We start from the raw sequence: 56720 nt of genomic DNA, 5'->3' as shown, positions 1-56720 counted from the left end.
GCCCACCCGCGGCGCAGCAGGGCGACGCCACCGCCGTCGCCGACGAGCAGGCGCAGCCCCGGGTCGGTGAGCGTGGTGGCCAGCGCGCCCGGCGCGACGCCGAGCGCCCGTGCCGCGGCCTGCACGTCGTCGGAACCCCGGGCCACCCGGAGGTCGTCCGGCTCCACACCCATGGGGACGAGCATCGGGTGCGGGCCCGCCCGGCGCGCGTCGGGCCGGGCGCGCCGGGACGATGCGGGGGTGCACCGACTCCGCGCCACGCCCGTGCCCGGCCTGCCGCCCGCCCGGCACGGCGAGGGCCCGACCTGGGACGCCGGGCGCGCGGAGCTGCTGTGGGTGGACATCGCCGCGGGGCAGGTCCGGCGGGCCGCGGTCGGCGCCGGCGGGGGCCTCACCGAGACGGGGGTGCACCGCGGCGGGGACACCGTCGGCGCCGTCGTCCCGGCGGCGGACGGCGGGTGGCTGCTGGCCGCGGACGGCGGCTTCACCCACCTCGCCGCCGACGGCACCGCCCGGGTGCTGGTCACCCTGGCCGGGGAGGGCGGCAGCCCGGACAGCGGCGGGACGCGGATGAACGACGCCGCCTGCGACCCCGCCGGGCGGTTCCTCGCCGGGACGATGGCCTTCGACGAGCGCCCGGGTGCCGGCACGCTGTACCGGCTGGACCTCGACGGCACCGTGACCACCGTGCTCGACGGGCTCACCGTCTCCAACGGCGTCGACTGGTCACCGGACGGGCGCACCGTCTACCTCGCCGACTCCGGCCCCGGCGTGGTGCACGCGTTCGCGTACGACCCGGACACCGGCGCGTTCAGCGGCGGCCGGGTGCTGCTGGAGTTCGCCGGGGACGACGGCGTGGCCGACGGGCTCACCGTCGACGACGAGGGCTGCCTCTGGACGGCGCTGTGGGGTGGCGGGCAGGTGCGCCGCTGGTCACCCGACGGCGAGCTGCTCGCCGTGGTGGAGGTGCCCGGGGTGACGCAGACGTCCAGCTGCGCGTTCGCCGGGCCGGGCCGCGACCTGCTGGTGGTCAGCACCTCGGCGGAGGGGCTGGACGACGCCGCCCGGGCCGCGCAGCCCGACGCCGGCCGGCTGTTCACCGCCCGCCCAGGGGTGACCGGCCCGCCGGCCCGCCCCTACCGCGGCCCACTGACGGAGATCGTCCAGCACTGAGGGATGGAACGGCCTCCCTGCAGGGCCCCACCGCGAGCCCGGTGACGTGCTGGAACGGCCCCCGTCCAGGGTCCCGCCCTGAGCGTGCGAAGGGTGGGGAGGACGGGGGTCCTTCCATCAACCGCCGAGCTCGCGCAGGGCCTCCGCGGCCAGGTCGTCGCCGTCGGCCGCGCCGAGCCGGAAGTGCTCGACCGCCCCGTCGTAGTCGCCGCGGTCGGCCAGCAGCACGGCCAGGTTGTGGTGGCAGTAGCCGTCGCCGGCGGCGATGCCGGCGCGGTAGGCCTCCTCGGCCGCCTCCTCGTCGCGCAGCTCCTCGGCGTAGAAGTTGCCCAGCGGCAGCCAGGCCTGGGCCTCACCCAGCTTGGCGCCGCGCTCGAGGGTGGCGCGGGCCTCCCCGACCCGGTCGGTGACCCGCAGCAGGGAGGCCAGCGCCACCCGGGCGCCGGGGTAGCGGTGCGCCCCGGCGCGCAGGTCGGCCTCCAGCGAGGTGTCGTGCGAGGCGGCCCACCGCCAGCAGGCGGCCACGGCGGCCGCGACGTCGTCCCCCGTCGCCGCCAGCTCCACCACCACCTCCAGGGCCTGCTCGTGCTCGCCCTGCTCGTGCAGCAGGAACGCCAGGTGCATCCGGCCCTGGCTGTCGCCGGCCGCGACGGCCCCGCGGTAGGCGCGCATCGCGCCGGCCCGGTCGCCGAGCCCCTCGAGCACCACGCCCAGGTTCAGCCAGGCGTCGTGCTCACCCCCGGCCAGGGCGCGCTCGTAGGCGTCCACCGCGTCGGCGACCCGGCCGCGTTCGGCCAGCGAGTTGCCCAGGTTGAACCAGCCCAGGGCGTCCCCCAGCTCGGCCGCCCGGCGGAAGCACCGCTCGGCGTCGCGGTGCCGGCCGGCATCGGCCAGGTCGCAGCCCAGCTCGATGACGGCGTCGGCATCCCGGCAGGCGCGCAGCCGCCGGAGGCGCCCGTCGAGGTCCTCCCGCATGCCGTGATCATCGCCGGGGTCGCGGACGCCGTCGTCCCCCGACCGGCGACTCTCACCCGTCGGAGGCGGTGCCCGCGCGGGTCACGCCCGTTCGGCGCGCAGGGCCTCGCGGATGCGGGTCCGCCCGCTGGTGCGCAGCAGCGCCCCGGAGTACACCCGCCCGCCGACGCGGAGGATCAGCACGATCGTCACGAGCATGAGGACGACGGCCACCAGCACCTGCCACGGCGCCGCCTCCCCGGCCGCCTGGCGCACCGGCATGACCAGCGGCGAGAGGCCCGGCACGTAGGAGGTGACCGTGGCCAGCGTGCCGCCGGGGTCCCCGGCCGCCTGGATGGCGACCACGAAGCCTCCGACGAGCAGCATGGACGCCGGCGTGAGCACGCTGCCGAGGTCCTCCTGCCGGCTGACCAGCGAGGCGGCGACGGCGAAGACGCAGGCGTAGAAGGCGTAGCCCAGCACGAACCAGGCGACCACGGTGGCCACCGTGCCGACCAGCTCCCCGGGGACGTCGACGAGGTCCAGCGCCAGCGCCGCGGTCACGCCCACCACGCCGATGACCACGATCTGCCCCAGGCCGAGCAGCCCGAGGCCGAGGACCTTGCCGGCCAGCAGCTGCCAGGGCCGCATGGTGGCCAGCAGCAGCTCCACCACCCGGCTGGCCTTCTCCTCGACGACGCCCTGGGCGACGAACTGGGCGAACAGGATGAGCAGGCCGTAGAGCACGACGACGCCGATGACCGCCACGACCACCTGCTGCCCGTCGTCGGCCGACCCGTCGAGCGTCGTCACCGCCACCTCGGGCAGGGCCGGCAGCTCCACCCCGGCCGCCAGCAGCCGGTCGGAGACCGCAACGGCGCTGACCGCCCCGGAGACCAGCGCCTCCAGCGTCGCGTCCCGGCCGCCGAGCAGCAGCTCCGGGGTGGGGCCGGCGCCGTCGAGCAGGGCGCCGTCGACCTCCTCGGCCGCCACCGCGGCCCGCGCCGCCGCCTCGTCGGGCAGGTCGACGAGCTCCACGTCCAGGCCGACCGAGCCGGCCTGGGCCGCCACGGCCGGCCCGAGCCGCCCGTCGTCGGCCACGACGGCCAGCCGGGCGGTCTCCGACCCGGTGTCCACCGCCACCTGGAAGGCCATGAGCCCCAGCAGCAGGACGACGATCACGACGGAGCTGACGATGAAGTTGCGGTCGCGGATGCGGCTGGACACCTCGCGCGCGGCCACCAGCCGCACCAGCGCGGCGCTGCCGGGGTCGACGGGCCGGGGGGCGGTCACGTGGCGACCTCCCGGCCCGGGGTGGCGACGGCCTCGCGGAACAGCTCGACCAGCGTCGGCTCGCGCCGGGCGAAGTGGGTGACCCGGCCGGTGCGCAGCGCCGCGGCCAACACCGCCTGGTCGTCCCCGCCGGCGCCGAGCTCGAGCAGGGTGTCACCGGCGTGCTCGGACACCACCCGGACGCCGGGCAGCCCGGCCGCCCAGCCCGCGGGCGCGTCGGGGACGACCACGCGCAGCAGCCCACCGTCCTCGCGGCGGCGCAGCTCGGCCACCGGGCCGGTGGCGACCATGGTGCCGCGGGCGAGGATGCCGACGGCGTCGCAGAGCCGCTCGACGAGGTCCAGCTGGTGGCTGGAGAAGACCACCGGGACGCCGTCGCGGACCTGCTCGAGCAGCGCCTCGGCGAGCGCGTCGACGCCCACCGGGTCCAGGCCGGAGAACGGCTCGTCGAGGATGAGCACCTCGGGCCGGCCGACGAGTGCCGCGGCCAGCTGCACCCGCTGCTGGTTGCCCAGGGAGAGCTTCTCCACCGGGTCGCGGCGGCGCTCGCCGAGCCCCAGGCGCCCGGCCCAGTGGTCAGCGGCGCGGGCGGCCGGTGCGGCGTCCAGGCCGTGCAGCCGGGCCAGGTAGGTCAGCTGCTCGGCGACGCGCATCTTCGGGTAGAGGCCGCGCTCCTCGGGCATGTAGCCGATCCGCCGGCGCAGCGCCTGGTCCAGCGGTCGCCCCCGCCAGCGGACCTCGCCGGTGTCGGCGCGGGCCAGGCCCATGGCGATCCGCATCGTGGTGGTCTTGCCGGCCCCGTTGGCGCCGCAGAAGCCGAACATCACCCCCGGTGCGACGGTGAAGGAGACGCCGTCGAGCACCCGGTCGGGCCCGTAGCTCTTGGACAGCCCGTCGAACTCCAGCACGCGCGCTCCCTCCGGACGTGGACCGGGCGCCGACGCTAGCGGGCACGGCGCCCGGCGATCCCCGCGCGCGCCGGCTGTGGTCACCACAGTCTGATCTGCGGACCGGCCGCGTCCGGTGTCTCATCAGGGTCATGAGCCAGGAGAACGTACCGGCGCAGCCGCCGACCGGGGTGGGACTGGACGGGCTGCGCACCGCCGCGGCCGGCTGCCGGGCCTGCGAGCTGTGGGAGCCGGCCACCCAGACCGTCTTCGGCGAGGGGCCGGAGACCGCCCGCGTCGTGTTCGTCGGCGAGCAACCCGGTGACCAGGAGGACCGCAAGGGCGAGCCGTTCGTCGGCCCGGCCGGCCGGCTGCTGGACCGGGCGCTCGGGGACGCCGGCATCCAGCGCGGCGACGCCTACATCACCAACGCGGTCAAGCACTTCCGGTTCACCCCGACGCCCAAGCGGCGGCTGCACCAGACGCCCGGGCCCGAGCACCTGCGCGCCTGCCGCCCGTGGCTGGAGGCGGAGTTCGCCGTCCTGCAGCCGGAGGTCGTCGTCTGCCTCGGCGCCACCGCGGCCAAGGCGCTGATCTCCCCGTCGTTCCGCATCACCAAGGAGCGCGGCCAGCTACTGCCCTGGACCCCGCCGGGCGCGGACACGCTGTTCGCCGCGGCCGACGTCGACGAGGACGCCCCGCACCAGACCTGGATGCTGGCCACCACGCACCCCTCGGCCATCCTGCGGACGCCGGACGAGACCCGACCGGCCGCCTACGACGCGCTCGTCGCCGACCTGAAGGTGGTCGCCCACGCCCTGGCCTGAGCGGTCGGACGGCGCGGACCGGGCGCACCGGGTAGGACGGTGGCATGGACCGCGTCTACACCGCCGAGGCCACCGCCAGCGGCGCCCGCACCGGCGACGTCGCCTCCTCCGACGGCCGGCTGGAGCTCCAGCTGTCCCGCCCTGAGGAGATGGGCGGGGACGGCGGCCCGGGCACCAACCCCGAGCAGCTGTTCGCCGCCGGCTACGCCGCGTGCTTCCACAGCGCCATGCGCTTCGGGCTCAAGGAGCTGGGGCTACCCCCGTCGGCGCTGGAGGGCTCGTCGGTCACCGCCGCGGTGCACTTCCTGCGGGGCGAGCCGGGCGACTTCGGGCTGGCCGTGGACCTCTCCGCCCGGCTGCCGCAGCTGGACGAGGAGCAGGCCCGGCAGCTGATGGAGAAGACGCACACCGTCTGCCCGTACTCGCGGGCCACCGCGGGCAACGTCGAGGTCGGGCTGCACGTCGTCCCGACGTCCTCGTAGAAGGACCCCGTCCCCCTCAGCCCTCGCACGCTCGGGACGAGCCTCTGGACGGGGCCGCGGGGGCCCGCTCAGCCGCGGGCAGAGGGCTGGGCGGACCGGGAGGCGCGGAAGGCCCAGAACGACGGCACGGCCAGCGCGACGACGACCATCGCGGCGACCACCAGCACGCCACCGGACACCATCGCCACGGTGACCCCGGCGGCGCTGGCCACCGCACCGGCGCGCAGGTCACCCAGCCGCGGGCCGCCGGCGACCACGACGAGGAAGACGCCCTGCATCCGGCCGCGCATCTCCTCCGGCGCGGCCAGCTGCAGCATCGAGGAGCGCAGCACCGCGCTGACCATGTCCCCGGCGCCGGCCACGGCCAGGCACAGGACGGCCAGCCACAGCGTGGGTGCCAGCCCGAACCCGACGACCGCCACACCCCACACCGCGATGGCGGCCATGACCACCGCGCCCTGGCGGTCCACCCGGGACACCCAGCCGGAGGTCAGCCCCATGAGCAGCGCGCCGATCGAGATGCCGGCGAACAGCCAGCCCAGGGCGGCGGGCGAGCCGGCGAAGCGGCCCTGGGCGAGCTCGGGGAAGACCGCCTGCGGCCAGGCGAACAGCATCGCGACCACGTCGACGACGAAGGTCATCAGCAGCACCGGCTGGGTGCGCAGGAAGGCGAAGCCCTCGCCCACGCCGCGCACCGCGGCCCCCAGCCGCAGCGGCCCGGCCGCCCGTCCCGGGGGCAGCGGCGGCAGCCCGCGCAGCAGCCAGACGGCGACCAGGAACCCCAGGGCGTCGAGGGCGTAGGTCACCGGCAGGCCGCCGAGGGCGATGAGCAGGCCGGCCAGCAGCGGGCCCGCGATGACGCCCACCTGGCGCACGGTCATGGCCAGCGCGTTGGCCGCCGGGACGCCCGCGTCACCGACGATCGCGGGGATGACCGCACTGCGGGTTGGCTGGTTGACCGCGACCAGCCCGGACATCGCCGCGGTCAGCACCCACAGCAGCGCCAGGTGCCCGCCGCCGGGCAGCAGCGCCTGGCCGGCCAACAGGACGGCGGTCACCGCCGAGCCGACCCCGGTGACCAGCAGGAGGCGCCGGCGGTCCATCGCGTCGGCGATCGCCCCGCCGAGCAGGCCGAAGACGACCAGCGGCACCAGCGCCACCACCGAGGTGACCCCGACCATGAGCGACGAGCCGGTGAGCGCGTAGACCTGGTAGGGGACGGCGACCAGCGTCATCTGCTGGCCGAGCATCGTGGCCGCCACGCCCCAGAACAGCCGGCGGAAGTGCGGGTTCCGCAGCGGCGTGGTGTCGATCGCCCAGCCGCGGCGGGGCGCGGCGGGTGGCACCGGCTGCTCGACCGGGCCGCCGCCCTCCACCGGGTCGACCGGGGAGGTCACCGGCCCACCGGGTGTGCACGCGTCGTCGTCCGGCCCGGCTCCGGGGCGCGGTGCGTGCACGCGCGCGGCGCCCTCACGGGGCGAGCCGCTGGACCGACCAGGCCCCGCCCTCCCCGTCCCCGCGGACGAACCTCAGCCGGTCGTGCAGCCGGTCGGCGCCGCCCTGCCAGAACTCCACGGCGTCCGGCACCACCCGGTAGCCGCCCCACGCCGGCGGGCGCGGCAGCTCCTCCCCCGCCGTCTCCGCGTCCAGCCGGCGCAGCCGGTCGACCAGCTCCTCGCGCGAGTCGACCGGCGTGGACTGGACCGAGGCGGCGGCGGCCAGCTTGGCACCGCGCGGCCGGGGCTCCCACAGGTCGTCGGAGGCGCGCTCACCCACCCACTCCACCCGGCCGGTCACCCGCACTTGGCGCTGCAGGGCGTGCCACGGGAAGACCAGTGCGGCGCGCGGGTTGGCCGCCAGCTGGGCGCCCTTGGCCGACGCGGAGTTGCTGACGAAGACGAAGCCCGCCTCGTCGTAGCCCTTCACCAGCACGATCCGCGCGTCCGGTGCCCCGTCCGCGTCGGCGGTGGCGACGACGACCGCGTTCGGCTCCGGCAGCTCGGCGGCGACCGCGTCGGCGAACCAGCGGTCGAACTGCTCCACCCAGGTGGGGGCGAGGTCCTCCTCGCGCAGCCCCCGGGTCGAGTAGTCCCTGCGCATGCGGGAGAGGTCGGGCACGACGGCCATGGTCCCACCCGGCGCGCACCGGACCGGCGCCGCACGCCGGGCCGCCGCCCCGGGTGACCCGGGCGCGCCGGGTGCGCCTAGGGTCGCAACCGCAGTCGCCCCGGTCCACCGCCGCGGGCGGGTCCCGCGCGCAGAGGAGCATGCGAGATGGCCGACGACTTCGTCCCCGGCCTCGAGGGCGTCATCGCCTTCGAGACCGAGATCGCCGAGCCCGACAAGGACGGCGGCTCCCTCCGCTACCGCGGCGTGGACATCGAGGACCTAGTCGGCACGGTCACCTTCGGCAACGTGTGGGCCCTGCTGGTCGACGGGAAGTTCGGGCCCGGCCTGCCGCCGGCCGAGCCGTTCCCGATCCCCGTGCACAGCGGTGACGTGCGCGTCGACGTCCAGGCCGCCCTGGCGATGCTCGCCCCGGTGTGGGGCTACCGCCCGCTGCTGGACATCTCCGCCGAGGAGGCCCGCGACCAGCTGGCCCGCGCCGCGGTGATGGCGCTGTCCTACGTGGCGCAGTCCGCCCGGGGCATCGGCGTCCCGGCCGTGCCGCAGTCCCGCGTCGACGAGGCCGCGACCATCGTCGAGCGCTTCATGGTCCGCTGGCGCGGCGAGCCCGACCCCCGCCACGTCGCCGCCGTCGACGCCTACTGGACGTCGGCCGCCGAGCACGGCATGAACGCCTCCACCTTCACCGCCCGCGTCATCGCCTCCACCGGCGCCGACGTCGCCGCCGCCATGTCCGGCGCGATCGGCGCGATGTCCGGCCCGCTGCACGGCGGCGCCCCCTCCCGGGTGCTGCACATGCTCGACGGCGTCGAGGAGAGCGGGAACGCCGAGACCTACGTCAAGGGCCTGCTCGACCGCGGCGACCGGCTGATGGGCTTCGGCCACCGCGTCTACCGCGCCGAGGACCCGCGCGCCCGCGTGCTGCGCCGCGCCGCCGAGGAGCTCGGCGCGCCGCGCTTCGAGGCGGCGCTCGCGCTGGAGCAGGCGGCGCTCGCGGAGCTGCGGGAGCGGCGTCCGGACCGGCCGATCGAGACCAACGTGGAGTTCTGGGCGGCGATCGTCCTGGACTTCGCCGAGGTACCCAGCCACATGTTCACCTCGATGTTCACCTGCGCCCGCACCGCCGGCTGGTGCGCGCACATCCTCGAGCAGAAGAACACCGGCCGCCTGGTGCGCCCGGCGGCCCGCTACACCGGCCCGGACCCGCGCCGGCCCGAGGACGTCGAGGGCTTCGACACCATCACCACCAAGGCCGTCACCGAGGTCGCACCCTAAGAGGACCACCCTTCCCCCCACGCCTCGCAGGCTCAGGCGGAGGGCCCCTGAAGGGTGGCCGGTCCCAGTACGTCACCCCGAGAGGCACTTTCCGGATGAGCATCACCGTCCCCGCCGAGATGTTGCCGGCGGACGGCCGGTTCGGCTGCGGCCCGTCGAAGGTGCGCCCCGAGGCGCTGCAGGCGCTGGCCGCCAGCGGCGCCACGCTGATGGGGACCTCGCACCGGCAGGCCCCGGTCAAGGGCCTGGTCCGCCAGGTCCGGGAGGGCCTGACCGAGCTGTTCGACCTGCCCGACGGCTACGAGGTCGTCCTGGGCAACGGCGGGACGACGGCCTTCTGGGACGCCGCCACCATCGGGCTGGTCCGCGAGCGCAGCGCCCACGGCAGCTACGGGGAGTTCTCCGCGAAGTTCGCCTCCGGCGTGGCCGAGGCGCCGTTCCTGGCCGACCCGGTGGTCGCCCGGGCCGAGCCCGGCTCGCTGGCCCTGCCCACGGCCACCGACGGCGTCGACGTCTACGCCTGGGCGCACAACGAGACCTCCACCGGCGTCATGGCCCCGGTGCAGCGGCCGGCCGGCACCGACAACGCGCTGGTGCTCGTCGACGCCACCAGCGGCGCGGGCGGCCTGCCGGTCGACGTCTCGCAGACCGACGTCTACTACTTCGCCCCGCAGAAGTGCTTCGCCTCCGACGGCGGGCTGTGGGTGGCGCTGATGTCCCGCGACGCCCTCGACCGGATCGCGGAGATCAAGTCCTCCGGCCGCTGGGTCCCCGGCTTCCTGGACCTCTCCATCGCCGTCGACAACTCCGCCAAGGACCAGACCTACAACACCCCGGCGGTCGCCACGCTGTTCCTGCTGGCCGACCAGGTGCGCTGGCTGCTGTCCCTGGGCGGGCTGTCCGGGGCGGTCGCGCGCACCCAGGAGTCCGCCGGCCGGCTCTACGGGTGGGCCGAGCAGTCCGCGTTCGCGACGCCCTTCGTCGCCGACCGCGACCACCGCTCCTACGTGGTGGGCACGATCGACTTCGACGCCTCCGTGGACGCCGCCGAGGTGGCCCGGGTGCTGCGCGCCCACGGGGTCGTCGACGTCGAGCCCTACCGCAAGCTGGGCCGCAACCAGCTGCGGGTGGGTACCTTCCCGGCCGTCGACCCCGAGGACGTCAGCGCGCTGACCGCCTGCATCGACTTCGTGGTCGAGCGGCTGTAGGCGCCGTGGGCCTGCGCCCACCCGCCTGCGTCACGCGCGGTCCCGCACGGTGCGCCGGCTGCAGCCGCCGGGCGGGCCCCGCGCCACGCCGGGCCAGCCTGACCACGCCCCCGCGGCCACGCCGATAGCCTCGGTGCACGGGCACCGGTGTCCCAGGGCCGGTCCGCGCCGCACCGACCCGTCCACGCACCAGGAGGCGCCCATGCGCACGCTGCGCCTCGTGGGCCTCTCCGACGACGGGCAGCACCTGGTCCTGGCCCTCGACGGCGCCGAGCCCGGCGAGGAGGACGAGCGCTTCGAGCTGCCGGTCGACGAGCGGGTCCGCGCCGCCGCGCGCGGCGACGCCCGCCGGCTGGGCCAGATCGACGTGGAGATCGGCGTGACCCTGCCGCCGCGGGTGATCCAGGCCCGCATCCGCGCCGGGGAGACCCCCGAGCAGGTCGCGCAGGCCTCCGGCATCCGCGTCGAGCGGATCCTGCGCTTCGCCCACCCGGTGCTGCAGGAGCGCGAGCGGGTGGCCGAGCAGGCCCGGGAGGCGCGGGTGCGGCTGTCCGACGGTGCCCCCGCCGTCCCGTTGCAGCAGTTCATGTCCGAGCGGCTGCGGCTGCTCGGCGCCGACCTCGACGCCGTCCGCTGGGACGCCCACCGGGCCGGTGACGGCATCTGGCACGTCACCGCCGCCTGGCAGGCCGGGGCGAAGAACGGCGTCAGCCGCTGGGCCTACGACCTCGCCGCGCGCACCGTGGCACCGGTCGACGCCTCCACCACCGACTTCGCCGAGGGCACCCGCCTGGTGCGGGTGGTCCCGCACGTGCCCGTCGAGCGGCCCGCGCCGGTGCGCAGCCGACCGGTCGCCGTCGTCCCCGACGACGACGCGCCCGCCCCGGCCTCCTCGCGGCTGGCGCGGACCGGGGACGACCCCGACGGCGGGCGACCGGTGCCGCCCGGGGACGGGTCCGGGACCCGGCGCGGGGACACCGGCCCCGGCCCCGCCGCGGACGACGAGGACGTCAGCGAGCACGACACCGTCGTCCTCGGCCGCCCGGGCGGGGACGACGACGAGGACCCCCGCGCCCGCATCCCGGCGTGGGAGGACATCGTGTTCGGGGTCCGCCGGCACCGCTGAGCCGGGCCGTCTTGCGCCGTCCTTGCGGGTCGCCTGCGGCTCCCTCGTGCTCCGCGCTCCCCATCGGGTGATCTCACGTCCAGTAGCTGGTCAGGCACTTCCTGCTGCCCCATGGTCGTCCCTGACCGACACCGGACGAAGGGACGACCTGCATGAACGCAGGACAACGGAGGCAGGGGGCATGGCGGCGCCCCGCCGCACGTGCCGCCGCCGTGGCGATGGCCTCGGCGACGCTGGTGGGCGTGGGGGTGACCCCGGCCGGCGCGACCGCGCCGGACGCACCCCTGGTGCCCGTGATCGTGGAGGGCGCGGCCGACGCCGCCGCAGCGGAGGTCGAGCGCCTCGGCGGGGTCGTCGACCGGCGCCTGTCGATCCTCGACGGACTGCACGCACGGGTGCCGGCCGCCGGCATCCCGGCGCTGACCCGGGTCGACGGGGTCCGGGCGGTGACCCCGGACGGTGAGCTGGTGGCCCTCGAGGACGAGTGGGGCGACGACGACACCGGGGAGGACGAGCAGGCCTCCCGGGCCACCGGCCAGTGGCAGGCCGGCCACGACCTGGGCTCGACCTACACCATCGCCAAGGCCGTCGGTGCCGAGAACGTCTGGAGCCAGAACGACCCCCGCAACGGCGACCGGAAGCTCACCGGGTACGGGATCGGCGTCGCGCTGATCGACACCGGCGTCACCCGGGTGCAGGGTCTCGACGGCGACCGCAAGGTGGTCAACGGACCGGACCTGTCGCTGGACTCCCAGGCCGCTGGCACCCGCAACCTGGACGGCTACGGGCACGGCACGCACATGGCCGGCATCATCGCCGGGCGCGACGGCTCCGGAGGCGACGAGGACGGGGAGGACGGCGAGGACGGGGAGGACGGCGCCCCGAGCCTGCACACCCCCTTCACCGGCATGGCCCCCGACGCGAAGATCGTCAACGTCAAGGCCGGCGCCGCCGACGGTGCGGTCGACGTGTCCCAGGTCATCGCCGGGATCGACTGGGTGGTCACCAACCGGGCCAGCCACAACATCCGGGTGCTCAACCTCTCCTACGGCACCGAGTCCACGCAGTCGCCACTGCTGGACCCACTGGCGCACGCGGTCGAGAGCGCCTGGCGCGCCGGCATCGTGGTCGTCGTGGCCGCGGGCAACGACGGCGAGCAGGGGCCGCAGCCGCTGGACATGCCGGCCATCGACCCGTTCGTCATCGCCGTGGGCTCCAGCGACCACCGCGGCAGCGACAACCGCGACCAGCACGTCGTGGGCGCCTGGACCAACTCCGGCACCACTGCCCGACGGCCCGACCTGCTCGCGCCGGGCAAGTCGGTGGTCAGCCTGCGGGTGCCCGGCTCGTTCGCCGACATCGGCCACCCCGAGGGTCTGGTCACCGGTGACACCTCGGGCCGGATGTTCCGCGGCTCCGGCACCTCGCAGTCCGCGGCGGTCGTCTCCGGCGCCGTGGCCCTGCTGGTGCAGGCCAACCCCCGGCTGACGCCCGACCAGGTGAAGGGTGTGCTCAGGGCCAACGCCGACCGGCTGCGGGCCGACAGCAGCCCGGTCCAGGGGGCCGGGGTCCTCGACGTCAAGGGCGCCTACGAGCAGGTGAAGAGCGGCCGGGTGCCGAGCTACACCCAGTCGTTCCCGCGCTCCACGGGCCTCGGGTCGCTGGAGCTCGCCCGCGGCGGCAGCTCGATCGCCGACCCGGCCAACGGAGTGCTGCTGACCGGCGAGCGCGACCTCTTCGGCAAGGCCTGGGACGCGCGCAGCTGGGCGGCGGCCTCCACCGCCGGCACGGCCTGGAAGTACGGCGTCTGGCGCGGCACCCAGTGGGCCGGCAAGGGGTGGGTCAGCAGCACCCAGTGGGCCGGCACCACCTGGACCGGGACCACGTGGGCCAGTGTGGCCTGGGCCGATCACGAGTGGAGCCGCATGCGGTGGCGGGCCGACGAGTGGCAGCGCATGCGCTGGCGGGACGACGACTGGTCGCGGATGCGGTGGCGCAGCGACGACTGGAGCCGGATGCGCTGGCGGACCGCCGAGCAGTGGTGAGCTGACGGCAGCAGGGCAGGGGCGGGGGTCTTCCGAGACCCCCGCCCCTGCCGCGTCTGCCCCCACCGGGTGAGGACCCGCGGCCCGCCTCAAGCCCCGGCGCGGCGCGGCCGATCTCCGGCACGAGGGACCACCTCGGAGGACGGGAGGCGACATGGCGGAGTCAGCACGGCGGCGCGGGGTCGCCGTCGCCCTGCTCACCGCGCTGCTGGCCGCCGGGGCCGTCGCGCTGGTGGCCGGGCCGCTGCACGGCGTCGGCGCGGCCGTGGGCAGCCACGAGCTGCCCTGGTGGGCGCTGGTCCCGCTGTTCGCGGCCACCGAGCTGCTCACCGTGCACCTGCTCATCCGGCGGGAGTCGATCTCGATCTCCTTCGCCGAGATCCCCCTCGTCCTCGGGCTGGCCTTCTGCGCCCCGGCCGGCTACGTCCTGGCCAGCGTGCTGGGCTCGGCGATCGGGCTGGCGCGGCACCGCCGCTTCGGTCTGGACCTGCCCTTCAACCTGGCCCTGTTCGGCCTCGAGGCCGCCCTGGCGCAGACCGTCTACCACGCGGTGCTCGCCGACGGCGACCCCACCGGCAGCCGGGGCATCGCCGCGGTCCTGCTCACCATCCTGGTCGGCCACGCGGTCAGCGCGACGGCCCTGGCCGCGGTCATCTTCCTGACCACCGGCCGGTTCGAGGGCCAGGACATGGCCCGGACCGTGGCCTCGGCCGTCATCGCCGGCGTGGCCAACAGCAGCGTCGGGCTGCTCGTCGTGGTCCTGGTCGTCACCCACCCCGGCGCCCTCCCCCTGGTGGCGGTGGTGGTCGCCACCCTCGCCGCGGCCTACCGCGCCTACTCCGTCCTCAGCCGGGGGCACGCCCGGCTGGAGTCCCTGTACCGCTTCACCGACCGCATTGGCGGCGCCGTCCGCACCGACCGGGTCGCCGAGGCCGTGCTCACCGAGGTCCGCGACGAGCTGGCCGCGGAGTCCGCCGAGCTGGTCCTGCTGCCCACGGCCGAGCAGCCGGGCACGCACCTGCGGCTGGCCGGCGGCAGCGTCGTTCCCGTCCCGTTCGACCCGACGCCGGCCTGGTGGACTCCGGCCCTGGACGGCGAGGCCGTGCTGCTGCCCCCGGGCGGGACCGCGCCCGGGGACGGCATCGCCGCGCCGCTGCGGGTGGAGGACACCGTGGTGGGGGTGCTGCTGGTGACCGACCGGCCACCGCACCTGGACCCCTTCGGGGAGGCCGACCTGCGGCTGTTCGCCTCCCTGGCCAACCACGCGAGCCTGTCGCTGCACAAGGCGCACCTGGTGGACCGGCTGGCCGCCGAGGCCGCGGCCCAGGAGCACCGCTCGCTGCACGACCCGCTCACCGGCCTGCCCAACCGCCGGCACGTGCTGCGCCTGCTCCGTGCCCGGCTGGCCGAGCAGCCCCGCACGGCGGTCGTCATGGTCGACCTCGACGGCTTCAAGGACGTCAACGACGCCTTCGGGCACGCCACCGGCGACCTGCTGCTGTCCGAGGTCGGCCGGCGGCTGGCCGACCGGTTCGGTGCCACCTCCGTGGCCCGGCTGGGCAACGACGAGTTCGCCGTCCTGGTGCCCGGCGTCGCCGACGTCGAGGACGCCCGCACCCGGGTGGTCGGGCTGGTCGGCGCCCTCTCCGTCCCGTTCGCCGTCCACGGGCTCACCGTCGACGTGCGGGTCAGCGCTGGACTGGCCGTGGCACCCGAGCACGGCGACGACGCGGCGAACCTGCTGCAGCACGCCGACACCGCGCTCTACACCGCCAAGCAGCGGCGCCGCGACGTCGAGGTGTACGACAGCGCCGCCGACCGGGCCAGCCACCGCGTGCGGATGACCGGCGACCTGCGCGACGCCATCGCCGCCGGGACGCTCACCGTGCACTACCAGCCCAAGACCGACCCGGCGTCCGGCCGGGTGAGCGGCGCCGAGGCGCTGGTGCGCTGGGAGCACCCGGAGCACGGCGCGGTCAGCCCGGAGGAGTTCATCCCGCTCGCCGAGCAGACCGGGCTCGTCCGCCCGCTGACCACGCTGGTCCTCGACACCGCCCTGGCGGCCTGCGCACGGTGGCGCCGGCAGGGCCACGCCCTCGGCGTGGCCGTCAACCTCTCCACCCGCAGCCTGACCGACACCGGGCTGCCGGCCCAGGTGGCCGAGGCGCTGCGGCGCGCGGGACTGCCGCCGGCCGCGCTGACGCTGGAGATCACCGAGACCGCCGTCATGGCCGACCTCGCGCGGTCGGTGGCGGTGCTGCAGGAACTGCACGCCCTCGGCGTCCGGCTGTCGGTCGACGACTTCGGCACCGGGCAGTCCTCCCTGGCCTACCTCAAGCTGCTGCCCGTCCACGAGATGAAGATCGACCGGGCCTTTGTGCTCGGCCTGGCCGACGACCAGGGGGACGCCGCCATCGTGCGCGCCGCGCTCAGCCTCGGGCGCGCCATGGGGCTGGAGGTCGTCGCCGAGGGCGTCGAGGACGCCGCCGCGCTCGTCCTGCTGGCCGAGTGGGGCTGCGACCTGGTGCAGGGCTACCACGTCAGCCGGCCGCTCCCCCCGGCCGCGTTCGAGGCGTGGCTGCGCGCCCGCCACGTCCGCGAGCCGGTGGGCGCCGGCCGGCGCACGCCGACCGCCTGACCGGCGGCCCCGGAGGGTGACGGCGGCCTCCCGCCGGGCAGGTGTCCTGCTGCCCAGCAGGGGTAGGACGAGGTCATGTCAGCCTCGGTGTCCATGCCCCTCGGCGGCGTGCAGGTCGGCTCCTTCGACAGCTACGAGCAGGCCCAGGCAGCCGTCGACCACCTCTCCGACCAGAAGTTCCCCGTCGAGAACGTCACGATCATCGGCTCCGACCTGCGCCAGGTCGAGCGGGTCACCGGCCGGCTCACCTGGGGCCGGGTGCTGGCGGCCGGCGCGGCCGGTGGCGCCTGGTGGGGTCTGTTCGTCGGCCTGCTGCTCGGCCTGTTCGCCGTCGACGGCGGTGCCTGGGTCAGCTCCCTGCTCACCGGCCTCCTCATCGGGCTGGTGTTCGGCGCCCTGTTCGCCGCGATCGGCTACAGCGCCACCCGCGGCCGGCGGGACTTCACCAGCACCAGCGCAGTGGTCGCCAACCGCTACGACGTGATGTGCAGCCCCGCTCGCGCCGAGGAGGCCCGGGCGATCCTGGCCCGCTTCTCGCTCCGCTTCTAGCGCAGGGCCGCGAAGGCGACGGCGGCCGCTGCGGCGACGCCGAGGGAGTCCACCCCGGCCCGCATCGGGATGCGTGCGCGCACCCGCGCGGCATGCTGGGCGGTCGGGGTCAGCCCGGGCCCCTCCGCGCCGAGCAGCACCGCGGTGCGCGGGTGTGCGCGCGGGTCGACGCCGGCCAGGTCGACGGCGTCCGCGGCCGGGGTGAGCGCGACGGTCAGGTAGCCCGCGTCGTGCAGCCGGGACAGCCCGCCCGGCCACTCGGGCAGGACGGCGAACGGCAGGGCCAGCACGTGCCCCATCGACACCCGCACCGACCGGCGGTAGAGCGGGTCGGCGCACCGCGGGTCCAGCAGGAGGCCGTCCACGCCGAGGGCCACCGCCGAGCGGGCGATCGACCCCAGGTTCTCCGCGTCGTTGAGCGCCTCGAGCACGGCCAGCCGCCGGGGCGCGGCCGGGTCCGGCCCAGCCAGCAGCGCGTCGAGGTCCGCCGGTGGGCGCCGGTCGGCCGACGCGAGCACGCCCCGGGTGAGCCGGAAGCCGACCACCTCCGAGAGCACCCACTTGTCCGCCTCGTAGGCCGCGACCCCGTCCGGCAGGCCCAGCGCCGCCACCCGGCCGGGCACGCCGAGCACCGCCCGCACCCGGTAGGGCGAGGCGAGCAGCCGCTGCACCGCCGGGACGCCCTCGACGATGACCGGGCCGGTGCCGCGTGCGGTGCCCGGCCGCCGGTCGCCGGCCACGAGGTCGCGGAAGTCGGCGACCCGCGGGTCGGCCGGGTCGGCCGGGTCGGTGATCGTCTCGGGGGCGGCGGGCACCCGCCGATCCTGCCAAGCCCCCCGGCGGGCGCCCGCGCCGTCCGGGCCGCAGGATCGACGGCGTGCCCTCCCCCCACACCGTCGTCGGCGGCGGCATCGCCGGCATGGCCTGCGCCCGCGTCCTCGCCGGGGCCGGCGTCCCCGCCCGGGTGCTCGACCGCGGCCGCCGCCCGGGCGGTCGGATGGCGTCGCGCACCCTGCACGACCGCACCGTCGACCTGGGCGCCTCCTACCTGACCGCCGAGGAGGGCTCGCCGTTCGCCGCGGTGGTGCGCGACTGGGTGGACCGCGGCGTGGCCCGCCCGTGGACCGACACCTTCGCCGTCGCCGGGCCCGACGGGCTGCGGTCGACCACCACCGGCCCGGTCCGCTACGCCGCGCCGGGCGGGACCCGCTCGCTGGTGGCCGACCTCGCCTCCGGGCTGGACGTCGAGAGCGGCCGCACGGTCACCGCCGTCGGCCCCGGCCCACAGGTGGACGGCGAGGACGTGCCCGCCGTCGTCCTGGCCATGCCCGACCCGCAGGCCCGCCGGCTGCTCGACCCGGCCACGGCCGCCCGGCTGCTCGACGACCGGCCGTGGGAGCCGTCGCTGGCCGTCGTCCTCGGCTGGTCGCGGCGGCACTGGCCGGCCGACCTGCACGGCGCCTTCGTCAACGACGACCCGGTGGTCAGCTGGGTCGCCGACGACGGCGACCGACGCGGGGACGGCGCACCGGTGCTCGTGGCGCACACCACGGCGGAGTTCGCCGCCGGGCACCTGGCCGACCCGGACGCCGCCGCCGCACCGGTGGCGGCCGCCGTCGGCCGGGCGCTGGGCGTCGACGTCCCGCCGGAGTGGACGTCGGTGCACCGCTGGACGTACTCACGTCCGGCGCAGGCGCGCTCCGAGCCGTTCGGCCTGGTCGACGGGATCGGCGCGTGCGGCGACGGGTGGGCCGCGCCGTCGCGGGTGCAGGCCGCCTGGACCTCCGGCACTGACCTCGGCCTGGCGCTCGCCGCAGCCCGCTGACCCACCCGGCCCCACCGGTGTCTTGACCCAGCGCAGTGAACTCACCTAGCGTTGAGTTCATCAGGTGTTGAGTTCTCCGGAGGTCATCATGGACGACGCCGTCACCGTCTCCTCCCTCGTCGTGCACCGGGGTTCCCGGGACGTGCTGCGCGGGCTGTCGTTCGGCGCGCCACCGGGGCAGGTCACCGGCCTGCTCGGGCCCAGCGGAAGCGGGAAGACGACGCTGGTGCGGGCGGTCGTCGGCGTGCAGCGGGTGCGCGCGGGCACGGTCACCGTGCTCGGCCTGCCGGCCGGCTCCCCCGCCCTGCGGGCCCGGGTCGGCTACGTCACCCAGGCGCCGAGCACCTACGCCGACCTCACCGTCCGGGAGAACGCGCGGCACTTCGCCGCCCTCTACGGCCGAGCCGCCCGCGCCGCCGACGCGGCGCTGGCCGACGTCGGGCTGGCCGACGCCGCCGGGCAGCTGGTGCGCGACCTCTCCGGCGGCCAGCGGGGTCGCGTCTCGCTGGCGTGCGCCCTCGTGGGCCGGCCGGAGGTGCTGGTCCTCGACGAGCCGACCGTGGGGCTGGACCCGGTGCTCCGCGTGGAGCTGTGGGCCCGCTTCCGCGCGCTCGCCGCCGAGGGCACCACCCTGCTGGTGTCCAGCCACGTCATGGACGAGGCGGCCCGCTGCGACCGGTTGCTGCTGCTCCGCGAGGGCGAGCTGCTGGCCGACTCGACCCCCGCGCGGCTGCGCGCGGAGTCCGGCACCGAGGACCTCGAGGAGGCCTTCCTGCGGCTGGTCCGGGCCCGCGAGGAGGTGGCGGCGTGACCACCGCCCTCTCACCGCGGCTGACCGCGGCCACCAGCGGCCGGGTGCTGCGCCAGTTGCGGCACGACCACCGCACGGTCGCGATGATGGTGCTGCTGCCCAGCCTGCTGCTCGGGTTGCTGTACCTGCTGTGGGCCGACCTGCCCGCCCCGCCCGGGACGCCGGGCGTCTTCGACCGGGTGGGCCTGACGATGCTGGGGGTCTTCCCATTCGTCGTCATGTTCCTGGTGACCAGCACAGCCATGCTCCGCGAGCGCACCTCCGGCACCCTGGAGCGGCTGCTGACCACCCCGCTGTCCCGGCCGGCCCTGCTGCTCGGCTACGGCGCCGCCTTCGGGCTGGCCGCGGCGGCGCAGGCCCTGGTGACGGTGACGGTCGCGACCACCCTCTACGAGCTGGACCTCGCCGGGCCGCTGTGGGCCGTGGTGCTCATCGCCGTCGTCACCGCCGTGCTGGGGGTCGCGCTGGGGCTCCTGGCCAGCGCCTTCGCCCGGAGCGAGTTCCAGGCGGTGCAGTTCATGCCGGTGGTCGTGCTGCCCCAGTTCTTCCTCTCCGGGCTGCTGGTGCCGCGGGAGCAGATGGCCGGCTGGCTGCAGGCGGTCAGCGACGTCCTGCCGCTGACCTACGCCGTGGAGGCGCTGCGGGAGGTCGGGCGGTCGCCGGAGCCGACGGGCACCATGTGGGCGTACGTCGGCATCGTCGCCGGTGCGGCCCTGCTGGCCCTCGCCCTGGCGGCGGCGACCCTGCGGAGGAGGACCGACTGAGCCAGGCACGCCGGCGACCCACGGGCCGCCGTCCCGGCAACCCCGACACCCGCGAGGCGGTGCTGGCCGCGGCCCGCACCGCCTTCGCCGACCGCGGCTACGACGGCGCCTCCATCCGGGCGATCGCGACCGCCGCGGGCGTGGACCCCGCCCTGGTGCACCACTACTTCGGCACCAAGGATCGGCTGTTCCTGGCCGCCGTGCAGGCGCCGGTCGACCCCGACGAGTTCCTGCCCGAAGTGCTCGCCGTCGCCCCCGACCAGCGGGGCGCCGCGGTCGTGGGCGTGGTGCTGCGGGTCTGGGACGGGCCCACCCGGCCGGCGGTCCTCGCCCTGGTGCGCTCGGCGGTGAACCACGAGTGGTCGGCGCGACTGCTGCGCGAGTTCGTGCTCACCCGCATCGTGCGGCGGGTGGTGGGGTCGGTCGACGTGCCCGTCGAGGAGCGGGAGGGGCGGGGCGCGCTGGTCGCCTCCCAGCTGATGGGCCTGGTCATGGCCCGGTACGTGTTCCGGATCGAGCCGCTGGCCTCGGCGTCGCCGCCGTCGGTGGTGGCGGCGGTCGGCCCCACCGTGCAGCGCTACCTCACCGGCGACGTCGAGCTGCCGCACCCGCGCTGAGGTCGGCACCGGGGGCGGACGTGGGGCCGTCGCCGTGTGATCGAGTCGGCCGACCGGCCACGGGTCGCGGTCGGGCGCCCGGGTACCGGCATGGTTCCACCACACGACAGGAGGACAGTGCTGTGATCGGATTCCTCGTCGCCGGGCTCGTCATCGGGGCCCTGGCCCGGCTGATCGTCCCCGGCAAGCAGCGCCTGGGGCTGCTCGCCACGCTGGCCCTCGGGCTGGTCGGGTCGCTCATCGGCGGCCTGATTGCCCAGTTCTTCGGCACCGGCAGCATCTGGGAGCTCAACGTCCTCGGCTTCGTGCTGGCCGTGGTCGCCGCGGTCCTGCTGATCGGCGTGGCCGAGGGCGTCGCCGGAGGCGGCCGCCGCCAGCTCCGCTGACGCAAGCGCTCCCCGCGCTCAGCGGGGGGCGCGGGCCAGCTGGCGGCTCTGGGCGACCAGCCGGCCGGTGGAGTCCCAGATCCGGTAGTCCTCGTCCAGCCAGCCGCCGGCCACCTCGCCTGCCCGGGCCTCGGCCAGGCACCAGCCCGGCGCCGGCAGGGCGCGCACCAGCACCTGCAGCTGCACCGTCGGCGCCCAGCCGTACCGGCCGGTCGCCCAGCTGGTCGGCGGCAGGGCGTCGGCGAACAGCAGCAGCGCCAGCGGGTCGGGGTCGCGGCCGTCGGCCAGCCGCAGCCACCCGCGCACGACCGGTTCGGTCCCCGGCCGGCCCGCCACCCACCCGGAGGTGAGCGGGTCCAGCCGGGTCTGCACGTGCGTGCGCAGGCCCACCTCCCCGCCGCGGTCCGGGGGGGCCACCTCGTCCGGGGCCAGGCAGTCCTCGACCGGCGTCGCGGCCGGCGGCCCGACCGCGGACCACTCCGGCGGCCCGCCGCCCAGCGTCGCCGTCGTCACCTGGGCGGTCAGCGACGGGCCGGCCGCCCCGGCCAGCACGACCGAGGCGTGGGCCAGCGTGCGCCCCGCCGGGCCGGGGGTGACCGCCAGCGAGGCCGGGCCCGGGCCGGTGGCGGCCAGGAAGCCGGCCGACAGCGCCACCGGGTGCGGGTGCGGACTGCCCTCCAGGGCCGCCCGCGCCGCCACGGCGAGCAGGTAGCCGCCGTTGAGCACGCCGCCGCCGACGTCCCACCCCGGGTCCAGGTCGGCCACCAGCCCGCCGTCCCCGGTGCGGGTCACGGCGGTGGCGGCGTCGAAGGCGGACGGCGTCGGATCGGTCTGCGACACCCCGGGGAGCCTGCCAGGCTGGGGGCCGTGGAGTACACGCACCTGGGGCGCAGCGGCCTGTCGGTCTCCCGCCTCTGCCTGGGCACGATGAACTTCGGCTGGAAGACCGAGGAGGACGACGCCCACGGGATCATGGACCGGGCCCTGGCCGAGGGCGTCAACTTCTTCGACACGGCCAACGTCTACGGCTTCGAGGCCGGCAAGGGGCGCACCGAGGAGGTCCTCGGCAGCTGGTTCGCCCGCGGTGGGGAGCGCCGGGACAAGACGGTGCTGGCCACCAAGGTCTACGGCTCGATGACCGACTGGCCGAACGACACCTTCCTGTCCGCCCGCAACCTGGTCCGCGCCTGCGAGGCCTCGCTGCGCCGGTTGGAGACCGACTGGATCGACCTCTACCAGTTCCACCACGTCGACCTCCGGACGCCGTGGGAGGAGGTCTGGCAGGCCTGCGAGACGCTGGTCGCGCAGGGCAAGGTGCTCTACGTCGGCTCCTCCAACCACGCCGCCTGGCAGATCGTCGCGGCCAACGAGGCGGCCGCCCGCCGACACTTCACCGGCCTGGTCAGCGAGCAGTCGCACTACAACCTGCTCACCCGGCACGTGGAGCTGGAGGTGCTGCCGGCCGCCCAGCAGTACGGCGTCGGCATCATCCCGTGGAGCCCGCTGGCGCAGGGGCTGCTGGCCGGCGTGCTGGGCGACCAGGCCGGTGACCGCCGCCGCCTGGAGAGCAACCGCGAGCGCATCGAGGCCCACCGCCCGGCGCTGCAGGCCTACGAGGACGCCTGCCGGGACTGGGGCCTGGCCCCGGCCGACGTCGGGCTGGCCTGGGTGCTGCACCAGCCGGCGGTGACCGCGCCGATCGTCGGCCCGCGCACGATGGAGCAGTTCGAGGGCTCGCTGCGGGCGCTGGACGTGTGCCTGGACGACGCCCAGCTGGCCCGCCTGGACGAGGTCTTCCCGGGCTACCGGCCGGCGCCGATGGAGTACGCCTGGTGACGTAGGAGGACCACCCTTCCCCCGCCCCTGGAGGGCTGCCGTTCGATCACGTCGCCACCGGCCAGGTGGCGATGGGTTCGTAGCGGGGCTCGGGACCGAGGTGGCTCTGCAGCAGCTGCACCTCGGTCACCGGCCAGGGCGGTCCGCGGTAGCCGGCGAGCCGGTCGGGGAGGTCGCCGTCCGCCGGGCGGCCCGGCCGCCAGCGGCCGACGGTGAGGTGGGCGCGGAACGGCCGGTCCTCCACCAGCAGCCCCAACTCGCGGGCGGCCCCGGCCAGCCGCCCGGCGAGTGCGGCCGGCACGGCGCCGTCCCCGGCCACTCCCACCCAGAGCACCTGCGGACGGCGGCGCGAGCCGAACCGCCCGGCGCCGGCCAGCCGCAGCCTGGCCGGTGGGGTGTCCGCCACCGCGGGCCCGGCGGCGGCGACCACCCCCGCCACCCGGTCGGCGGGCACGCCGCCGAGGAACAGCAGCGTGAGGTGCCACCGGGCCGGCGGCGTCCACCGCGGTGCGCCGGGCTCCGCGCGCAGCGGCGCCAGGGTGCGGTCGAGGTGGTCCACCGCCTCGGCCGGCGGGGTCACCGCGACGAACAGCCGTGGTCCGGCCGCGGTCAGTCCGGCACCGCCAGGCCGGCGTCGGCGAGCGCGGCCTGCACCCGCAGCCGCTCGACATCCCGGGGGCGGCCGGGTCGGACCTCGTCCAGCGCGTGCGGCACCTCCAGCAACCGCGCGGCCTCGGCGAGGACGTCGTCGTAGGCCGCCTGCAGTCCCCGGCGCCGGGCCATCGGCGCCCCGGCGGGCACGGCGGCGAGCTGGCGGCCCAGCCGCCGCAGGTCGGCGGCGACCTGCTCGAGCGGACGGCCGGCCGGGGCGGCCCGTTCCTCGCGGCGACGGGCCGGTAGCGGCAGCCGCGCCGACCCGAACACCAGCCGGGCCAGCCAGCCCATGAGCGCGACCGCCCCCACGACGCCGCCGACGATCGCCGCCAGGTGCACCAGTGCGGTCCCCATGCCACCTCCACCACGACTCGGGAGTGGTGCACGTCACGGTACGACGCGGTGGGCGGGTCAGCCGGTGCCGCGCCCCCCGGGCGCCTCGGCGGCCGTCGGGACCGGTGCCCGCGGTGCCACGTGCAGCTGCAGCCGCGGGGGGACGACGTGTGCCTCCAGCCGCACCCGGCGGCCGCGCGACAGCCACACCGCCGCGGCGGTGCCGGCCAGCACCGCGACGGCGCCGCCGGTGACGAACCCCCACGGTGCGCCGAAGCGCTCGGAGATCCAGCCGATCAGCGGCGCGCCCAGCGGGGTGCCGCCCAGGAAGCAGGTGAAGTACAGCGCCATGACCCGCCCGCGCAGCTGCGGGTCCACGCCCAGCTGCACGAAGCTGTTGTTGGCCACGGCGAACAGCAGCCCGGCGGCGCCGGTGGGCACGAGCAGCACCGCGAACGACCAGAACGTGGGCATCAGCCCGCAGGCGATGGACAACAGCCCGAAGGCGATCGCCGCCAGGACCAGGAACCGCTGCAGCGGCCGGGCGCTGCGGCGGGCGGACAGGAACGCGCCGGACAGCGAGCCGACCGCGAAGCAGGTGGTGAGCAGGCCGAAGGCCTCCGCGCCGAGCCCGTAGACCTCGCGGGCCATGAGCGCGATGGTGACCTGGGAGTTGAACGTGAAGGTGCCCAGCACCAGCGCCAGCCCCATCGCCAGGCGCAGGTCCGGGCGGGACCACACGTAGGCCAGCCCCTCGCGCAGCTGACCCCGCCCCCGGGCGACCGGCGCGGTGGCGTGCAGCTCCCCCGGCCGCATGGCGAGCAGTGCCCCGATGGTCACCGCGAAGCTGGCCGCGTTGACCAGGAAGGCCGGGGCGGTGTCCCCGGAGGCCGCGCCGATGAGCAGCCCGGCCACCGCGGGGCCGACCAGCCGGGCGCCGTTGAAGATCGTGGAGTTGAGGCTGACGGCGTTGACCAGCAGGTCCGGGCCGACCAGCTCGGCGACGAACGCCTGGCGCACCGGGGCGTCCACGGCGGAGACCGAGCCCAGCGCGCCGGCGAGGACGAAGACGTGCCACAGCTCGATGCCGTCGGAGGCGACCAGCACCCCCAGCAGGAGGGCGAGCAGGCCCATGAGCGTCTGGGTGGCCACGAGCATGCGCCGCTTGGGGTAGCGGTCGGCGAGCACCCCGCCGTAGAGGCTCAGCACCAGCGTGGGGGCGAACTGCAGGGCGGTGACCACCCCGAGGGCCACGCCGTTGTCGCCGGACAGCTGCAGCACCAGCCAGTCCTGACCGATCCGCTGCATCCAGGTGCCGGTGAGGCTGACCAGGTTGGACGCGGCGTAGAAGCGGTAGTTGCGCACCCGCAGCGACCGGAACGAGCCGGAGCGGTCCGAGGGCCGGCTCACCCACTCGCCAGCTTGTCCACGATGCCCGCCGCCTCGCGCAGGACGGCCCGCTCCGCGGCGGTCAGCTGCGCGAGCACGTCGCTCAGCCAGGCCTCCCGGGCGCGGACCTCCGCCCCCAGCAGCTCCTCCGCGGCCGGCGTCAGGTCGATGACGACCTGCCGCCCGTCGGTCGGGTGCGGACTGCGCGTGACCAGGCCCATCGCCTCCAGCGCGACGACGACCCGGGTCATCGACGGCGGCTGGACCCGCTCGTGGCCGGCCAGCTCACCGGGGCTCATCGCGCCGTGCCGCTTCAGCGTGGACAGCGCCGCCAGGTGGGTCAGCGTGACGGAGCTGTCGACCCGCTGGTACCGCAGCCGGCGGGAGAACCGCATGACGGCCAGCCGGAGGTCGTGCGCCAGCTCCGCGGTGTCCGGCGTCGTCCCGCTCACGGTTGCCGAGCCTAACGAGACGCCCCCGAGGTGGCCCCCTTGCAGGGTCCCGCTGCGAGCCTGCGAGTGGCGGGGGGCAAGGGGGTCCTTCTTCAGAACAGCTGCTGCAGCGGTTCCAGGGCGAAGTAGACGACGAAGACCGCCGCGATCAGCCACATCAGGGGGTGGATCTCGCGCCGCCGGCCGACCGCGGTCCGCAGGAGCACGTAGCTGATCACGCCGGCACCGATGCCGTTGGTGATGGAGTAGGTGAAGGGCATCAGCGCCAGCGCCAGGAACGCCGGGATGACCAGGGACAGGTCGTCCCACTCCAGGTGGCGGATCTGGCTGATCATCAGCGCGCCGACGACGACCAGCGCCGGCGCCGCCGCCTCCGACGGCACGACGAGCACCAGCGGGCTGAGGAACACCGTCCCGAGGAAGAGCACACCGGTGACGACGCTGGCCAGGCCGGTGCGCGCGCCGTCGGCCACGCCGGAGGCGCTCTCGATGTAGGTGGTGTTGGACGAGACGCTGCCCGCGCCGCCGGCCGCCGCGGCCAGCGAGTCGACCAGCAGGACCGGCTGGGACCGCGGCAGGTTGCGCCGCTCGTCGAGCAGGCCGCCCTCGGCCCCGACGGCGGTCACGGTGCCGACGGTGTCGAAGAAGTCGGCGATCATGATGGAGAAGACGATGAGCAGCGCGGCGATGACGCCGATCCGCTCGAACCCGCCGAACAGCGAGAACTCGCCCAGCAGCGACAGGTCCGGGGCGGCGACGACGTCCTCCGGGACGGCCGGGACCTGCAGCGCCCAGCCGCGCGGGTTGACCTCCTCGCCGTCGACGATCCGCGGGCCGACGTCGGCGACCGCCTCGATGACGATGGCCAGGGCCGTGGTCGCGACGATGCCGATGAGCAGGCCTCCGCGCACCCGCCGGACCACCAGCACGGCCATCAGCAGCAGGCCGACGACGAACACCAGGATGGGCCAGCCGGCCAGCTGACCGCCGACGCCGAAGCTGATCAGCGGGTTGCCCGGGCGGATGATCGCGGCGTCGGCCAGCCCGATGACGGTGAGGAAGAAGCCGATGCCGACGGCGATCGCCGTCTTCAGCTGCGGCGGGATGGCCTCGAACACGGCCTTCCGGAACCCGGTGAGCACCAGGACGGTGATCAGCAGGCCCTCGAGCACGACCAGGCCCATGATCTCCGGCCAGGACAGCTGGGTGGCCGCGAAGACCGCGACGATGGCGTTGATGCCCAGGCCGGTGGCCACCGCGAAGGGGTAGCGGCCGACGACGCCCATGAGGATCGTCATGACACCGGCGATCAGCGCGGTGGCCGCCGCGATCGCCGGGAACGGCAGGACGGCGCCGGTGACGTCGGCGCCCGGTGTGCCGTCCGTGCCCGGGATGCTGGTCAGGATGATTGGGTTGAGCAGCACGATGTAGGCCATCGTGAAGAACGTGGTCAGCCCGCCGCGCAGCTCGCGGCTCGTCGTCGAGCGGCGGGCGCTGATGCCGAAGTAGCGGTCCAGGCCGTTGCTGGGCCGCACCCGCGGGCCCTCGCTGCGGCGCGCGGGGCGGGCCGTGGCGGCGACGTCGGCCGGTGTGCCGCCGTCCGCGGGAGCGCCCGGGGACGGGCGGGACTTCTCTGCCATGGCGACTCTCCGGACGCGCGGCCGGGCGAGCGGGCGACGCGGTGCGCGCCGGCCGACCGGTGGGGACTGCGATGAGCGGCGACAGCGTGCCACACCGGTGTCCCGGACAGGTCACGGCCGCGCGGGCCCACGGGTCCTAGGGTCGGGGGGTGCCCCGACCGGCCCGGAAGGCCCCTCCCCCGCTGCAGGTGGACACCGTGCGGGTGGTGCTGGTCGGGACGGCGCTGTGGGCCGTGGCGCTGGTCGTGCTGCTGCTGCTCGGCGACCGGGTGGACCGGGTGTGGACCTGGACCTGCGTCGCGGGCATCGGGCTGGCCGGGTTCGGCCTCGGTGTCATGCGCCTGCAGGGCCACCTCGGCCGCCGCGACCCGGACGACGACCGGTAGGCCCCCGCCGGCTCAGCCGGCCTGCAGCAGGCGCACCGTGGCCACGGCCAGCACCCGGGTGACCGCGGTCAGCTCGTCGAGGTCGACGTGCTCGTCGTAGGAGTGGGCGTGCACGACGTCCCCGGGGCCGTAGTGCAGCGTCGGGACGCCCTCGGCGGCGTAGAGCCGCAGGTCGCTGCCGTAGGGCACGCCCCGCTCGCGCGGCGCGGTGCCGGTGAGGTCCTCCTCCGCGGAGGTCAGGACGCGCCGCAGCGGCGTCCCGGCCGGGGTCCGGCCCGGGGCGAACTGGCCGCCGGGCCAGGTCACCTGCACCGGGTGGGTGCGCAGGAACGGGTGCCCGGCGCAGGCCGCGGCCAGCCGGTCCTCCACCGCGGCGCGCGCCTGCGCGGGGTCCTCGTCCAGGCGGACGCCCAGGCGCCCGGTGGCGGTGAGCGAGTCGGGCACCGTGCTCGCCCAGTCCCCGGCCACGACGGTGCCGATCGACAGGGTGTGCGCGATCGGGTACTCGGCCATCAGCGGGTCGACGACGGCGTTGCGCTCGGCCTCCAGCCCGCGCAGCACGGCGTGCAGGTAGCCGAAGTGCTCCACCGCGCTGTGCCCGGCCCACCGGGCGCTGCCGTGCGCCGGCTCGCCGGGGACGACGAGCTGGAAGGTCAGCGCACCCCCGGCCGCGGTGGTGAGCGTGCCGCTGGTGGGCTCGGTGATGATGCAGGCGTCGCCCCGGTGCCCGCGGGCCAGCGTCGCGAAGGCACCCAGGCCGCCGTCCTCCTCGCCGCCGACCAGGTGCAGGGCCAGCCGCCCGGGCAGCCGCACGCCGCTGGCCAGCACCGCCTCGGCGACGGCGAGGTCGGCGGCCACGCCGGCCTTCATGTCGCAGGCGCCGCGCCCGTACACCCGCCGGCCGGCCACCCGCGGCGTCCAGGGGTCGCCGGACCACCGCCGGAGGTCACCGGGCGGGACGACGTCGACGTGCCCCTGCAGCACCACCGTGGGTCCCGCGTCCTCACCGGTCGCGGCCACCAGGCCCCAGGACTCGCGCCGCGGGACCTCCGTGCCGGGGAAGCCGGGCCGGCCGGCGAGCTCCTCGACGTCGAGCCGCCAGTGGTCGACGTCCATCCCCGCGGCGGCGGTGCGCCCGGCGAGCTCGGCGAGCAGCTCGGACTCCGCGTCGCTGCCGGTGACGCTGGGCACGCGCAGCAGGTCGGCCAGCGTGCGGTGCAGCGCCGGGACGTCGAGCGCGTCGAGCACGGCCTCCTCGTCCCGGCCGATCCCGCCCCGACGCGGCGCCCTCGTCTCGGGCGCCCACGACCCGGTCAGTGTCACGGACCCTCCTCCTGCGGTGCCCGCCACCGTGGCCGGCGCCGCAGACGCTAGAGATCACCAGGCGCCGGGACCAAGACCGATCGGGTGCGTCCTCCCTACGATCCGTTGCGTCTCGGAGTCGGCGCACGCAACGGAGGACCGGATGGACGAGCTGGACTGGGCGATCGTGCAACGACTGGTCCGCGACGCGCGCACCACGTACGGCCGGATCGGGTCGGAGGTGGCGCTGAGCGCCCCGGCCGTCAAGCGGCGGGTCGACCGCCTGGTGCGCAGCGGGGCCATCCGCGGGTTCACCGCGGTGCTCGACCCCGCCGTCCTCGCCTGGGACGTCGAGGCCTACGTCTGGGTGTACTGCGAGGGCGCCCCGGACCCCGAGGAGGTGCGCCGCCAGTTCGAGGAGGTGCCCGAGGTGGTGCAGGCGACGACGATCTCCGGCACCGCCGACGCCGTGGTGCGCCTGCAGGCCCGGGACACCGCCGAGCTCGAGCGCGCCGTCCGGCGGCTCCGGGCGCTGCCCACCGTCTCGCGGACCGAGAGCGCGGTGGTCCTCTCCCGGCTCATCGACCGGTCGCGGCTCTGACGGCCGGGGTCCCCGGGAGCGGGGGGCCGGAGGCTCCCCCGAGCGGGGACGGGCGTCTGGGGCTCAGCGCAGCAGGTGCCGGCACCTGGCCGCGGTGTCGTCCGGTAGGACGACGATGTCAGAGCACGTCGAAGGTGCCCGTGTCGTAGCGGGCCGAGCGCACGACCTCGGCCGCGTCGTCGGCGACCAGCGTCGCCTGGCTGTGCGCGCCGCAGCCGTAGTCGATGGCGACCACCCGCCCGTCGGCGGGGGCGTAGACGTTGCCGCACGCGCCGAAGGCCGCGCGCAGCGAGCCGGCCAGGGGCAGGAAGAACCCGCAGGTGCCGCACGGGCCGGGTGCCTGGCGGGCCATCGGCGACCGGGGCCCGAACTCGCCGGCGTCCCAGCGGGCGGCGGCGTCGGCCCGGCCCTCCCGGGACATGACCCGCTCCCGGCCCAGGCCGACCTCGGAGGCGACGACGGAGCCCTCGGGGTCGTCGGCGGAGTCGTCGTCGCTGGTGTAGGAGGGCACCAGCCGGGGGTCGTCCTCGGTGGAGGGCAGCACGTCGCCGACCGATAGGTCCCCGGGGCGCAGCCGCTCGTGCCAGGGCACCCAGGCCGGGGCGAGCAGTGCCTGCTCCCCGGGCAGCAGCACGACCTCGTCGACGGTCGCCTGCTCCTCGCCGGGCACGCGGACGAGGGTGACCGACCAGTACCAGCCGACGTAGCCGGGCAGCTCGCTGGCGAAACAGTGGGTGACCACCTCACCGAGGTCCCCGCCGGACGGCGTCTCGGGCACGGCGCTGAGGTGCTCGCCCACCAGGTCGGGGGACCCGGCGGTGTCGACCGCGGCAGCCCGTGCCCGCTCGACGTCGGTGCCGGGCGCGTCGCTGCCCGCGGCGGCGGGGTCGGAGAAGTCGGCCACGGGCCCCATCCTCCCTGACGCCCCGGCGGGGCCAGGGGCGCGGGGCCGCTCCCCGCGTCCTCCCAGGTCGGTGCGGCACCATGGTCGGTGTGTCGTCCTCTCCGCCCGGCGCCCGGCGCGGGCCCCTGCGCCGGCGGGCGGGGTCGCCGGGGGCGGACACCACCCCGCTGGGCGCGGCGCGGCCGGCCACCCGGCCGCTGCCCGCGCCGGGTCCGGACGCCGGGGACGGCGGGGTCACGCCGCCGACCGTCCCGCTGCCCCGGAAGCCGACCGTCACCCGGGTCGCGGCGGCCCGCACCCGGGAGCTGACCGGGGCCGCGGTCCGCCGGGTGCAGACCGCCAGCCGGGCCGACGGCGCCGGGCAGAGCGGGCTGTCCCAGCTGCTGTGGGTCAACGCCCTGCACATGGCCGGCGACGCGATGGTCGCGGTCTCGCTGGCCGGCACGCTGTTCTTCGCCGCGACCGCCGACGCCCAGCGCGGCAACGTCGCGCTCTACCTGCTGGTGACGATGGCGCCGTTCGCGGTCCTCGCCCCGGTCATCGGGCCGCTGCTGGACCGGCTGCAGCGCGGCCGGCGGTGGTCGATGGCCGTCAGCCAGCTCGGTCGGGCCGCCCTGGCGCTGGTCATGGCCGCGCACTTCGACGACTGGTGGCTCTACCCGGCGGCCCTCGGGGTGCTGGTGCTGTCCAAGGCGCACAACGTGCTGCGGGCCGCGGTGGTCCCCCGCGTGCTGCCCGGCGCCATGTCGCTGACCTCGGCCAACGCGCGGACGTCGGTGTTCGGCCTGGTCACCGCCGGCGTCCTCGGCGCGGTCGGCGCCGGGCTGGCGTGGGGGGTCGGGTTCACCTGGCTGCTGTGGGCCACCGCCGTGGTGTTCACCGCCGGCGCGGTGCTCGCGGTGCGGCTGCCCCGCCACGTCGACGTCCCCACCGGCGAGCTGCCCGCCGACGTGCTGTCGACCGCGCCCCAGCCGGTGACGACCGGGCGCGGGCGCCGGGCGGTCGGCCCGCGGGTGGTCGTGGCGCTGCGCGCCAACGCGGCGCTGCGCGGGCTCGGCGGGTTCCTCACCATCTTCTCGGCGTTCCTGGTGCAGGCCACGGTGGCGGGCGGCTGGCGGGGCACGCTCGCGCTCGGCGCGGTCGCGGGGGCCGCCGGTCTGGGCAGCGTGCTGGGCACAGCGGCCGGCTCGCGGCTGCACCGCGTCGACCCCGACCGGGTGGTGCTGTGGTCGGCCGGCACCGCGGCGGCGGTCACGGTGGCCGCCGCGGTGTTCTACAGCTTCCCGATGGCCGCGCTGGTGGCCGGTGTCGCGGCCGTGGCCAACGCGCTGGGCAAGGTCGCCCTCGACGCGATCGTGCAGCGCGAGGTGCCCGAGGCCCTGCGGGCGTCGGCGTTCGCCCGCTCGGAGACGGTGCTGCAGCTGTCCTGGGTCGTCGGGGGCGCACTGGGCATCGCGCTGCCCCCGACCGGCTGGCTCGGCTTCACCGTCGCCGCGGCGCTGCTGGTGCTCGCCGTCGCGCTGGTGCTCCTGCCCCCGCGCCGCCGGACCACCCCGCCGCCGGTCGACGCCGTGGACGCCCCGACCGACCCGCTGGGCCGGCTCGCGTGAGGCGTGCCGTCCTCCCGGTCGCCGTCCTGCTGCTCGCCGGGTGCGGGTCCGGGCCGTCCGGACCGCAGGACGTCCTCGTGGAGGTGGGGCCCCAGGAGGTGCAGGTGCCGCCCAGCCAGGAGTGCATCGACGGCGAGCTGCAGCGCTTCTCGGCCCGCCCACCGCTGGTCGAGGTCTCCCCCGACACCACGGTCCGGCTCACCGTGCCGGACTCGGTGGCCGAGCGGGGGTGGGGCGTGCAGGTCTACGACGACCAGCTGCAGGAGCAGCTGGGCACCGTCGACGTCGACGCCGGCCAGGCCGTGCTGGCGGAGATCAACACCTCCGACGTCGTCCCGGCCACCTTCTACCTGGTGGTCGTGGAGGACACCGGGGAGGCGTGCGAGGGCGTCGGCGGCGCCTGGCCGGTCGGCTTCCTCCGCGCCGGCGGCGACCTCACCGGCTGACCCAGGTGACGTGCTGGAACCGGCCCCTGTGCAGGGCCCCGCGTCGAGCGGAGCGAGGCGTGGGGGGCACAGGGGTCCTTCTTCAGTGCTCCAGGTCGGTGGCGACCGCGCGCAGCACCGAGGCGACCTTGCGGGCCACCGGGCGGTCGGGGTGCCGGCCGCGGCGCAGGCCCTCGCCGACGTCGTCCAGCAGCTTGATGAGGTCCTCGATGATCGGGACCAGCTCGTCGGGCTTCTTGCGGGTCCGCTCGGCGTGCGCCGCGGTCACCGACGGCAGGGGGTCGAGCACCCGCACCTGCAGGGCCTGGTCGCCGCGGCGGCCGGCGACGATGCCGTACTCCACCCGCTGGCCGGGCTTGAGCTCGCTGGTGCCGGTGGGGAGGGCGTCCTTGTGCACGAAGACGTCCGGGCCGTCCTCCTGCGAGAGGAAGCCGAACCCCTTCTCCGGGTTGAACCACTTGACTCTGCCGGTCGGCACGCTGATCCCTCGGTCGTCGGACGGCGGCCCGGCACCTGGCCGGGAGGGCGGCGCGGCACGGGGGCCGCTGCGCCCCAGGTTAGTCGCCGGGCCGTCGGCGCCCACCGGGATCCACCGGCGCCCGGCCCGCCCCGTCCGCGCCGGTCCCCCGCGGACCTAGCCTGTGCCGGTGCCGCCCGCCGACGAGCCGCCCGGCCACCCGGACTACCGCTTCACGCTGGCCAACGAGCGGACGCTGCTGGCCTGGCTGCGGACCGGGCTGGCGCTGGTCGCCGGCGGGGTCGCGGTCGCCGAGTTCGCCCCGGACCTCGGTGCCCGCTGGGGCAGCACCGCGGTGTCCGCGGCGCTGGTGCTCACCGGGCTGGGCGCGGCGGTGGGCGGGTACCTGCGGTGGCGCGACAACGAGTCGGCGATCGCCGCCGACCGCCCGTTGCCGCCGAGCCGGGTCGTGCCGGCGGTGGTCGCCGCGGTCGTCGGCGTCCTGCTGGTCGTGGCCGCGCTGGTCGCGGTGGAGGTGCTGCGCCGGTGAGCGGGCCGGCGGGGCGGGGGTGGCGGGAGACCCAGCCGGAGCGCACCGACCTGTCCTGGCAGCGCACCGGGCTCGGGGTGCTGGCGGTGGCCGGCCTGATGTCGCGTGCCGCGGTGCACGGCGGGGCGCCGGTGCGCCTGGCCGCGGCCGGGGTGGTCGCCCTGCTGGGGCTGCTCGTGCTGGGTGGGCTGGCGCCGCTGCGCGCCCGGGCGGTGCAGCGGGCGGTCGAGCGCGGGACGGGGGTGGCGGCGCCGCGGGTCGCGCTGCTGGCCACCGCCGTCGTCGTCGCCGTGGCCGGCGCGGCCCTCGTCTCGGTGCTCAGCCCGCGCTGACCGGCGCGGGCACGATGCCCAGCCGGTCGAGCAGCACGAGGAACACCGCGGCGAAGTCGTTGCCGGCCACCGCGTCGCGCACCCTCGCCCAGTCGACCTGCTCGCGCAGCGCGCGGGCCACCGGCAGCACCCGCGCGTAGTCGCAGTAGTGCTCGTCGAGGGCCATGAGCTTGGTGACGACGATGTCGGTCGCCTGCAGCACCGGCATGTGCACCGAGAGCACCGGCAGCTCCTCGGCCCGGTCGATGAGGTCGGACTCCACCGGGACGCCGCAGGTGCGCCACAGGACGTCGATGAACGAGGCGCCCTGCACCACCTTGGTCAGCCAGTCCTCGGGCGGGTCCAGGACCTGCAGCCCCGCCTCGGCCAGCACCTCGGCCGCCCGCTCGGCCTCCGCGGCCGGGACGAGGAAGTCCGCGTCGTGGTCGGGCTCCGGCGCCCCGCGGACGTAGGCCGCGTATCCGCCGCAGAGGGCGAAGGGCACGTCACCCTGCTTGAGCGCGACGGCGACGCGCTTGAGCAGGTCTCGGATCTCGTCGCGGTCGTCGGGCTGCACGCGGTGCCTGCTACCCGGGGGGCGCGGGCCGGAACGCGGCGGTGTGGACGGCGGGACGCGGGGCACAGCAGGCTGCGTGCGGATCGCGACCTTCAACATTCTCCACGGGCGCTCACCGGTCGACGGCCGGGTGGACGTCGAGCGCCTGGCCGCGGCGGTGAAGACCCTGGACGCCGACGTCCTCGGCCTGCAGGAGGTCGACCGCGACCAACCCCGGTCGATGAACGCCGACCTCACCGCGGTCGCCGCGGAGGCGATGGGCGCGGTGGACTCGCAGTTCGTCGCGGCGCTGGCGGGCACCCCCGGCGGCACCTGGATGGCGGCGACCGGCGACGAGCAGCCGGGCTCGGCCAGCTACGGCATCGCGCTGCTGTCCCGGTACCCGGTGGTGTCCTGGCGGGTGGTGCGGCTGCCGGCGCTGCGCAGCCGGGTGCCGGTGTGGTTCCGCGGCGCCCGGGGCCCCAAGCTGGTCGGCGACGAGCCGCGGGTGGCCGTCGCCGCCGTCCTGGAGGGGCCCTCGGGGCAGTTCACCGTCTGCAACACCCACCTGTCGTTCGTACCCGGGTGGAACGCGCTGCAGCTGTCCCGGCTGGTGCGCTCGCTGGCCGGCACCCGCGAGCCGCTGGTGCTGATGGGCGACCTCAACACCGAGACCCGGCAGGCGGTGCGGGTCAGCGGGCTGCGGTCGCTGGTGCCCGCGGCCACGCCGACCTTCCCGGTGGACGCGCCGACCCGGCAGCTGGACCACGTGCTGGCCCGCGGCCCGGTGACGAGCGCCGGGCCGGCCGAGGCGGTGCGGCTGCCGCTGTCGGACCACCGCGCCCTCGTCGTCCCGGTGACCCTCGGCCTCTGACCCGCCTTTGTCGCGATATTGGCGGCGCCGGCACAAGCCTAGGCGAGGCGCTGGGCGGCGGCCGCCTGCAGGCCGAGCTCCTCGACCGAAACCTGGCGCATCTCCACCTTGCGCACCTTGCCGGTGACGGTCATCGGGAAGGCCTCGACGACCTTCACGTAGCGGGGCACCTTGTAGTGGGCCAGCTTCCCGGCGCAGAACGCGCGCAGCGCCTCCGGGGTGAGCGGCTCGGCGCCCTCGCGCAGCCGCACCCAGGCCATCAGCTCCTCGCCGTAGCGCTCGTCGGGCACCCCGATCACCTGGGCGTCGACGACGTCGGGGTGGGTGTAGAGGAACTCCTCGACCTCCCGCGGGTACACGTTCTCCCCGCCGCGGATCACCATGTCCTTGATCCGGCCGACGATGTTGAGGTAGCCCTCGGCGTCCATCACCGCGAGGTCGCCGGTGTGCATCCAGCGGGCGGCGTCGATGACCTCGGCGGTCTTCTCCGGCTCCTCCCAGTAGCCGAGCATCACCGAGTAGCCGCGGGTGCAGAACTCCCCCGGCGTCCCGCGCGGCACGGTCAGGCCGGTGGCCGGGTCGACCACCTTGACCTCCAGGTGCGGGTGCACCCGGCCGACGGTGGCGGTGCGCCGGTCCAGGTCGTCGTCCGCCCCGGTCTGGGTGGAGACCGGGCTGGTCTCGGTCATGCCGTAGCAGATGGTCACCTCGGTCATGCCCATCTCGGCGACCACCCGCTTCATCACCTCCACCGGGCACGGCGAACCGGCCATGATCCCGGTGCGCAGGCTGGACAGGTCGTAGGAGGCGAAGTCCGGCAGGCCGAGCTCCGCGATGAACATCGTGGGGACGCCGTACAGGGAGGTGCAGCGCTCCTCCTGCACCGCCCGCAGCGTGGCCGCCGGGTCGAACCCGGGCGCCGGGATGACCATGGTCGCCCCGTGCGAGGTGGCCGCCAGGTTGCCCATGCCCATGCCGAAGCAGTGGTAGTAGGGCACCGGGATGCAGATCCGGTCGGCCTCGGTGTAGCCGCACCCCTCGCCGACGAAGAAGCCGTTGTTCAGCAGGTTGTGGTGGGTGAGCGTGGCGCCTTTGGGGAAGCCCGTCGTCCCCGAGGTGTACTGGATGTTGACCGGGTCGTCGGCCGACAGCTGCGCCGCGCGCCGGTCGAGCAGCGACCGGTCGGCGGCCCGGCCGGTGGCGACCAGCCGGTCCCACTCCGGGGAGCCGAGGAACAGCACCTCGCGCAGGTCCGGGCACTCCCCGCGCACCTCGGCGACCATCGCCCGGTAGTCGCTGGTCTTGAACTCCGGCGCACTGACCAGCACCGAGATGCCCGCCTGACGCAGCACGTAGGCCAGTTCGTGGGTCCGGTAGGCCGGGTTGATGTTGACCAGGATGGCACCGAGCTTCGCCGTCCCGTACTGCACGAACGCCCACTCGGCGCAGTTGGGCGCCCAGATGCCCACCCGGTCGCCCTGGGCGACCCCGAGGGCGTCCAGGCCGAGCGCGACCGCGTCGACCTCGGCGACGAACTGCGGGTAGGTGAAGCGGCGGCCGGTGGCGCACTCGACCAGCGCCTCGTGGTCGCCCACCCGCGCTGCCGTCCGGTCCAGGTCGGCCCCGATGGTGTTCCCGAGCAGCGGCACCGTCGACGTGCCGCTGCTGTAGGACGGCAGCGCGGGCGTGCTCACCGCTGCTCGCTCGCCGGGACGCCGGCCCGGTTGGGCTTGTCGGTCGGGTGGGCGTAGCGCAGCCGGCTGGGCGGCAGCGGGAAGTCGTGGTCCTCGCCGAACGGCGACAGCGGACCGGCCGACTCGGCGAGCAGCTCGGTCACCGGCGCACCGCCCTCGTCGTTCTGGCCCCAGGTGGGCTCGACCAGGTGCTCGTGCTTGGCGTTGCGCTTGGCCATGGTGTCCTCCGTCGTGCGGTGTCCGCGGTGCACCCCCCGGTGCCCGCGCCTGCCTGCATCTTCGCCGATGTGGTGCCCCGGACGCACGCAGGACGGTCCTGACGGGTCAGTGGCGGCGGACGGCGCGGGCGCCGTACACCGTCGGGACGCCGTCCGCGGTGAGCACCCACTCGCGCGACCCGACCGGCGCGGCCCGCACCACCGCGTCGTGCAGCTGCTGCACCGCGCGGGTCCGCCACACCGCGGTGCTGGCCAGCCGCAGCCGCACCGGGTCGGCTGTCGGGTCCAGCTCGTCGTACCCCTCGGGCTCGAAGGACAGCACCGCGGGCCCGGCCATGCGCAGCACCCCGGTCTGCCAGGGCACGGTGCGCAGCGCCCGGAACCAGCGGTGGGCCCGCAGCAGCGCGCCGGCCCCGGCGACGGCCGCGACCCCGCCCACGAAGACCAGGACGACGACGAGCAGGCCGGCCAGCGGCAGCGGCCGCCCGGCGTCGCGGGAGATGGCCACCGCGGCGCCGGCGAGCAGCACCGCGAGCACGACGGCGATCAGCCCGCCGGCCAGCCAGCGCAGCGCCCCGGCCCGGTAGCCGCTGAGCGCGGCGCGGGTGCGGGGGTCGTCGGCGGCGGGGGTCACGCCTCCATGCTGGCAGGGGCACCGGCCGGGAGGGCGTCGTAACGTGGACCGGATGTCCTCGCCCGCTCCCGCGACGCTCGCGGCCTGGTTGCGCACCCGCAGCGACGATCAGCTCGCCGCGCTGCTGGCCGCCCGGCCCGACGTGGCCCGCCCGGCCCCCTCCGACGTGGTCGCGCTGGCCAGCCGGCTGGCCGTGCCGGTGTCGGTCGACCGGGCCCTCGACGAGCTGGACGCCGCCACGCTGCAGGTCCTCGACGTGGTGCTGCTCGCCGGCACCGACGGGGTGGACGCCGCCGACCTGCCCGCGGCGCTGCCCGAGGTCCCCGACCCGGTGCTCGACAGCGCCGTCGACCGGCTGACCACCCGCGCGCTGCTGTGGGGCGACGACGTGCTGCGCGCCACGGAGCCGGTGCGCCGCGCCGTCCGCTACCCGGCGGGCCTGGGCCGCCGGGCCACCGAGCTGCGGCTCGCCCTGCCGGCCGACCTGCCCCGGGCACTGGCCGAGCTGCCGGCCGAGGAGCGGGAGGTGCTGCAGCGGCTGGCCGGCGACCGGCCGGTGGGCCACCTCCCGGACGGCGACGCCCGTACCGCCTCCCCCGCCCGCCGGCTGCTGCAGCACGGGCTGCTGGCCCGCATCGACGCGCTCACCGTCGAGCTGCCGCGGGAGGTCGCCCTGCAGGAGCGCGGGCACCGGCCGTACGGCCCGCCGCGGCTGCGCCCGGAGCCGGCCGCCGTCGAGCGCGACCCGTCGGTGGTGGACCGGCAGGCCGCCGGGGCGGCGATGGAGGCGATCGGCCGGGTCGGCGAGCTGCTGGCCCTGCTGGAGGAGGAGCCGGCCGGGGTGCTGCGCAGCGGCGGCGTCGGCGTCCGCGACCAGAAGCGGCTGGCCCGGGCCCTGCACGTCGCCGAACCGGACGCCGGCTGGCTGCTGGAGCTGGCCCACGCCGCCGGCCTGCTCGACGTCGGTGGGCCGCACCGCGACGAGTGGCTGCCCACCCGCGCCTTCGACCTGTGGCGGGAGCAGCCGCTTCCGGACCGCTGGGCCGTCCTGGCCGCCGGCTGGCTGGCCACCGTCCGGCTGCCGTCGCTCGCCGGGCAGCGCGACGTCGCGGGCAAGGCGGTCAACGCGCTGTCACCGGACCTGGTGCGGCACACCGCCCCGGCGATCCGCCGCTCGGTCCTCTGCGCGCTGGCCGAGTACCCGCCCGGCCGCGGCCTCGCCCCCGGCGACCTGGTCGCGCTGCTGCGCTGGCGCACCCCGCGGCGCGCCGACCGGCTGGCCCCGGTGCCCGACCTGCTGGCCGAGGCGGCCCGGATCGGCGTCGTCGTCGGCGGGGTGCTGTCCACCGGCGGGCGCGGCCTGCTGGCCACCGGTGAGGACGGCGCCGTCGACGGCGTACGCGGGCTGCTGCCCGACCCGGTCGACCACGTGCTGGCCCAGCCCGACCTCTCCCTGGTCGCACCCGGCCCGCTGGTCGCCGAGCTGGCCGACACCCTCGCCGTGGTGGCGGACGTCGAGTCCTCCGGCGGGGCGACGGTCTACCGGGTGACCGAGGCGACCGTGCGCCGCGCCCTGGACGCCGGCTGGTCGGCCACCGACCTGCACGGCTTCTTCGCCCGCGCCTCGCGGACGCCGGTGCCGCAGGCGCTGGACTACCTGGTGGACGACGTCGCCCGCCAGCACGGCCGGCTGCGGGTCGGTGCCATCGAGAGCTACGTGCGCTCCGACGACCACGGGCTGCTCTCCCAGGTGCAGAGCGACCGGCGCACGGCCGCCGCCGAGCTGCGCCGGCTGGCGCCGGGGGTGCTGGTCAGCGCCCTCGGTGCCGACGAGGTGCTGACCGTGCTGCGCGACGCCGGGTACGCCCCGGCCGGCGAGTCCCCCGGCGGGACCGTCCTCACCCGCCCGCCGGCCCGGCCGCGCGCCGCGGGACGGCGTCCCGGCGGGGCCCCCGTGCAGGCCCCGCGGCCGCTCACCGCCGACGAGCTGGCCGCGACCGTGCGGGAGGTCCGGGCCGGGGACGCCGCGCTGGCCGCCCGCCGCGGCGAGGCGGTGCGCCAGGTGCCCGGGGTGACCACGGCGGGCACCCTGGAGCTGCTCTCCCGGGCGGTGCGCGAGGGCGTGCCGGTGTGGCTGGGCTACGTCGACGCCCAGGGCAGCGGCAGCCAGCGGGTGGTCCGGCCGGTGTCGCTGGCCGGCGGCTTCCTGCAGGGGTACGACGAGCGCCGCGCGGAGAGCCGCACCTTCGCCGTCCACCGGATCACCTCGGTCGCGCTGGTGGAGGACGACGACCTGGCGCCGTCGTCCTGAGCCGGGACCGCGTCGTGTGCACCCACCGCTGTCCCGGACGCCCACTGACAGCGTCGTGTGCACGAACCGCGCGCCCGCGGCGCGGGAAGGACCCGCTCCCCGCTGTCGTTGTCCTGACGCCCCCCACCACCTGCCGAGAGGTCACGCGTGTCTGACGGCCCCCTGATCGTCCAGTCGGACAAGACGCTGCTGCTGGAGGTCGACCACGCCGCAGCCCGCGAGTGCCGCGCGGCGATCGCGCCGTTCGCCGAGCTGGAGCGCTCCCCCGAGCACGTGCACACCTACCGGGTGACGCCGCTGGCGCTGTGGAACGCCCGGGCCGCCGGGCACGACGCCGAGCAGGTCGTCGACGCGCTGGTGCGCTTCTCCCGCTACCCCGTGCCGCACGCGCTGCTGGTCGACGTCGCCGACACCATGGACCGCTTCGGCCGGCTCACGCTGTCCAACCACCCGGTGCACGGCCTGGTGCTCACCACGTCGGACCGCGCGGTGCTGGAGGAGGTCGTCCGCAGCAAGAAGGTGGCGCCGATGATCGGTGCGCGGATCGACCCGGACACCGTCGTCGTCCATCCCTCGGAGCGCGGCCGGCTCAAGCAGGCGCTGCTCAAGATCGGCTGGCCCGCCGAGGACCTCGCCGGCTACGTCGACGGGCAGGCCCACCCGATCGAGCTCGACCAGTCCGGCTGGCACCTGCGCGACTACCAGCAGGAGGCCGTCGAGGGCTTCTGGGCGGGCGGCTCGGGCGTCGTCGTCCTGCCGTGCGGGGCGGGCAAGACGCTGGTCGGCGCCGCGGCGATGGCGGAGGCCAAGGCGACCACGCTGATCCTGGTCACCAACACCGTCTCCGGGCGGCAGTGGAAGCGGGAGCTGATCGCGCGCACCTCGCTGACGGAGGAGGAGATCGGGGAGTACTCCGGGGAGCGCAAGGAGATCCGCCCGGTCACCATCGCCACGTACCAGGTGATCACCACCCGCCGGAAGGGCGAGTACCGGCACCTGGACCTCTTCGACGCCCAGGACTGGGGCCTGATCGTCTACGACGAGGTGCACCTGCTCCCCGCCCCGATCTTCCGGCTGACCGCCGACCTGCAGTCCCGCCGCCGGCTGGGGCTGACCGCCACCCTGGTGCGCGAGGACGGCCGGGAGGACGACGTGTTCTCCCTCATCGGCCCGAAGCGCTACGACGCGCCGTGGAAGGACATCGAGGCGCAGGGCCACATCGCGCCGGCCGAGTGCATCGAGGTGCGGGTCGCCCTGGACGACGAGGAGCGGATGACCTACGCGGTCGCCGAGCCCGAGGAGCGCTACCGGATCGCCGCGACCGCCACCTCCAAGCTGCCGGTCATCCGGCGGGTCCTCGAGCGGCACCCCGACGAGCCCTCGCTGGTGATCGGGGCCTACCTCGACCAGCTCGAGGAGCTCGGGCGGGCGCTGGACGCGCCGGTGATCCAGGGCTCGACGACCAACCGGGAGCGGGAGAAGCTGTTCGACGCCTTCCGCCGCGGGGAGGTCCGGACGCTGGTCGTGTCCAAGGTGGCCAACTTCTCCATCGACCTGCCCGAGGCCGCGGTCGCCGTCCAGGTGTCGGGCACCTTCGGCTCCCGACAGGAGGAGGCCCAGCGGCTCGGCCGGGTGCTGCGGCCCAAGGCCGACGGCCGGCAGGCGCACTTCTACACGGTGGTCAGCCGGGACACCCTGGACGCGGAGTACGCCGCGCACCGCCAGCGGTTCCTCGCCGAGCAGGGCTACGCGTACACGATCGTGGACGCCGCCGACCTGGCCGGTCCCGGTGAGGTCAACGGCCCGGACTGGGCCGACGAGCCGGCCGACTGACGGCCCGAGGTGTCGGCCCCGGTGATGCGGCGCCGACACCTCGACAGCCGAGCCTTCAAGGCACGCCCCCGAACGGCCGCGACGTGTTGCCCGAACCACAGGCTCGCTGTAGCTTCCGGGGAGAGGGGGAGCTCTGTCCACTCCCCTCCCAGCGCCGCCTGAGGGAGGTCACTGTGCATCCGCCTATATGTCGATAGTTTCCCCTTAGGTGAGCTGAGCAAATGCTGGGTCTCAGGGCGGAGCTGTGCCCGAGACTCGCTTTGACACCCCTGCGTCAGCAACGCTCGAACGCCCCACGCCATCGCGGCGCGGGGCTTTTCTCATTATTGGGGCGGTCGCTGGGACCGTTTGATACGACACATGAGAGGAGGAAACAATGACCGAAAAGGACAAGGGCCCAGCCATGGTTAAGAAGCCATGGCTGGGCCTGGCCAACTTGGCTGTTGGTCTCGCGCGCCTGATCGTTGAATGGTTCCGGCCGCATTAGACCGCCCGAGGTGGCCTGACGCGTCCACTCTTGCAGGAGTAGGCGCGCCGCAGTCACCGTAGCCTCCGCCGACACGAAGGTGGAAGCTGTTGGCCCCGGTCCCCGCCTCCTCCGAGGCAGGGGGCCGGGGCCGACGTCGCTCTACGAGCACGTGGCGGCTTAACGCCGCGCTCGCAGGTTGACACCGACGGCACCTTTCAGCAGACCGGATAGCAAGCCACATGCGACCTCCTCACAGTCGCTCGAGCGTATCCGAGCCTTATCTGCTTTGCCCCGAGGCGACGCCGGAAAATGATTAGGCGGCCATCCTGTGCATTCCGCACAGGTCGAGCCCCGCCTGAGAATCGAACCTCAGGCGCGCCGTAAGAGGTCACGCACTTCGGGCTGTCGAGTCGCTAAGGCCGCTTCATCGGGATGCTGCGGCGAAAACAGACTGACATTACCTGGCTAGCGATACGAACTTCTCTCTCAAGTCGATGCCTTGCTAAGAGGCGGATACGAGTGCAACTCGCCGCTCGGTCCGCCGCCACGCGGCGCTCGACGGAACGTCGCCAACTCCGGTCGGAGCGAAGGCCATCGAAGCGCACCCACAGTCACTTAGGGCCTGCCTGCGCTGATTGGACACTCAACGCCAGGCGGTTGATCATCCGCAGGTCAGGGCCTCGCGGCGCCATACGTCGCCGTCCGCGGCACGCGCGGGAGGCGGCCGGTTGGGCGTGTCCCCGGGGCCGCGGGCAGGATGGCCCCCGACATGGCGAGTGCAGCGCGTGCGGAGGCGGTCGCCCCGCAGAGGACCGGCCGACCGCTCCGGGCCTGGCAGCAGGCCGCCCTGGCGGAGTACGAGGAGCGGTCTCCCAAGGACTTCCTGGTCACCGCGACGCCGGGTGCGGGCAAGACGACCTTCGCGCTCACCCTGGCCGCCAGGCTGCTGCAGCGGCGCGAGGTCGCCCGCGTGGTCGTGGTCTGCCCGACCGACCACCTGCGCCTGCAGTGGGCCGACGCCGCCGACCGGATGGGCATCGTCCTGGACCCGGGGCTGACCAACGCCGTCGGCCCGGTGCGCGCCGGCACCCAGGGCTACGTGACCACCTACGCCCAGGTCGCCGGCAAGCCGATGCTGCACGCCGCCCGCTCCACCACCGTCAAGACGCTGGTCGTCCTCGACGAGGTGCACCACGCCGGTGACGGGCTGTCCTGGGGCGAGGCGGTCGAGGAGGCCTACGGCCGGGCCGCCCGCCGACTCTGCCTGACCGGGACGCCGTTCCGGACCAAGGCCGACGAGCGCATCCCCTTCGTCCGGTACGAGGAGGACGGCTTCGAGGCCGAGCAGGGCGGGTTGGTCAGCCGCGCGGACTACACCTACGGCTACGCCGACGCGCTGGCCGACAGCGTCGTCCGCCCGGTCGTGTTCGCCGCCTACACCGGCACCTCCCGCTGGCGGAACTCCGCCGGCGAGGTGGTCGCCGCCTCCCTGTCGGAGGCCGGCACCCGCTCGGTGGAGATGCAGGCCTGGCGCACCGCGCTGGACCCCAAGGGCCAGTGGGTGCCGCACGTCATCGCCGCCATGGACGACCGGATCACCCACCTGCGCACCGACGGCGGCATGCCCGACGCCGCCGGGCTGATCCTCGCCAGCGACCAGGACGACGCCCGCGCCTACGCCCGGATCGTCCGGCGGGTCACCGGGAAGGCGCCGGAGGTGATCCTGTCCGACGACCCCAAGGCGTCCAAGAAGATCGAGCGGTTCGCCACCGGGTCGGCGCGGATCGCGGTCTGCGTGCGGATGATCTCCGAGGGCGTCGACGTCCCGCGGGCCGCCGTCCTGGCCTGGATGACCTCCTACCGCACCCCGCTGTTCTTCGCCCAGGCCGTCGGCCGCGTGGTCCGCGCCCGGGCGGCGCACGAGTCCGCGACGGTGTTCCTGCCCGCCGTGCGGCCGCTGCTGACCCTCGCCGCCTCGATGGAGGAGCAGCGCAACCACGTGCTGCCCCCGCCGAAGACCGTGCAGGGCGACGAGCTGGACCTCGAGCCGCTGTCGGCGGAGGAGCGCGAGCCGGTCACGGCCCAGCAGTTCGAGGCGCTGGAGGCCGACGCCCGCTTCGCGCACGTGCTGCACAGCGGCACCGCGCACACCGGCTCGGGCGGACCGGTGGCGGCCGAGGACGAGGAGTTCCTCGGCATCCCCGGGCTGCTCACCCCCGAGCAGACCGCGTCGCTGCTGGCCCGCCGGGACGACGAGCTGCGGCTGCGCATCGCCCAGCGCGCCTCCGCCCCCGACGACACCGGCGAGCTCCCGCTGGTGCAGGACCACCCCGACGAGGAGGACGCCGGCCGCTCCTGGCGCGACGCCGCGGAGCTCCGCCGGGAGGTCAACCGGCTGGTCGCCCGGGTCGCCGCCAGGACCTCACGGCCGCACGGGGTGGTGCACACCGAGCTGCGCAAGCACGTGCCCGGTCCGCCGTCGGCGTCGGCGTCGGTCGACGTGCTGCGCGCCCGCCGGGAGCGCCTGCGCACCATGCTCTGAGCCCTGTCCGCCGTGATCATCGGCGGGTGGCTGCCCGGGGCGGCGTGTCGACCGGCCACCCGCCGATGGTCGACGCGTGTGCCGGGGGCCGGCGACAGCCCGGCGTGCCGGACAGCTGCCCGACCGGGCACTCCGGCGGGCGCCCGGGCACCCCGATGGGGGGACGTCGGGCCCCCGGAGCGGTTCACCGGACCCGGCGCGGGCGAGGCTGAACCCCCGGGCGACTCCCGTGGGCCCCGACCGGGGCTGGCACGCCCGGGACCGAGAGAGGAGTCCGCACATGCGGCTGGGAACTGGCATCGTCCTGCTCGCGCTCGGCGCGGTCCTGACGTTCGCCCTGCGCGTCGACGTGAGCGGCATCGACCTGCGGGTCGTCGGCTGGATCCTCATGGCCGCCGGCGCGCTCGGCATCGTCCTGGAGGTCGCCGTCTGGGGGCCCAAGCGGCGCCGGGTCACCCGCACCGACGCCTACGTCGACCCCGCTGCCGGCGCCCCGGTCCGCCGCAGCACCACGGAGGAGACCCGCTGACCCGCACCGGGCCGCCGTCCCCGCGGACGGCGGCCCGGCCCGGTGCTCAGCGCAGCTCGGTGCCCTTGGTCTCCTTCAGCGTGAGGATGACGGCGAAGGCGATGGCCGCACCGGCTGCGACGTACCAGAAGAACCACAGCGGCCGGCCGGCCTCCGACAGCGCGGTGATCACCAGCGGGGCGGTGCCGCCGAAGAGCGCGACCGTCAGGTTGTACCAGGCGCCGATCCCGGTGGCCCGCAGCTCCGTGGGGAACAGCTCGCTCATGATCGCCGGGGCGATCGAGGCGAAGAGGGCATAGAGGCCCAGCCCCGTGCAGAACACCACGATCAGGGAGAACAGGTTGTCCTGCACCAGGAAGGACAGCGGCACGATGAGCACCGCGATGGCCCCGGACCACACCAGCATCTGCGGCTTGCGGCCGAACCGGTCCGACAGCGCACCGAACGGGTAGCACAGCGCCACGAACAGCGCGGTGCCGATCGACAGCGCGATGAAGACGTCGGTCTTGTCGGCCCCGCGGAAGGTGATCGCGAACGGGGTCAGGGCACTGAAGAACGTGTAGTAGGAGAACGTCGAGAGCAGGGTGAAGGCGCACAGCTGCAGCACGGCCTTGGGGTGGTGCTTGATCGTCTGCAGCAGCGGGTTCTTCGTCGCCCGGGCCTTCTCCGCGTTCTCCTCGAACTGCTCGGTCTCCACCAGCGACCGGCGCAGCCACATGCCGACCAGGCCGAGCACGCCGCCGATGAAGAAGGCGATCCGCCAGCCCCACGACTCCAGCTGGTCCTGGCTCAGGATGCTGGTCAGCAGCACGCCGAGCAGGGACGCCGCCAGCAGCGCCGAGCCGGTGGAGACGTAGAAGAACGACGAGTACCGGCCCCGCCACGCCGGCGGCGCGATCTCCCCGAGGTAGGCCGAAGCGTTGGACACCTCGCCGCCGAGTGACATGCCCTGCGCGATGCGCGCGAGCAGCAGCCCGATCGGCGCCAGCCAGCCCACCTGCTCGTAGGTCGGCAGGATGGCGATCACCATCGAGCCGCCGGCCATCAGCAGGATGGTCAGCAGCATGCCGGCCTTGCGGCCGCGCAGGTCGGCGAACCGGCCCAGCAGCAGACCACCGAGCGGCCGGAAGAAGAAGGCCAGGGCGTAGGTGGAGGTGGCGCCGATCAGCGCCAGCGCGTCGTTCTCCGCCGGGAAGAACTGGCCGGCGAAGAAGACGACGAAGGTGGCGTACACCGTCCAGTCGAACCACTCGACGGCGTTGCCGATGCTGGCCGACACCAGCGTCTTGACGGGGAGCCGGTGCTGGTCCCCGGTACCGACCGCTGTGCCCTGCCCCTGCTGGACCGCGCCTGCCATGGGGACTCCTGCCGTCGCCCGGATGGTGAACGGGACGACCGTAGAGCCGACGGTGACGCGCGGCACGTCGGGGGTGTCCGGACCGGGCGACGGCCGCCTCGCGGCGAGATGCACAACGCGGCTCCAGGCCCCCGACCGGGGTCGGGGCGGTGGTCCGTGAAGGCGTAACCAAATGGCACCCGGGGGCACGATGCACCCGGCCCGGACGCTCCTGACGCTACCCCCGCTCCCGGCCGCGCACACGGGTCCGGACCGGCGAGTTGGCGTGCGAGACTCCGGCCGTGGCCGACCTGACGACCGTCGAGGCGGACGTGCTGGCGGCCGTCGACCCCACGGCGGCGGTCGCCCGGCTGCGCGAGCTGGTGGCCGTGCCCTCGGTCGGCGGCACCCCCGCCGAGGGCGAGGTCCAGCACCTCGTCGCCGACCGGCTCGACGAGCTCGGCCTCGCCGTCGACCGCTGGCCGATCGACCTGGCGGCCGCGGCCGCGGCGCCGGACGCACCGGGCCAGGAGGTCGACCGCACCGAGGCGTGGGGGGTCGTCGGCACCCTCCCGGCCGCCGAGGACGGCCTGCCGGCACTGGTGCTCTGCGGTCACACCGACGTCGTCCCGCCCGGCGACCGCGCGCTGTGGCCGGGGGACCCCTTCGACCCGCGGCTCGCCGGCGGGGCGGTGCACGGCCGCGGCGCCTGCGACATGAAGGCCGGCGTCGCCGCCGTCCTCACCGCCCTGGCCGCCGTCCGGACGGCGGGGGTGCGGCTGGCCCGGCCGGTCGCGGTGCACGCGGTCGTCGGCGAGGAGGACGGCGGCCTCGGCGCCTGGGCGACGCTGCGGCGCGGGCACCGCGGCGAGGTCTGCGTGATCCCCGAGCCGACCGCCGGCGCCGTGGTCACCGCCGCCGCCGGCGCGCTGACCTTCCGGCTGGAGGTGACCGGCCTGGCCGCGCACGCCGCGCACCGCGACCGCGGGGTCAGCGCGGTCGAGCTGTTCGCGACGGTGCACGCCGGGTTGCGCGCGTTCGAGGCCGAGCGGCAAGTAGGCGCCGACCCGCGCTTCGGCGGCGCCCCGTACCCCTACGGCATCAGCGTCGGGCGGGTGGTGGCCGGGGACTGGGCGAGCTCCGTCCCCGACCGGCTGGTCGCCGAGGGCCGCTACGGCGTGCGGCTCGGCGAGGACGTCGCCGCGGCGCGCGCGGCCCTGGCCGCCCGGCTCGCCGAGGTGTGCGCAGCCGACCCCTGGCTGGCCGACCACCCGGTGCGGCTGACCTGGACCGGCGGCGCCTTCGCCAGCGGCGCGCTGCCGCCCGGGCACCCGCTGCTGCCGGCCGTCCGGCGGGCGGTCGCCGACACGGGCGCCGGGACGCCACCCGAGGGGGCCGTGCCGGCCGGCACCGACCTGCGGCTGTACGCGGCCGCCGGGGTGCCGACGCTGCACCACGGCCCCGGCGACCTGCGGCTGGCGCACGGACCGCAGGAGCGGGTGCCGGTGGACGAGCTGGTCACCGCGGCACGGGCGTTCGCGCTGCTGACCCTGCGCACCTGCGGGGTGGCGTGACGCTCGTCGGGTTCGAGGCCTGGGCGCGGCTGGCCGGCGACTCCCCCACGTCGCGCACCGAGTGGGCCGCCGTCGTCGCGGCATGGGGCGAACCGCACCGCCGCTACCACGACCTGGCGCACCTGGCCGCCGTCCTCGGGCTGGTCGGGGAACTGGCCGACGCGGCGGCCGACCCCGCCGCGGTGCGGCTGGCCGCCTGGTACCACGACGTCGTCTACGACCCCCGCCGCGACGACAACGAGCAGGTCAGCGCGGAGCGGGCGCGCGCCGGGCTGCGCGGGCTGGTGCCCGAGCGGCGGGTCGAGGAGGTGGCCCGGCTGGTGCGGCTCACCGCCGACCACGACCCGGCGCCGGACGACGCGGACGGCGCGGTGCTCTGCGACGCCGACCTGGCCGTGCTGGCCGGCCCGCCCGAGGCCTACGCCGCCTACGCCTCCGCGGTCCGCGAGGAGTACGCGCACCTGTCCGACGCGGACTTCACCGCCGGCCGGATCGCCGTGCTGGAGCACCTGCTGGCGCTGCCGGCGCTGTACCGGCTGCCGGACCTGGCCGAGGCCTGGACGCCGCGGGCGCGGGCCAACCTCACCGCGGAGCTGGGCCTGCTGCGGGCGCGCGTCCCCTCCTGAGCCGCAGGCCGGCCGCCACCAGCCGGGCCAGCAGCTCACGGCAGCCGACCGGCTCGGCGCCGGCGGCCACGGCCACGTCGTACAGGTCGGCCGGGACGTCGTAGTGGTCGCCCTGGAACGCCCGCCGCGGGATGCCGAGTTCCGCGGCGACGAAGGCGTGCAGCTCCGCGTAGGAGACGTCGCTGACCAGGTGCGACCAGCGGCGCCCGCGCCACGGCCACACCGGGGGGTCGATGAGCACCGCCACGGACCCCAGTCTGCCGGTCGCACTACGGTGCTGCTGGTGAGCGAGGAGATCCGCTGGGGCGTCGTCGGGCCGGGCCGCATCGCCGAGAGCGTCATGCCGGACTTCGCGCACGTGCCCGGCGCCCGGCCGGTCGCGGTCGCCTCCCGCTCGGCCGACCGCGCGGCGGCGTTCGCGCAGCGGCACGGGTTGGAGCGCGCGCACGGCTGCTACGCCGACATCCTGGCCGACCCGGACGTCGACGTCCTGTACGTGGCCACGCCGCACCCGCAGCACCACGCGGTGGCCCTGGCCGCCCTCGACGCCGGGAAGGCGCTGCTGGTGGAGAAGGCGTTCACCGCCACCCCCGAGGGCGCGCGCGAGGTGGTCGGGCGGGCCCGCGACCGCGGCGTCTTCGTCATGGAGGCGATGTGGACCCGCGTCCAGCCGGCCGTCGTCCGGCTGCGCGAGCTGGTGGCCGACGGCGCGATCGGCGAGGTGCGGTCGGTGCAGGCCGACCTGGGCGTGGCCCGCGACTACGACCCGGCCGACCGGTTGTTCGCCCACGAACTCGGCGGCGGCGCGCTGCTGGACCTCGGCGTCTACGTCGTGTCCTTCGCCCAGATGCTGCTCGGCACCCCCGACACGGTCCGCGCCACCGGCTCGCTGTTCCCCACCGGTGTCGACGCCGAGGCCGCGCTGCTGCTCGGGTACGCCGACGGCCGCTCGGCCACGCTGACCACCTCGCTGCGCCACCCGACACCGGGGCAGGCACGGGTCTTCGGCACGGCGGGCTGGATCGACGTCCTCCCCCGCTTCCACCACCCGCGGACGATCGTGCTGCACCGCACCGGCGCGGAGCCCGAGGAGACCACCCTCCCGCCGACGGGCACGGGCTACTCCCACGAGTTCGCCGAGGTGACCGCCTGTCTGCGCGAGGGGCGGACGGAGAGCGCGGTCGTGCCGCTGGCGGACACCCTCGCCGTCCAGTCGGTGCTCGGCGAGGCCGCCGAGCAGCTCGGTGTGCGACACCGGGAGGACCCGGGGGCGCTCGGCTAGGCACCCCACTGCCGGGTGACCCGGCTCCAGGACGGCCGCGCACCGGCCGATGCACCGGGGACGGTCCGCACCTGCGGGCCACCGACCCCCAGGAGCACACCCGCATGGCAGTCATCGAGGGCCTGGCCGCACTCGCGGCGAAGATCGCCGGCGCGAGCACCGTCGCCCAGGCGACGGCCGGGCTCGGCATCGCCGTGGCCGGCGTGACCGGCGCCGGCGCCGCCGACGCCCTGCCGACACCGGTGCAGGACGCCGTCGCCGGGGCCGTCGAGGTCGTCTCGCCGTTCGACCTGCCCGACTCCACCGACACCGGCCCGACCGGTGCGGACCCCGGCACCGTCCCCGACGGGACGACGACCACGGGCACCACCGACACCACCACCGGGACCGACGGGTCGGTCACCGACTCCCCTGAGGCGGCCCCGGAGACCGCAGCCCCCGTCGAGGAGGCACCCGAGGACACCACCGACGGGACCGGCACGGACGGGACCGACGGCACCGAGGGCACGGAGGACGGTGACACCACCGGCGACGAGGACGGGACCGGCGGTGCCGACGCCCCGGGACGGCAGGTCAGCGAGGCCGCCCGTACGGCGGCGCAGCAGGCCCGGGAGGCCGGGGTCCAGGTCGGGCCGCAGGTCCGGGAGGCCGTCCGAGCGGCCAAGGAGCAGGCCCCCGCGGACGACCAGCCGGCCCGCGCGGCGCAGGAGGCGGCCGACGAGCAGGCCCGCGAGGCCGCCCGGGAGGCCGAGGCGCAGGCCCGGGAAGCGGCTCGGGAGGCCGAGGCGCAGGCCCGAGAGGCCGCCCGGGAGGCCGAGGCGCAGGCCCGGGAAGCGGCCCGGGAGGCCGAGGAGCAGGCCCGGGAGGCCGAGGAGGCCCGCGAGGGCGCCGGGCGCGGCCCCGGCAACGGCCAGGGCCAGGGCCAGGGCCGGGGTCAGGCCGACGGCTGACCCCCACCCTCCGGCAGGCCGGGTCCCGCTCCACCGAGCGGGGTCCCGGCCTGCGGCGTTGCCGGGGAGGTCCACGCGCGGCCGGTCGCCTGGTCGAGCGTGGGCACCCGGGTCGGCGTCCGGCCGGTCCGGCGCACCGCCTCAGCGAGGGCGACCGCGTCGGTGACCGCCGCCCCGCCCGGGTCGTTGTTGAGGTAGACCAGCACGTCGGCGTCCCCGTAGGTCGCCGACAGCCGCTCGGCCCAGGCCTGCAGCGTCTCCGGGCGGTACGCCCAGCCCTCCGCCCCGGTGTGCAGCCGCAGGTAGCCCCACTCCGCGGTGCGCCACAGCGGCGTGACCGGCTGCTCGGCCCGGTCGGCCCAGCACAGCGCGGCCCCGTGGCGCTCCAGCACCGCGCGCACCTCGTCGGTCCACCACGAGTCGTGCCGTGGTTCGACGGCGACCCGGGTGCCGGCCGGGAACTGCTGCAGGCAGTCCCGCAGCAGGCCCGGGTCGGCCCGGAGCGTCGGCGGCAGCTGCAGCAGGACGGCGGCCAGCCGGTCGCCCAGCCCGGCGACGCGGTCCACCAGCCGGGCGACCGGCTCCTCGGGGTCGCGCAGGCGCCTGACGTGGGTGAGGAACCGGCTCGCCTTGACCGCCCACCGCACGTCCGGCGGGGTGCGCGCCCGCCAGGCCGCGAAGGTGGCCCGCTCAGGCAGCCGGTAGAAGGCGTTGTTGCTCTCGACGGTGGCGAAGTGCGCGGCGTGGTGCTCCAGCCACAGCCGCTGGGGCAGCCGCGGCGGGTAGAAGCGGCCGCGCCAGTCGCGGTACTGCCACCCCGACGTCCCGATCACCACCGCCACGGCCGGCCTCTACCCGGTCACCCGACCCGGCACCGCACGCGGGCCGACGCGTGACCGGACCGTGCCCCGGGCACAGCCGGGACCGTGACCGACCTCCCTGCGACCGTGTTCGTGCTCTACGGCGCCACCGGCGACCTGGCCCGCCGGATGGTGCTGCCCGCCTTCTGGGAGCTCGCCCAGCGCGGCCTGCTGCCGCAGGACTGGCGGCTGGTCGGCAACGGCCGCGGCGACGTGTCCCACGAGGAGTTCGCCGGGCGGGTGCACGACGCGCTCACCGAGTTCGGCCCGTTCGGGGACGGCGCCGACGACGGGTGGGCGGACTTCGCCGGTCGGCTGCGCTTCGCCGGCGGCGGGTTCGACGAGTCCGACCCCGGCAGCCTGCTCGACGTCCTGGCCGAGGCGCGGGCGGAGCTCGGCGGGCGGCCCCAGCTCGTCCACTACCTGGCCACGCCCCCGGAGGCCTTCGCCAAGCTCACCCGGGGCCTGCAGCGGCACGGGCTCACCGAGGGCTCCCGGGTCGTCTACGAGAAGCCCTACGGCACCTCACCGCAGGGATTCCGGGAGCTCGACGAGCTGGTGCTCTCCGTGCTGGCGGAGGACCAGGTCTTCCGCATCGACCACTTCCTGGGCAAGGAGGGCACCCAGGACCTGCACGTCCTGCGCTTCGCCAACGGACTGTTCGGGCACGTGTGGAGCCGCGAGCACGTCGCGCAGGTGCAGATCGACGTCCCGGAGGACCTCGACGTCGCCGGGCGCGCGGAGTTCTACGACGCCACCGGTGCTGCCCTGGACATGCTGGTCACCCACCTGTTCCAGCTCGCCGCCGAGGTGGCGATGGAGCCGCCGGCCAGCTTCTCCCCCGCCGATCTGCAGGCCGCCCGCGAGGGGGTGCTGGCCGCCTTCCGGCCGCTGGACCCCGCGGAGGTGGTGCTCGGGCAGTTCGACGGCTACACCGACCTCGACGGCGTGGCCGACGACTCGCGGACCGACACCTACGTGGCCGCCCGGCTGTGGGTGGACACCGACCGCTGGCGGGGCGTGCCGTTCGTGCTGCGCACCGGCAAGCGGATGGCCGCCGGCGAGCAGCGGGTCAGCCTGCTGCTGCGCCGACCGGACGGGCCGGTGACCGACGTCCCGGGGCACGGCAACGTGCTGTCCCTGTCGCTGTCGGGGTCCGGGGCGGTGGACCTGCAGGTGGTCGCCAAGCAGCCCGGCCCGGACCTCGCCCTGGCCGCGGCGACGGCCACGCTGCAACTGGCCGACGTGCCCGGTGGGACGCCGCTGCCGCCCTACGTCTCACTGCTGCACGACGTCCTGGTCGGTGACCGGTCGCTGTTCACCAGCAGCGACGGGCTGGCCCACGCCTGGCGGGCGTTCGCCCCGCTGCAGGAGCGGCCGCCACGGGTGTACCGCTACGCGCCGGGCTCCTGGGGGCCGGTGGAGGCCGACGCGCTGGCCGAGCCGGCCGGCTGGCTGCTCGGCTCCTGACCTCGGGGACGCCCGGACACCACAGGGGCGGCCCCGCGATGCGGGACCGCCCCTGTAGGTGACGTTTTGGAACGGCCCCTCCGCAGGGTCCCAGGCCGAGCTCGCGAGGCCTGGGGGGTGGAGGGGTCCTTCGTTAGAAGTCCATGCCGCCCATGCCGCCATCGCCACCGGCCATGGCCGGGGCGTTCTTCTCCGGCTTGTCGGCGATGACGGCCTCGGTGGTGAGGAAGAGCGCCGCGATGGAGGCGGCGTTCTGCAGCGCCGAGCGGGTGACCTTGGCCGGGTCAATGATGCCGGCCCCGACCAGGTCCACGTACTCCCCGGAGGCGGCGTTGAGGCCCCAGCCGGTCTCGGAGTTGCGGACCTTCTCCGCCACGACGCCGCCCTCGAGGCCGGCGTTGACGGCGATCTGCTTCAGCGGGGCCTCGAGCGCGACGCGCACGATGTTGGCACCGGTCGCCTCGTCACCGGTCAGCTCGAGCTTGTCGAACGCGACGGCCGTGGCCTGCGCGAGGGCGACGCCACCACCGGCGACGATGCCCTCCTCGACGGCGGCCTTGGCGTTGCGCACCGCGTCCTCGATGCGGTGCTTGCGCTCCTTGAGCTCGACCTCGGTCGCGGCGCCGGCCTTGATGACGGCGACGCCACCGGCCAGCTTGGCCAGGCGCTCCTGCAGCTTCTCGCGGTCGTAGTCGGAGTCCGACTTCTCGATCTCGGCGCGGATCTGGTTGACCCGGCCGGAGATCTGGTCGGTGTCACCGGCGCCCTCGACGATCGTCGTCTCGTCCTTGGTGACGACGACCTTGCGGGCCCGACCGAGCAGCTCGACGCCGGCCGACTCCAGCTTCAGGCCGACCTCCTCGCTGATGACCTGGCCACCGGTGAGGATGGCGATGTCGGTCAGCATGGCCTTGCGGCGGTCGCCGAAGCCCGGGGCCTTGACGGCGACGGACTTGAAGGTGCCGCGGATCTTGTTCACGACCAGGGTCGCCAGGGCCTCGCCCTCGACGTCCTCGGAGATGATGGCCAGCGGCTTGCCCGACTGCATGACCTTCTCCAGCAGCGGGAGCAGGTCCTTGACCGAGCTGATCTTGCTGTTGACGACGAGCACGTACGGGTCGTCGAGGACGGCCTCCATGCGCTCGGCGTCGGTGACGAAGTAGGGCGAGATGTAGCCCTTGTCGAAGCGCATGCCCTCGGTGAGCTCGAGCTCCAGGCCGAAGGTGTTGCTCTCCTCGACGGTGATGACGCCCTCCTTGCCGACCTTGTCCATCGCCTCGGCGATGAGCTCACCGATGGCGGTGTCGGCGGCGGAGATCGACGCGGTGGCGGCGATCTGCTCCTTGGTCTCGACGTCCTTGGCGGTGGAGAGCAGGTACGCGGTGACCGACTCGACGGCCTTCTCGATGCCCTTCTTCAGGGCCATCGGGTTGGCGCCGGCGGCGACGTTGCGCAGACCCTCGCGGACGAGTGCCTGGGCGAGCACGGTGGCGGTGGTGGTGCCGTCACCCGCGACGTCGTCGGTCTTCTTCGCGACCTCCTTGACCAGCTCGGCGCCGATCTTCTCCCACGGGTCCTCGAGCTCGATCTCCTTGGCGATGCTCACACCGTCGTTGGTGATGGTGGGGGCACCCCACTTCTTCTCCAGGACGACGTTGCGGCCCTTGGGGCCCAGGGTCACCTTGACGGCGTCGGCGAGGGTGTTCATGCCCCGCTCGAGGCCGCGGCGGGCCTCTTCCTCGAAGGCGATCATCTTGGCCATGTGGTGATGTCCTCCATGCATGGATCGCTGCACGGCCGGGACCGGCGCCCGCGACGGACGACACCGGCGGGACGGGCACTCCGTCGGCCCGCACGCCAGTGCCTCACCGATCCGACCTGATTGGCACTCGGCACTGTCGAGTGCCAATCCCGAGTCTGGCACTCGCCCCTGCCGAGTGCAACAACACTGTCGTCCTCCGGACGACGACCGCGGCCAGGTGCCGTCCCCGACCTGCGTGGAGCCCACCCGGCCGCTCCTGGGGGACCCCTCCGGGGCCCCGCTCGTCCCGGCCACCGCGACCACGTGCCGTCCCCGACCTGCGCGGAGCCCACCCGGCCGCTCCTCGGGGACCCCTCCGGGGCCCCGCTCGTCCCGGCCACCGCGACCACGTGCCGTCCCCGACCTGCGCGGAGCCCACCCGGCCGCTCCTCGGGGACCCCTCCGGGGCCCCGCTCGTCCCGGCCACCGCGACCACGTGCCCGGAAGGACCTCGGTGCCCCCCACACCTCGCAGGCTCGGCGCGGGCCCCTGCACCGAGGCCGTCAGTGCTTGGAGCCCACCCGGCCGCTCCTCGGGGACCCCTCCGGGGCCCCGCTCGTCGGTCGTCCCTGCGGGAGCCCGTCGCGTCCCCGAGGTGCCATCCCCCTGACACGACGAAGGCCCGGCTCCCTCGAGGAGCCGGGCCTTCGCTGCAGGGATCAGGCGCTGCGGACGGCGTCCGCCTGCGGACCCTTGGACCCCTGGACGACCTCGAACTCGACGCGCTGGCCCTCGTCGAGGCTCTTGTACCCGTCCATCTGGATGGCCGAGTAGTGGACGAAGACGTCCTGACCGCCGTCGACGGCGATGAAGCCGAAGCCCTTCTCGGCGTTGAACCACTTCACGGTGCCCTGTGCCACGCGCGCTCCCACGTCTCGTGCGTCCGGACGACCTCCCACCGACCAGGGAGGCCGGGTCGAGCTCTTCCGCCCGTCGGACACGAACGTGGAACCGAACCGCGGGGAAACGTACAGCACAGCGGCCCGCGTTGAGACCAGGGTCACGTCCGTGACACACCGGATCGAGGGAGGCGTTCCCCCGACCGGCTACCCGATCAGACCGGCCTGCCGGGCCGAGGACAGCGACGGCGAGACGTGGTGGGTCGGTGCGACCACCGGCAGCAGCGGGTCGAGGGTCTTGAGGCCCTCGCCGGTGTTGAGGACGACCGTCTCCTGCGACGGGTCCAGCCGGCCGTCCTCGACCAGCTGCCGCAGCACCGCGACGGTCACCCCGCCCGCGGTCTCGGCGAACACGCCGGTGGTGCGGGCCAGGTCGCGGATGCCCTGCACGATCTCGGCGTCGC

Annotated in this window: 56 protein-coding genes and 1 pseudogene (2 of these 57 cut by a window edge); 31 read left to right on the top strand and 26 right to left on the bottom strand. The window is 75.7% G+C overall.

Annotated elements, in window-relative coordinates; genetic code table 11:
• Window positions 1-173: the beginning of an inositol monophosphatase family protein gene (locus RTG05_RS03495; RefSeq protein WP_315912285.1), read on the bottom strand. 910 nt of this gene lie to the left of the window's left edge; the window shows 173 of its 1083 coding nt (coding positions 1-173); its start codon is at window positions 171-173; the stop codon falls past the left edge of the window.
• A gap of 67 nt (window positions 174-240) precedes the next feature.
• Between RTG05_RS03495 and RTG05_RS03490 the strand changes: the two genes are divergently transcribed.
• Entirely contained in the window at window positions 241-1173 is a 933-nt protein-coding gene (locus RTG05_RS03490) for an SMP-30/gluconolactonase/LRE family protein (RefSeq protein ID WP_166527479.1), read from the top strand.
• 117 nt (window positions 1174-1290) lie between these two features.
• Here the strand turns inward: RTG05_RS03490 and RTG05_RS03485 are convergent, their stop codons facing one another.
• The 3 genes from RTG05_RS03485 to RTG05_RS03475 form a co-directional block, all read right to left on the bottom strand.
• Window positions 1291-2148, bottom strand: coding sequence for a tetratricopeptide repeat protein (locus tag RTG05_RS03485; protein ID WP_166527478.1), 858 nt, complete (start codon window positions 2146-2148; stop codon window positions 1291-1293).
• Between the two features lie 81 nt (window positions 2149-2229).
• On the bottom strand, window positions 2230-3420 hold the full coding sequence (locus tag RTG05_RS03480; protein WP_166527477.1) for an ABC transporter permease: 1191 nt from the start codon (window positions 3418-3420) through the stop codon (window positions 2230-2232).
• Window positions 3417-4328, bottom strand: coding sequence for an ABC transporter ATP-binding protein (locus tag RTG05_RS03475; protein ID WP_166527476.1), 912 nt, complete (start codon window positions 4326-4328; stop codon window positions 3417-3419). Before RTG05_RS03475 ends, RTG05_RS03480 begins: the two co-directional genes overlap by 4 nt.
• Before the next feature lie 131 nt (window positions 4329-4459).
• On the opposite strand from RTG05_RS03475, the gene RTG05_RS03470 reads away from it, so the two are divergent.
• On the top strand, window positions 4460-5134 hold the full coding sequence (locus RTG05_RS03470; RefSeq protein ID WP_166527475.1) for a UdgX family uracil-DNA binding protein: 675 nt from the start codon (window positions 4460-4462) through the stop codon (window positions 5132-5134).
• 44 nt (window positions 5135-5178) lie between these two features.
• Complete coding sequence (locus tag RTG05_RS03465) at window positions 5179-5616, top strand: organic hydroperoxide resistance protein (protein WP_166527474.1); 438 nt, start codon at window positions 5179-5181, stop codon at window positions 5614-5616.
• 68 nt (window positions 5617-5684) lie between these two features.
• Here the strand turns inward: RTG05_RS03465 and RTG05_RS03460 are convergent, their stop codons facing one another.
• Together RTG05_RS03460 and pdxH are read right to left on the bottom strand one after the other, a co-directional pair.
• Window positions 5685-7013: an MFS transporter gene (locus RTG05_RS03460; protein WP_166527473.1), complete on the bottom strand. Its 1329-nt coding sequence runs from the start codon at window positions 7011-7013 to the stop codon at window positions 5685-5687.
• Between the two features lie 73 nt (window positions 7014-7086).
• Window positions 7087-7743 (bottom strand): pyridoxamine 5'-phosphate oxidase, encoded by a 657-nt coding sequence (pdxH, locus tag RTG05_RS03455; protein ID WP_166527472.1) that lies wholly within the window; start codon window positions 7741-7743, stop codon window positions 7087-7089.
• 147 nt (window positions 7744-7890) lie between these two features.
• Here pdxH and RTG05_RS03450 point away from each other — a divergent pair, with 147 nt between their 5' ends.
• The 6 genes from RTG05_RS03450 to RTG05_RS03425 all read left to right on the top strand — a co-directional run bounded on the left by RTG05_RS03450 (window position 7891) and on the right by RTG05_RS03425 (window position 16584).
• Entirely contained in the window at window positions 7891-9018 is a 1128-nt protein-coding gene (locus RTG05_RS03450) for a citrate synthase 2 (protein WP_166527471.1), read from the top strand.
• A gap of 95 nt (window positions 9019-9113) precedes the next feature.
• The gene (gene serC / locus RTG05_RS03445; protein WP_166527470.1) at window positions 9114-10226 is read left to right on the top strand and encodes a phosphoserine transaminase; all 1113 of its coding nucleotides are present in this window, start codon (window positions 9114-9116) and stop codon (window positions 10224-10226) included.
• A 202-nt stretch (window positions 10227-10428) separates the two neighbouring features.
• Window positions 10429-11352, top strand: a complete 924-nt coding sequence (sepH, locus tag RTG05_RS03440) for a septation protein SepH (protein WP_166527469.1) — start codon at window positions 10429-10431, stop codon at window positions 11350-11352.
• A gap of 218 nt (window positions 11353-11570) precedes the next feature.
• Window positions 11571-13397, top strand: a complete 1827-nt coding sequence (locus RTG05_RS03435) for a S8 family serine peptidase (RefSeq protein ID WP_315912561.1) — start codon at window positions 11571-11573, stop codon at window positions 13395-13397.
• Window positions 13398-13551: 154 nt separating this feature from the next.
• Entirely contained in the window at window positions 13552-16035 is a 2484-nt protein-coding gene (locus RTG05_RS03430) for a putative bifunctional diguanylate cyclase/phosphodiesterase (protein WP_166527467.1), read from the top strand.
• 75 nt (window positions 16036-16110) lie between these two features.
• Window positions 16111-16584 (top strand): YflT domain-containing protein, encoded by a 474-nt coding sequence (locus tag RTG05_RS03425; RefSeq protein WP_166527466.1) that lies wholly within the window; start codon window positions 16111-16113, stop codon window positions 16582-16584.
• Here the strand turns inward: RTG05_RS03425 and RTG05_RS03420 are convergent.
• Window positions 16581-17399, bottom strand: a complete 819-nt coding sequence (locus tag RTG05_RS03420) for a TrmH family RNA methyltransferase (protein WP_208104769.1) — start codon at window positions 17397-17399, stop codon at window positions 16581-16583. The two genes, RTG05_RS03425 and RTG05_RS03420, sit on opposite strands and share 4 nt — an antisense overlap.
• Window positions 17400-17461: 62 nt before the next feature.
• On the opposite strand from RTG05_RS03420, the gene RTG05_RS03415 reads away from it, so the two are divergent.
• From RTG05_RS03415 to RTG05_RS03395, 5 genes are all read left to right on the top strand, one after another.
• The gene (locus tag RTG05_RS03415) at window positions 17462-18409 is read left to right on the top strand and encodes an NAD(P)/FAD-dependent oxidoreductase (RefSeq protein ID WP_315912284.1); all 948 of its coding nucleotides are present in this window, start codon (window positions 17462-17464) and stop codon (window positions 18407-18409) included.
• 88 nt (window positions 18410-18497) lie between these two features.
• Window positions 18498-19220, top strand: coding sequence for an ABC transporter ATP-binding protein (locus tag RTG05_RS03410; protein WP_166527465.1), 723 nt, complete (start codon window positions 18498-18500; stop codon window positions 19218-19220).
• The gene (locus tag RTG05_RS03405; RefSeq protein WP_166527464.1) at window positions 19217-19984 is read left to right on the top strand and encodes an ABC transporter permease; all 768 of its coding nucleotides are present in this window, start codon (window positions 19217-19219) and stop codon (window positions 19982-19984) included. The genes RTG05_RS03410 and RTG05_RS03405 overlap by 4 nt, the downstream gene beginning before the upstream one ends.
• Window positions 19985-20043: 59 nt before the next feature.
• Window positions 20044-20601: a TetR/AcrR family transcriptional regulator gene (locus tag RTG05_RS03400; RefSeq protein WP_166527463.1), complete on the top strand. Its 558-nt coding sequence runs from the start codon at window positions 20044-20046 to the stop codon at window positions 20599-20601.
• A 122-nt stretch (window positions 20602-20723) separates the two neighbouring features.
• Window positions 20724-20987 (top strand): GlsB/YeaQ/YmgE family stress response membrane protein, encoded by a 264-nt coding sequence (locus RTG05_RS03395; protein ID WP_166527462.1) that lies wholly within the window; start codon window positions 20724-20726, stop codon window positions 20985-20987.
• An 18-nt stretch (window positions 20988-21005) separates the two neighbouring features.
• On the opposite strand, the gene RTG05_RS03390 is transcribed toward RTG05_RS03395, so the two are convergent.
• Window positions 21006-21827 carry a thioesterase family protein gene (locus tag RTG05_RS03390; protein ID WP_166527461.1) on the bottom strand — a complete coding sequence of 274 codons (822 nt, stop codon included), beginning with the start codon at window positions 21825-21827 and terminating at the stop codon, window positions 21006-21008.
• 27 nt (window positions 21828-21854) lie between these two features.
• Between RTG05_RS03390 and RTG05_RS03385 the strand changes: the two genes are divergently transcribed.
• A complete protein-coding gene (locus tag RTG05_RS03385) occupies window positions 21855-22823 on the top strand; it encodes an aldo/keto reductase (RefSeq protein ID WP_166527460.1) in 969 nt (322 codons plus the stop codon).
• A gap of 46 nt (window positions 22824-22869) precedes the next feature.
• Here RTG05_RS03385 and thpR read toward each other — a convergent pair whose 3' ends face one another.
• From thpR to RTG05_RS03360, 5 genes are all read right to left on the bottom strand, one after another.
• The gene (thpR, locus tag RTG05_RS03380; RefSeq protein WP_315912560.1) at window positions 22870-23415 is read right to left on the bottom strand and encodes an RNA 2',3'-cyclic phosphodiesterase; all 546 of its coding nucleotides are present in this window, start codon (window positions 23413-23415) and stop codon (window positions 22870-22872) included.
• A gap of 17 nt (window positions 23416-23432) precedes the next feature.
• Window positions 23433-23831 (bottom strand): hypothetical protein, encoded by a 399-nt coding sequence (locus RTG05_RS03375; protein ID WP_166525604.1) that lies wholly within the window; start codon window positions 23829-23831, stop codon window positions 23433-23435.
• A 57-nt stretch (window positions 23832-23888) separates the two neighbouring features.
• Entirely contained in the window at window positions 23889-25220 is a 1332-nt protein-coding gene (locus RTG05_RS03370; RefSeq protein WP_166527459.1) for an MFS transporter, read from the bottom strand.
• A complete protein-coding gene (locus RTG05_RS03365) occupies window positions 25217-25651 on the bottom strand; it encodes a MarR family winged helix-turn-helix transcriptional regulator (RefSeq protein ID WP_208104768.1) in 435 nt (144 codons plus the stop codon). Before RTG05_RS03365 ends, RTG05_RS03370 begins: the two co-directional genes overlap by 4 nt.
• A gap of 92 nt (window positions 25652-25743) precedes the next feature.
• Window positions 25744-27291 (bottom strand): NCS2 family permease, encoded by a 1548-nt coding sequence (locus RTG05_RS03360; RefSeq protein ID WP_166527458.1) that lies wholly within the window; start codon window positions 27289-27291, stop codon window positions 25744-25746.
• A 149-nt stretch (window positions 27292-27440) separates the two neighbouring features.
• Here RTG05_RS03360 and RTG05_RS03355 point away from each other — a divergent pair, with 149 nt between their 5' ends.
• Window positions 27441-27677, top strand: a complete 237-nt coding sequence (locus RTG05_RS03355) for a DUF2530 domain-containing protein (RefSeq protein ID WP_166527457.1) — start codon at window positions 27441-27443, stop codon at window positions 27675-27677.
• A gap of 12 nt (window positions 27678-27689) precedes the next feature.
• Here RTG05_RS03355 and RTG05_RS03350 read toward each other — a convergent pair whose 3' ends face one another.
• On the bottom strand, window positions 27690-29000 hold the full coding sequence (locus RTG05_RS03350; protein ID WP_315912283.1) for an ArgE/DapE family deacylase: 1311 nt from the start codon (window positions 28998-29000) through the stop codon (window positions 27690-27692).
• 142 nt (window positions 29001-29142) lie between these two features.
• On the opposite strand from RTG05_RS03350, the gene RTG05_RS03345 reads away from it, so the two are divergent.
• Complete coding sequence (locus RTG05_RS03345; protein ID WP_166527456.1) at window positions 29143-29580, top strand: Lrp/AsnC family transcriptional regulator; 438 nt, start codon at window positions 29143-29145, stop codon at window positions 29578-29580.
• Between the two features lie 118 nt (window positions 29581-29698).
• Here RTG05_RS03345 and RTG05_RS03340 read toward each other — a convergent pair whose 3' ends face one another.
• Window positions 29699-30493, bottom strand: coding sequence for a DUF3027 domain-containing protein (locus RTG05_RS03340; RefSeq protein ID WP_166527455.1), 795 nt, complete (start codon window positions 30491-30493; stop codon window positions 29699-29701).
• Window positions 30494-30573: 80 nt separating this feature from the next.
• On the opposite strand from RTG05_RS03340, the gene RTG05_RS03335 reads away from it, so the two are divergent.
• Window positions 30574-32094 (top strand): MFS transporter, encoded by a 1521-nt coding sequence (locus RTG05_RS03335; RefSeq protein ID WP_315912281.1) that lies wholly within the window; start codon window positions 30574-30576, stop codon window positions 32092-32094.
• Complete coding sequence (locus RTG05_RS03330; protein ID WP_166527454.1) at window positions 32091-32540, top strand: DUF2771 family protein; 450 nt, start codon at window positions 32091-32093, stop codon at window positions 32538-32540. The genes RTG05_RS03335 and RTG05_RS03330 overlap by 4 nt, the downstream gene beginning before the upstream one ends.
• A gap of 292 nt (window positions 32541-32832) precedes the next feature.
• Here the strand turns inward: RTG05_RS03330 and RTG05_RS03325 are convergent.
• Window positions 32833-33018: pseudogene (locus RTG05_RS03325) on the bottom strand (cold-shock protein); the annotation flags it as partial.
• Window positions 33019-33187: 169 nt separating this feature from the next.
• Between RTG05_RS03325 and RTG05_RS03320 the strand changes: the two are divergent.
• Window positions 33188-33547: a YidH family protein gene (locus RTG05_RS03320; protein WP_166527452.1), complete on the top strand. Its 360-nt coding sequence runs from the start codon at window positions 33188-33190 to the stop codon at window positions 33545-33547.
• Window positions 33544-33879: a DUF202 domain-containing protein gene (locus RTG05_RS03315; RefSeq protein ID WP_166527451.1), complete on the top strand. Its 336-nt coding sequence runs from the start codon at window positions 33544-33546 to the stop codon at window positions 33877-33879. Before RTG05_RS03320 ends, RTG05_RS03315 begins: the two co-directional genes overlap by 4 nt.
• On the opposite strand, the gene RTG05_RS03310 is transcribed toward RTG05_RS03315, so the two are convergent.
• A complete protein-coding gene (locus tag RTG05_RS03310) occupies window positions 33866-34435 on the bottom strand; it encodes a nucleotidyltransferase family protein (protein ID WP_166527450.1) in 570 nt (189 codons plus the stop codon). The genes RTG05_RS03315 and RTG05_RS03310 overlap by 14 nt on opposite strands.
• Window positions 34436-34511: 76 nt before the next feature.
• Between RTG05_RS03310 and RTG05_RS03305 the strand changes: the two genes are divergently transcribed.
• Window positions 34512-35288, top strand: a complete 777-nt coding sequence (locus RTG05_RS03305) for an endonuclease/exonuclease/phosphatase family protein (RefSeq protein WP_166527449.1) — start codon at window positions 34512-34514, stop codon at window positions 35286-35288.
• A gap of 38 nt (window positions 35289-35326) precedes the next feature.
• Here the strand turns inward: RTG05_RS03305 and RTG05_RS03300 are convergent, their stop codons facing one another.
• The 3 genes from RTG05_RS03300 to RTG05_RS03290 all read right to left on the bottom strand — a co-directional run bounded on the left by RTG05_RS03300 (window position 35327) and on the right by RTG05_RS03290 (window position 37834).
• Window positions 35327-36982, bottom strand: coding sequence for an AMP-binding protein (locus RTG05_RS03300; RefSeq protein ID WP_166527448.1), 1656 nt, complete (start codon window positions 36980-36982; stop codon window positions 35327-35329).
• Window positions 36979-37200 carry a hypothetical protein gene (locus tag RTG05_RS03295; RefSeq protein WP_166527447.1) on the bottom strand — a complete coding sequence of 74 codons (222 nt, stop codon included), beginning with the start codon at window positions 37198-37200 and terminating at the stop codon, window positions 36979-36981. Before RTG05_RS03295 ends, RTG05_RS03300 begins: the two co-directional genes overlap by 4 nt.
• Before the next feature lie 106 nt (window positions 37201-37306).
• Entirely contained in the window at window positions 37307-37834 is a 528-nt protein-coding gene (locus RTG05_RS03290) for a hypothetical protein (protein WP_166527446.1), read from the bottom strand.
• Between the two features lie 52 nt (window positions 37835-37886).
• Here RTG05_RS03290 and RTG05_RS03285 point away from each other — a divergent pair, with 52 nt between their 5' ends.
• The 4 genes from RTG05_RS03285 to RTG05_RS03270 all read left to right on the top strand — a co-directional run bounded on the left by RTG05_RS03285 (window position 37887) and on the right by RTG05_RS03270 (window position 45518).
• Window positions 37887-40145, top strand: a complete 2259-nt coding sequence (locus RTG05_RS03285) for a helicase-associated domain-containing protein (RefSeq protein WP_315912280.1) — start codon at window positions 37887-37889, stop codon at window positions 40143-40145.
• Between the two features lie 147 nt (window positions 40146-40292).
• Window positions 40293-41978, top strand: a complete 1686-nt coding sequence (locus RTG05_RS03280; RefSeq protein WP_166527445.1) for a DNA repair helicase XPB — start codon at window positions 40293-40295, stop codon at window positions 41976-41978.
• Between the two features lie 1238 nt (window positions 41979-43216).
• Window positions 43217-44989 carry a DEAD/DEAH box helicase gene (locus RTG05_RS03275; protein ID WP_166527444.1) on the top strand — a complete coding sequence of 591 codons (1773 nt, stop codon included), beginning with the start codon at window positions 43217-43219 and terminating at the stop codon, window positions 44987-44989.
• A gap of 280 nt (window positions 44990-45269) precedes the next feature.
• The gene (locus RTG05_RS03270; protein WP_166527443.1) at window positions 45270-45518 is read left to right on the top strand and encodes a DUF6458 family protein; all 249 of its coding nucleotides are present in this window, start codon (window positions 45270-45272) and stop codon (window positions 45516-45518) included.
• 46 nt (window positions 45519-45564) lie between these two features.
• Here the strand turns inward: RTG05_RS03270 and RTG05_RS03265 are convergent, their stop codons facing one another.
• Entirely contained in the window at window positions 45565-46875 is a 1311-nt protein-coding gene (locus RTG05_RS03265) for an MFS transporter (RefSeq protein WP_166527442.1), read from the bottom strand.
• A gap of 281 nt (window positions 46876-47156) precedes the next feature.
• On the opposite strand from RTG05_RS03265, the gene RTG05_RS03260 reads away from it, so the two are divergent.
• Both RTG05_RS03260 and RTG05_RS03255 read left to right on the top strand, forming a co-directional pair.
• Window positions 47157-48428, top strand: coding sequence for an ArgE/DapE family deacylase (locus tag RTG05_RS03260; RefSeq protein WP_166527441.1), 1272 nt, complete (start codon window positions 47157-47159; stop codon window positions 48426-48428).
• Complete coding sequence (locus RTG05_RS03255) at window positions 48425-49054, top strand: HD domain-containing protein (protein WP_166527440.1); 630 nt, start codon at window positions 48425-48427, stop codon at window positions 49052-49054. The genes RTG05_RS03260 and RTG05_RS03255 overlap by 4 nt, the downstream gene beginning before the upstream one ends.
• Here RTG05_RS03255 and RTG05_RS03250 read toward each other — a convergent pair.
• On the bottom strand, window positions 49011-49301 hold the full coding sequence (locus tag RTG05_RS03250) for a DUF4031 domain-containing protein (protein ID WP_166527439.1): 291 nt from the start codon (window positions 49299-49301) through the stop codon (window positions 49011-49013). The two genes, RTG05_RS03255 and RTG05_RS03250, sit on opposite strands and share 44 nt — an antisense overlap.
• A 36-nt stretch (window positions 49302-49337) precedes the next feature.
• Here RTG05_RS03250 and RTG05_RS03245 point away from each other — a divergent pair, with 36 nt between their 5' ends.
• Window positions 49338-50336, top strand: coding sequence for a Gfo/Idh/MocA family protein (locus RTG05_RS03245; RefSeq protein WP_166527438.1), 999 nt, complete (start codon window positions 49338-49340; stop codon window positions 50334-50336).
• Window positions 50337-50440: 104 nt separating this feature from the next.
• Complete coding sequence (locus tag RTG05_RS03240) at window positions 50441-51286, top strand: hypothetical protein (RefSeq protein ID WP_208104767.1); 846 nt, start codon at window positions 50441-50443, stop codon at window positions 51284-51286.
• Here RTG05_RS03240 and RTG05_RS03235 read toward each other — a convergent pair.
• Window positions 51271-52128: a DUF72 domain-containing protein gene (locus RTG05_RS03235; RefSeq protein WP_166527437.1), complete on the bottom strand. Its 858-nt coding sequence runs from the start codon at window positions 52126-52128 to the stop codon at window positions 51271-51273. The genes RTG05_RS03240 and RTG05_RS03235 overlap by 16 nt on opposite strands.
• Window positions 52129-52212: 84 nt before the next feature.
• Between RTG05_RS03235 and RTG05_RS03230 the strand changes: the two genes are divergently transcribed.
• On the top strand, window positions 52213-53616 hold the full coding sequence (locus tag RTG05_RS03230; RefSeq protein ID WP_315912279.1) for a glucose-6-phosphate dehydrogenase: 1404 nt from the start codon (window positions 52213-52215) through the stop codon (window positions 53614-53616).
• A gap of 133 nt (window positions 53617-53749) precedes the next feature.
• Here the strand turns inward: RTG05_RS03230 and groL are convergent, their stop codons facing one another.
• The 3 genes from groL to thrC all read right to left on the bottom strand — a co-directional run.
• Window positions 53750-55378 carry a chaperonin GroEL gene (groL, locus tag RTG05_RS03225; RefSeq protein WP_166527436.1) on the bottom strand — a complete coding sequence of 543 codons (1629 nt, stop codon included), beginning with the start codon at window positions 55376-55378 and terminating at the stop codon, window positions 53750-53752.
• Window positions 55379-56076: 698 nt separating this feature from the next.
• Complete coding sequence (locus RTG05_RS03220) at window positions 56077-56277, bottom strand: cold-shock protein (RefSeq protein ID WP_089306482.1); 201 nt, start codon at window positions 56275-56277, stop codon at window positions 56077-56079.
• Window positions 56278-56463: 186 nt separating this feature from the next.
• Window positions 56464-56720, bottom strand: partial view of a threonine synthase gene (thrC, locus tag RTG05_RS03215; RefSeq protein ID WP_208104766.1) — the 3' end only. It continues 1045 nt past the right edge of the window; 257 of the gene's 1302 nt are visible here — the last part of the coding sequence; the start codon falls outside the window, past its right edge; it ends in the stop codon at window positions 56464-56466.

Source organism: Geodermatophilus sp. DSM 44513 (assembly GCF_032460525.1).
In the GTDB taxonomy this organism is placed as follows: Bacteria; Actinomycetota; Actinomycetes; order Mycobacteriales; family Geodermatophilaceae; genus Geodermatophilus.
Note: the sequence above shows the minus strand (reverse complement) of the source record. Positions and strands in the feature narration are given on the sequence as shown.

Excerpts from the sequence above, each read along its gene's own strand:
- RTG05_RS03485 (WP_166527478.1), bottom strand. The coding sequence starts at position 2,148 with ATGCGGGAGGACCTCGACGGGCGCCTCCGGCGGCTGCGCGCCTGCCGG.
- RTG05_RS03470 (WP_166527475.1), top strand. The coding sequence starts at position 4,460 with ATGAGCCAGGAGAACGTACCGGCGCAGCCGCCGACCGGGGTGGGACTG.
- RTG05_RS03465 (WP_166527474.1), top strand. The coding sequence starts at position 5,179 with ATGGACCGCGTCTACACCGCCGAGGCCACCGCCAGCGGCGCCCGCACC.
- pdxH (WP_166527472.1), bottom strand. The coding sequence starts at position 7,743 with ATGGCCGTCGTGCCCGACCTCTCCCGCATGCGCAGGGACTACTCGACC.
- RTG05_RS03450 (WP_166527471.1), top strand. The coding sequence starts at position 7,891 with ATGGCCGACGACTTCGTCCCCGGCCTCGAGGGCGTCATCGCCTTCGAG.
- serC (WP_166527470.1), top strand. The coding sequence starts at position 9,114 with ATGAGCATCACCGTCCCCGCCGAGATGTTGCCGGCGGACGGCCGGTTC.
- sepH (WP_166527469.1), top strand. The coding sequence starts at position 10,429 with ATGCGCACGCTGCGCCTCGTGGGCCTCTCCGACGACGGGCAGCACCTG.
- RTG05_RS03435 (WP_315912561.1), top strand. The coding sequence starts at position 11,571 with ATGGCCTCGGCGACGCTGGTGGGCGTGGGGGTGACCCCGGCCGGCGCG.
- RTG05_RS03430 (WP_166527467.1), top strand. The coding sequence starts at position 13,552 with ATGGCGGAGTCAGCACGGCGGCGCGGGGTCGCCGTCGCCCTGCTCACC.
- RTG05_RS03425 (WP_166527466.1), top strand. The coding sequence starts at position 16,111 with ATGTCAGCCTCGGTGTCCATGCCCCTCGGCGGCGTGCAGGTCGGCTCC.
- RTG05_RS03410 (WP_166527465.1), top strand. The coding sequence starts at position 18,498 with ATGGACGACGCCGTCACCGTCTCCTCCCTCGTCGTGCACCGGGGTTCC.
- RTG05_RS03375 (WP_166525604.1), bottom strand. The coding sequence starts at position 23,831 with ATGGGGACCGCACTGGTGCACCTGGCGGCGATCGTCGGCGGCGTCGTG.
- RTG05_RS03360 (WP_166527458.1), bottom strand. The coding sequence starts at position 27,291 with ATGGCAGAGAAGTCCCGCCCGTCCCCGGGCGCTCCCGCGGACGGCGGC.
- RTG05_RS03345 (WP_166527456.1), top strand. The coding sequence starts at position 29,143 with ATGGACGAGCTGGACTGGGCGATCGTGCAACGACTGGTCCGCGACGCG.
- RTG05_RS03340 (WP_166527455.1), bottom strand. The coding sequence starts at position 30,493 with ATGGGGCCCGTGGCCGACTTCTCCGACCCCGCCGCCGCGGGCAGCGAC.
- RTG05_RS03295 (WP_166527447.1), bottom strand. The coding sequence starts at position 37,200 with ATGGCCAAGCGCAACGCCAAGCACGAGCACCTGGTCGAGCCCACCTGG.
- RTG05_RS03285 (WP_315912280.1), top strand. The coding sequence starts at position 37,887 with ATGTCCTCGCCCGCTCCCGCGACGCTCGCGGCCTGGTTGCGCACCCGC.
- RTG05_RS03275 (WP_166527444.1), top strand. The coding sequence starts at position 43,217 with ATGGCGAGTGCAGCGCGTGCGGAGGCGGTCGCCCCGCAGAGGACCGGC.
- RTG05_RS03270 (WP_166527443.1), top strand. The coding sequence starts at position 45,270 with ATGCGGCTGGGAACTGGCATCGTCCTGCTCGCGCTCGGCGCGGTCCTG.
- RTG05_RS03265 (WP_166527442.1), bottom strand. The coding sequence starts at position 46,875 with ATGGCAGGCGCGGTCCAGCAGGGGCAGGGCACAGCGGTCGGTACCGGG.
- RTG05_RS03240 (WP_208104767.1), top strand. The coding sequence starts at position 50,441 with ATGGCAGTCATCGAGGGCCTGGCCGCACTCGCGGCGAAGATCGCCGGC.
- groL (WP_166527436.1), bottom strand. The coding sequence starts at position 55,378 with ATGGCCAAGATGATCGCCTTCGAGGAAGAGGCCCGCCGCGGCCTCGAG.